The sequence below is a fragment of the Pedobacter sp. genome (genome assembly GCF_046462515.1).
In the GTDB taxonomy this organism is placed as follows: Bacteria; Bacteroidota; Bacteroidia; order Sphingobacteriales; family Sphingobacteriaceae; genus Pedobacter.
The window spans coordinates 403700-461370 of sequence record NZ_JBKGVD010000008.1; the positions used below are offsets into that span (position 1 = coordinate 403700).

The window sequence follows — 57671 nt, forward strand, 5'->3', positions numbered from 1 at the left end:
GCCCGTTTCTTTGCTGCTGCTTCCAGAAGTAGCATAATCCCAGGTCTTCATGGTAAGGCCAATAACCTCATAACCCTGTTCATGCAACATTACCGATGCCACCGAACTATCTACTCCGCCACTCATGGCTACCAAAATTCTGCCGTGTTTACTCATTATTTTAATAAAATGTTCGCAAAGTTACGATTAATCGTATAACTCCTTATGTCTTACTGGTCTTGTTAATGTAAAAAACCTTAGCTATATAAAATGCTGAACTTCCCGGAGTATCGGGACAGGCTGTTTTAGCATTTGGCTATTATAAAAGATGCTGAAACAAATTCAGCATAACGAATAGATTAAAAGACGAATAGACTAAAAATTACCCGGTATTGCATTGATGAGCTTTTGCGTGTAAGCAGCTTTAGGCTTATTGTAGATTTCATCAGGAAAACCTTGCTCTTCTATCTTGCCTTTGTTCATAATGATCATGCGGTCTGAAATATGTTTAACCACAGCCAGATCATGAGAAATAAAGATATAAGTTAAACCAAATTCCTGTTGTAGGTCTCGCAATAAATTCAATACCTGTGCCTGCACCGAAACATCAAGCGCAGAAACAGACTCATCACAAATGATAAATTTGGGTTTCAAAGCTAACGCTCTTGCAATAACAATGCGCTGACGTTGTCCACCCGAAAACTCATGCGGATAACGGTTAAAATGCTCGGAACCAAGATTTACTTTTTCTAAAAGATGGATAACATGAGCTTTTTGTTCTTCGTCATTATTGAAAATATGGTGTACTTGTAAAGGCTCCATAATAGACTGCCCAACTGTTAAGCGTGGGTTTAACGAAGAGTAAGGATCTTGGAAAATAATCTGTAGGTCGCGTCTTAGTTTGCGTAACGATTTTTTATCTAAATGGGTAATGTCATTGCCATTATAAATTATCTGACCAGAAGTGGGTTCAATTAAGCGTAGAATTGTTCTTCCTAAAGTAGTTTTGCCACAGCCAGATTCGCCAACCAATCCTAATGTTTCTCCTGGAAAAACATTAAAGCTAATGTCGTCAACAGCCTTTACATAGTTTTTTGCCTTGCCAAATAAGCCTTGTTTTACCGGATACCAGGTACATAAGTTTTTAACCTCAATTAAAGGTTTTTGGGCATAAAGCAGATTTCTCCGCTCATTAACTTCTATAGGCGTAATCTGGTTTTCGGCCAGTAAATGCTGTAATTCTACGTTTTCGTTTTGATTTAAAAAATCTGCAACGGTAGGTAATTTTTTTAGTTGCCTTTTAGGGGAAGGTTTACAAGCCAATAACCCTTTAGTGTAAGCATGCTGCGGATTTTCAAAAAGTTGTTTTGCTGGGCCTTGTTCTACCACATTGCCTTTGTACATTACCAGCAGCTCATCAGCTATTTCACTAATTACCCCTAAATCATGCGTAATAAAGATCATAGCCATATTACGTTCATCTTTAAGACGCAATAAAAGTTCCAATATGGTTTTTTGCACAGTAACATCCAATGCGGTGGTAGGTTCGTCGGCAATCAGCAGATCAGGATTGCAGCTTAGTGCCATTGCAATCATTACCCGCTGCTTTTGTCCGCCTGATAACTGGTGCGGATAGCTGTCAAAAATTTGTTCAGGTCGGGGTAACTGAACTTCTTTGAACAGATCTATAGTTTGTTTTTTGGCTTCTTCTTTACTAACCTTACGGTGTAGCATAATAGCCTCCTGTACCTGATAACCGCAGGTAAAAACAGGATTGAGTGATGTCATGGGTTCCTGAAAAATCATGGCAATTTTATTGCCTCGGTATTTTCTGATTTCCTCATCACTAAGATGAAGAAGATCTATTTGTTCAAAATTAATTTCGCCTGTAATCTGCGTATTCTTGGTATCGTGTAAGCGCATAATAGAAAAACTGGTTACGGATTTACCTGAACCTGATTCGCCTACAATACCCAATACTTTACCTTTATCTAATTTAAAATCAATCTGATGAACGGCCTCAAACCATGTTTTTTCTTCCTGGTTGTAAAACTGAACGGCTAATTTCTTAATATTCAACATCACTTTACTAAGGTAATATTTTCTTCCTTAATTGTATCTGATCCTTTAAAACGTAACAAAATTTGTGCAGTAGTAATCACATCTTTCTGGCAATAGGTTACAATACGCTTTAAATTGTTTTCTTTATAATAAACATCCTTAACCATACTACCGTCAATATCATCTTTAGATGTAGGGACGTTTAAAATAGTAGCCAACAGGTTTAGAGAGGTATAGTGCTTGTAATCCCCAAATTTCCATAATTCCATGGTGTCAATATGATTGATCTCCCAAGGCTTTTTACCCGATAGCTGTAATTGGTAGGGAATGGGAAGACCATTAATCAGCATTCGGCGGCACAAATAAGGAAAATCAAATTCTTTACCATTATGTGCACATAATAATAGCTTCTTACTTTGTTTACCAAGCAAAGCAACAAACTGTGTTAAAACCTCTTTTTCATCATTGCCATAAAAAGAATTGATGCGCAGATGCATCTCATGCTTTTTAAAATGATAGAAACCTACGCTGATGCAAATAACCTTGCCAAACTCAGCCCATATACCGGCCCTTTCATAAAAATCTTCTGCGGTATACTGTTCCTTACGTAGATATTGTGTTTTGTCTGTCCATAATTGTTGCCACAAAGGAGAGAGGTTTTGAAAATGTTCTTCTTGCGGAACCGTTTCTATATCAATTACAAATACATTTTCGAGGTTAATTTCTTCCAGCATATTCTGTGATTAAAATTTGGAATACAAGTTACACAATTTACGGAGCTTATGTTACGATTTAAATTTTGCACATAGATAAATCCTTTAACTTTGTATAATTCAAAACGGAAGATATGTCTACCATACTCATTATAGATGATGAAGAAAAACTCAGAAAGCTGTTAGCTCGCATCATAACGCTCGAAGGTTTTGAAGTGATACAAGCACAAGATGCTAAAACAGCATGGAAGAGACTGGAACAGGCTGAAGTGGACGTAATATTATGTGATGTGAAATTGCCCGATACCAGCGGAATAGAACTTTCTAAAAAAATTAAAGCACAATATCCTGCAACAGAAATTATTTTACTTACGGCTTATGGTAACATACCAGATAGTGTACAAGCCATAAAGAATGGGGCATTTGACTATATAACCAAAGGAGACGATAATAACAAAATACTTCCGTTGGTTTACCGGGCGGGTGAAAAAGTACAATTGGCTAAGCGTCTTTTGCAATTAGAAAAACAGGTAGGGCAAAAATATTCTTTTGATAATGTTATAGGGCAATCAGCTAACCTTAAGCAAGCTATTGAGCTGGCCAAAAAAGTAGCCCACACAGATGTACCCGTACTGTTATTAGGTGAAACCGGCACAGGTAAAGAAGTTTTTGCCCAGGCTATACATTTGGAGAGCAAGCGTAAAAACGAGCATTTTGTAGCGCTTAATTGTGCCGCATTTACCAAAGATTTGCTTGAAAGCGAATTGTTCGGGTATAAGGCTGGCGCATTTACAGGAGCGCTAAAAGATAAAAAAGGCCTTTTGGAAGAAGCGCATAAAGGGACGCTTTTTTTAGATGAGATGGGAGAAATGCCCATAGATCTGCAAGCTAAGATATTAAGAGTGCTTGAAAATGGTGAGGTACTTAAGTTGGGCGATGTGGTACCTGTAAAAGTAGATGTAAGAATTATTGCAGCAACTAATCGCAATCTACAAGAAGCGATGGAAAAAGAACAGTTCAGAAGTGATTTATATTATCGCATTGCGGGTTTTACCATTCATTTGCCTTCTTTAAGAGACCGTAAACAAGACATATCTTTATTGGCGCAGTATTTTGCCCAATTATTTACCATTAAGCTAAACAGAGGTATATTGAAGCTCGGAACAGATTACATCCAAGCATTAGAAAATTACCATTGGAAAGGTAATATCAGGGAGCTTAAGAATGTAATTGAACGTAGTGTAATTTTAACTGAAGGAGACCGGCTTGGTTTAGAGAGTCTCCCAACCGATATACGCTATCTTTCTTCTTCTCAGAAAAATTCCTGTTTTGCTATGCAGGAAGTAGAAAAGCAACATATTCAAAAAGTTTTACAATATACTAAAGGAAATAAAGCAGAAGCTGCCCGTTTATTGGAAATTGGTATAGCCACTTTATATCGAAAGATAGAAGAATATAATATTTGATAACAATATTTTCATTTTGAGAAAAGCCTATCATTATGATAGGCTTTTTTTGTGTTTGATTATTCTTTGCTTTTTGTTTTCTCATTGATAATCAGTTGTTTGTGTTTGTATTTGTGCTACTGGAACAAAGTTTGGCATTCAGGAACCAAAACAATTTAAAATGACAGATAAAAGTAAAATGGAGAACAGAGAAAATCTTTCTTTCTCATCGGGTAAGGTCCAGACCTTACCATTGTTACTGGCGGTATCAACCGTAAAACCCTCGTTTACAGCTACGGTAGTTTCTGAACCTTTAAAACCAGGTAGATTATGCTGACAGCTATTTTAATATTAACAGGTGTAATCTGTTTTGGGTTATTTTATAAACTGATAAACTTTTTTGAGAAAATCTGATATGATAGCCTTATTCTTTTTAGCAATAGGAGTGTTCGTGTACATAGGTTACGTACTCCTTAAACCAGAAAAATTTTAAACAGATTCCTTCATCTCCTAAACAAGATGTTTGTCCTTGAAATAAATGTAACTAACTGAACCATATAGTTTTTCAGTTAGCCTATAAAAATTACTTACTTAAATATGAATACAGAAATCTTAGGAATTATAGCCATGTTTACGGTAACGCTGTTACTGGCGATACCACTTGGTAAATACATCGCAAAAGTTTATGCCGGAGAAAAAACATTTTTAGATTCTATTTTTGGCCCTATAGAGCAATTTTTCTATAAAATCAGTGGGATCAAGCCTACAACCGAAATGAACTGGAAACAACATTTAGTGGCTTTGCTCACCATTAACCTGGTTTGGTTTTTAATGAGTATGGCCATACTCATGAATATGGAAAGCCTTCCATTAAACCCGGATCATAACCCTAATCAATCGGCTGATTTGGCGTTTAATACTACCATTTCATTTTTGGTGAACTGTAATTTACAGCACTATTCTGGCGAAACAGGTATCAGTTACTTTGGGCAGATGTGGTTAATGTTTTTGCAGTTCGTAAGCGCCGGAGTTGGTATGGCTGCAGCAGTAGTTATTTTTAAAGCATTCAGAGATAAAACAACCACCCAATTAGGTAATTTTTACGATTACTTTCTAAAATCCTGCACCAGAATTTTACTGCCTATATCATTAATTGTAGCAGGAATACTTGTTTTTGAAGGTACCCCTATGACTTTTGAGGGTAAGGATACACTTACATCTTTACAGGGAGAAAAAATGGAAGTAAGTAGTGGACCGGTAGCGGCTTTTGTACCCATAAAACATGTAGGTACAAATGGAGGTGGTTTCTTTGGTGCAAATAGTGCCCATCCTTTTGAAAATCCAAGTTACTTTTCAAATATGACAGAAATGGTTGCGCAATTTCTTGTTCCTGTTGCAATGGTTTTTGCTTTTGGCTATTTCATCAGGAGAAGAAAATTTGCATGGATGTTATATGGCGTTATGACTGTTGGTTTTCTTATGCTGGTTATACCCAATGTAAATATGGAAATGCAAGGGAACCCTGCCATAACTAAAATGGGAATAGATAACGCTTTGGGCGCAATGGAAGGGAAAGAAATAAGGATAGGAGCTGCTGCTTCGGGTTTTTGGAGCATTGTTACTACGGTTATTTCTACAGGGTCTATTAACTCTATGCATGATAGTTCAATGCCGCTTTCGGGCATGAATGAACTGTTAGCCATGATGATCAATGCATTTTACGGAGGAGTGGGAGCCGGAATCCTCAACTTCTTCATTTTTATCATACTTGCTGTATTTATCAGTGGCTTAATGGTGGGTAGAACACCTGAATTTATGGGTAAGAAAATCGAAGCCCGGGAAATAAAGATTGCCATGATCATCGCACTTGCGCATCCTTTTCTCATATTGGTAGGAACGGCTTTGGCAACAGCGCTTCCTGCTTTTGGAGCAGCCACTTTAAATAATCCTGGTTTTCATGGCTTTAGCGAAATGCTATATGAATATACATCATCTGCAGCTAATAATGGTAGCGGTTTTGAAGGTCTTGGAGATAATACCCTGTGGTGGAATATTTCTACCGGAATTGTCTTGCTGCTTGGACGTTTTCTTCCAATTATAGGCCCCGTAGCTATCGCAGGCCTGTTAGCAGAAAAGAGATTTATTCCTGAAGGAGAAGGAACATTGAAAACAGATACTTCAACTTTCGGCTTAATGATCTTCGCTGTAATTGCAATTATTGCGGCACTCGCATTTTTTCCTGCTTTGGCATTAGGCCCAATCGCAGAATATTTTTCACTTCATTAATGATCAACTCAGAATTTAAATATGGATAAGACTCAATCTTTATTTCAGAAAGAAATGGTTCAACAAGCGTTGAAACAATCTTTTGTGAAACTTAATCCAAAGCTTATGTTTCGTAACCCGGTTATGTTTACCGTTGAGATTGGAACATTTGTGATGCTTGTGGTAAGTTTATGGGTACTCGCAGGAGAAACTTCACAAGGCAGCTTTTGGTACAATTTCGTTCTCTTCATTATATTATTGCTTACTTTATTGTTTGCCAATTTTGCCGAGTCCATTGCCGAAGCAAGAGGTAAAGCTCAGGCAGACAGCTTACGCAAAACCAGAGAAGAAACTCCGGCAACACTCCAGAATGGACAGCTTATATCATCTGCACAGCTAAAAAAAGGAGATGTTTTTATATGTAAAACAGGCGATATAATTCCTTTGGATGGAGAAATTATAGAAGGACTGGCTACGATTGATGAAAGCGCCATCACAGGAGAATCTGCACCTGTTATACGCGAAGCGGGAGGCGATAAGAGCTCGGTAACAGGAGGTACCAAAGTACTTTCGGATCAGATTGTTGTACAGGTTACCACACAACCCGGCGAGAGCTTTCTCGATAAAATGATTGCTTTGGTAGAGGGTGCAAACCGTCAAAAAACACCAAATGAAATTGCTTTAACCATCTTGTTGGCAGGTTTTACCATGGTGTTCATTATTGTAACCCTAACACTTAAACCTTTTGCAGATTATGCAAATGTAGGCATTACCATTGCTTCTTTTATTGCTCTTTTTGTATGTCTTATCCCTACTACCATTGGAGGCTTGTTATCTGCTATTGGTATTGCTGGTATGGATAGGGCGTTGCGGGCAAATGTGATTACCAAAAGTGGGAAAGCGGTAGAAACTGCCGGAGATGTTGACGTATTGTTATTGGATAAAACAGGAACGATCACCATAGGAAACCGTAAAGCTACCGGTTTTTATGCTGCAAATGGCATAAGCGAACAGCAATTGGTAAAAGCAGCGGCCTTGAGTTCTATGGCGGATGAAACTCCTGAAGGAAAATCAATCATAGAACTTTCGGGATTAAATCCAACAGATTTTAAAATTGAGCAACCAAGGTTCATCAAATTTACGGCAGAGACCCGAAGCTCCGGTATTGATTATGCCAACTTTCGCATACGTAAAGGCGCTGCCGATGCCATAAAAAATTTAGTAGAGCAGGCGGGAAATAAATTTCCTGAAGAAGTAGATGAACGGGTTAAAATGATATCAGGAAAAGGAGGAACACCGCTTGTGGTAGCCGAGAATGGTACTGCATTAGGTGTGATTGAGCTGCAGGATATTATTAAAACGGGGATCAGAGAACGTTTTGAACGTTTGCGTAAAATGGGTATAAAAACGGTAATGGTTACCGGAGATAACCCGCTTACTGCAAAATATATTGCAGATAAAGCAGGCGTTGATGATTTTATTGCTGAAGCAAAACCTGAGGACAAGATGAATTACATCAAGAAAGAGCAAGCCGAAGGTCGTTTGGTAGCTATGATGGGCGATGGAACCAACGATGCTCCGGCTCTGGCTCAGGCAGATGTGGGTGTAGCAATGAACAGCGGTACACAAGCCGCTAAAGAGGCCGGAAATATGGTTGATTTGGATAATGACCCTACCAAACTGATTGAAGTGGTAGAAATTGGAAAACAGTTGTTAATGACACGTGGTACGCTTACCACCTTTAGCATAGCCAATGATGTGGCCAAATACTTTGCAATTATACCGGCATTGTTCATAACTGCAATCCCGGCTTTACAGGGATTAAATATCATGCGTTTGCACTCTCCTGAAAGTGCCATTTTATCGGCAGTAATCTTTAATGCACTGATTATACCCTTGCTGATCCCTTTGGCACTGAAAGGAGTTGCTTACAAACCAATAGGAGCCAGCGCATTGTTGCGTAGAAACCTCTTTATTTATGGGTTGGGAGGGATCGTGGCTCCTTTCTTGGGTATAAAACTAATTGATGTTTTAGTATCGATTTTGGTCTGATTAGACTTTAGTCTTTAAAAAATTAATAAAAAAATGAAAAAACATATTTTACCGGCTATAAAGTTAAGCATTGCTTGTATTGTACTATTTGCAGTACTATATCCTTTAGCCGTTTGGGCAATGGGACAACTTGGTCCTAATCATGGAAAAGGCAAAATGATAAACTACAATGGAAAAAGATATTACAGTAACATAGGGCAATCCTTTACAGCAGATAAGTACTTCTGGTCTCGCCCTTCGGCTGTCAATTACAATGCCGCAGGATCTGGAGGCAGTAATAAGGGGCCATCTAATCAAGAATATCTAAAGCAGGTACAAGCTCGTATAGATACTTTTATGGCCCATAATCCGGGAATAGATAAATCTCAGATCCCTGTAGATCTGGTTACGGCAAGTGGGAGTGGTCTTGATCCTAATATTTCTGTAAAAGCAGCTAAAATACAGGTTAAACGTATAGCAGCAGTACGGCAGATCAATGAAATGAAATTAAATAAACTCATTGACGGTCAAGTTGAAAAATCTTTATGGGGACTTTTTGGACCTGAAAAAATCAATGTGCTGAAACTGAATATTGCACTTGACAAATTAAGCAGAGAATAATCGGGACGTTAAAAAAAAACATTATTAAAATGAAAATAATTGTAATGCTCTCAATAGCTATATTGGGAGTAACCGGAAATCTTTTAGCCCAAGAAACACAAAAATATCCCATTAAAATAAGTGGATATGCAGAAGTTTATTATCAGCACGATTTTAGTAACCCTCTACCCAATCAACGATCAGGGTTTATTTACAGTCATAACAGAAATAATGAAATAAATTTAAACCTTGGGTTGCTCAAAGCAAGCTATGAAACAGAAAAAATAAGAAGCAATATAGGTATTGCCACAGGTACATATATGAATGCGAATTATGCAGCAGAAGAAGGCGTGCTTAAAAATATCTATGAAGCAAACATCGGGGTAAGGTTATCTGAAAAACAGCAGATATGGCTGGATGCAGGGATTTTACCTTCACATATAGGTGCTGAGAGCGCCATTGGTTTAGATTGCTTTACCCTTACAAGGAGTATAATGGCTGAGAATTCTCCTTATTTTGAAACAGGAGCAAAACTATCTTATCTCTCTACAGATAACAAATGGCAGATTGCAGTTCTGGTGCTCAACGGTTGGCAACGTATCCAGAAATTAAATGGCAATAGTTTACCTGCTTTTGGGCACCAACTTGTTTTTAAACCCACACCTAAAGTTACATTGAACAGCAGTTCATACATAGGTAATGAAAAACCTGATGCCGTTAGACAGATGCGTTATTTTCACAATTTATATGCCCAATTTGAACTAAGTCCCAAATTTTCATTGATTGCGGTGTTTGATATTGGAGCTGAACAAAAAAACAAAAACACCCATCAGTTTAATATGTGGTATAGCCCTGCTGTAATGGCTAAATATTCACTTTCGCAAAAATTAAATGTTGCTGCCAGATTAGAATATTACAATGATAAAAAGCAAGTTATGATTGCTACAGGTTCAGAAAACGGTTTTCAAACTTTTGGCTCGTCTATTAATGCCGATTATTGGATAACGCCCGCTCTTGCCTGGCGGGTAGAGCTCAAAAACTTGAGGAGCAAAGACCGGATTTTTACGGATAGAGATGAAGTTTTGCAAAAGAATAATTTTTTAGTAGCTACTTCGCTCGCAGTTAAATTTTAGTTTGTTCAATCTCCCTTTGCTTATTATAATAAATGAAGGGAGATAAATTGATTTTTGTACAACTTGTTTTTTAATTTTAATTGAGCTTAAAACCTTGCATTATGCTTGAAGAAAGAAAAAGTGCCGATCATTTTATCGAACTGATCAAAAAATCAAAAAGAGGAAAATTTAAGCTGTACATTGGCATGAGCGCTGGTGTAGGTAAAACTTACCGTATGTTGCAGGAAGCCCATGCTTTACTGGGGAGCGGCATAGATGTAAAAATAGGTTTTATAGAGACTCATAACAGAAGAGAAACGCTTGAACAGTTAAAGGGACTTCCGCTTATCCAAAGAAGAAAACTGTTTTATAAAGGAAAAGAGTTGGAAGAAATGGATTTACAGGCTATCCTTAACCTTCATCCCGAAATAGTTGTGGTAGATGAACTGGCCCATACCAATATACAAGGCAGTAAAAATGAAAAACGGTGGCAAGATGTGAACGAGATTTTAGATGCGGGTATTAATGTAATCAGTGCGGTAAATATTCAACATATAGAAAGCCTTAATGAGGAGGTCAAAAATATTACAGGTATAGAAGTAAGTGAGCGTGTTCCTGATAGTATATTGGCTCAGGCCGATGAGGTGGTAAATATTGACCTTACTTCTGAAGAGCTGATCCTGAGATTAAAAGAGGGGAAAATATACGACCAATCAAAAGTTCAATCGGCATTAGCTAATTTTTTTAAAAATGAAAATATCTTACAGTTAAGAGAATTGGCCTTAAAAGAGGTAGCCTCTCAGGTGCAGCGTATGGTAGAAACCGAAGTTGTACCTGCAAGACTGATCAGGCCCGAAAGATTTATGGCCTGTATAAGCTCAAATGAACAGGCCGCAAAAAAAGTAATCAGAAAAACAGCGAGATTGGCCAATTATTACAATAGTAAGTGGTACCTTCTATATGTACAAACTCCTAAAGAAAGTGCAGATAGGATCGCATTGGATAAACAAAGGCACCTGATCAATAATTTTAAGCTGGCTACTGAGCTGCGTGCCGAAATTATTAAAGTGAAGAACAAAAATATCGTTAAAGCCATCATGGAACAATGTGAAAACAGGAATATCACAACAGTTTGCATTGGTAAGCCACATATTACATTGTTTAATATTATACTTGCTTCAGATACATTTAATACACTTTTAAATAAGCTTTCTAAAGAAAACATAGACTTGGTAATTCTATCATAATGAAAATAAAAGCAAAGTTGACCATTGGGGTAGGGTTGTTGTTCATCCTTATTGTATTGCTGGCCGTAGTGAGCACAAAATATGTAAACAGCCTAAAAAAAGATACCGAGAATATTCTCAGGGCAAATTACAATACCTTAGAATACGCTAGGAATATGCTTATAGCCCTCGACGAAATGGGAACGGCTGATATGGCCCTATATAAATTTGAAACCAATCTGCTCAAACAACAGCATAACATAACTGAAGAAGGAGAGAAAGCAGCAACCCAAAAAATAAAGCAGCATTTTCAGCAACTCCGCATAAAACCTGTAGATCCCAAAGTTCATGTAGAGATCAGGAGAGATATTACCGAGCTTATGCGATTAAATATGGCTGCTATTGAACGAAAAAGTGATGTTGCCAAACAAACGGCCTCATCAGCCATCATCTGGATATCCGTAACGGGTATGCTTTGTTTTCTCATTGCCTTTATCTTATTGGTAAACCTTCCGGGCAATATTGCCAATCCTATCAAAGAACTCACCACCAGTATCAGGCAAATTGCGGCGCAAAACTACCATCAGCGTGTACATTTTGAGGGGCATAGCGAATTTGGTGAACTCGCTCGTTCTTTTAATACAATGGCTAAAAAGTTAGAAGAGTATGCAAATAGTAAGATTGAGCATATTCTTAAAGACAAAAAGCGCATCGAAACCTTGATCAATAATATGCATGATCCAGTAATAGGGATAGATGAAAACCAAAAAGTTTTATTTGCCAATCAGCAGGCACTTAAAATAACCGGGCTTAAAACAGAACAATTGATCGGCAAGCAAATAGAAGAAGTGGCTTTAAATAATGATCTTGTACGTGAGCTTACCAAGCATGTTAATCATACTGATAGAGCGGGTAAAGAAACTATCAAAATTTTTGCGGATGATAAAGAAAGTTATTTTGAGAAAGAACAGATCGATATCAGTATCATACCTACTGGCGAACATAGCCCACAGCACATTGGTCAAGTAATTTTACTGCGTAATGTAACTACTTTTAAAGAACTTGATTTTGCTAAAACCAATTTTATTGCTACGGTATCGCACGAGTTGAAAACGCCTATATCGTCTATTAGAATGAGTTTGCAGTTACTGTCAAATAAACAAGTAGGCGAGCTCAATGAGGAGCAGCAGGGCTTATTGCATAATATACAGGATGATACTGAACGTTTGCTGAACATTACAGGAGAATTGCTCAATATGTCGCAGGTAGAAACCGGTAATATACAACTTAATAAACAAGCTGGAGATCCTTTAAAAATGGTACAATATGCGTTAGAAGCAACTAAGGCCCAGGTTGAGCAAAAGCATGTCGGGATTATTAGTGAAATAAGCGAAAACTTACCAGAGATTTATGTAGATATAGAGAAAACAGCTTGGGTATTGATTAATTTTATAACCAATGCAGTACGTTATTCATCAGAAGAAGGCAAAATTATTGTATCTGTAGTTCTTGAAGCCAATCGTTTGATTTTTTCGGTGGAAGATTTTGGACCTGGTATCGAAAACCGTTATACAGAAAAAATATTTGATCGTTATTTCCAAATACCAGGCAGCAATAAAACAGGTACAGGTTTAGGGCTGGCCATTAGTAAAGACTTTATTGAAACACAAGGAGGAATAATAGGTGTACAAAGTAAGCCGGGCTATGGAAGCAAATTCTATTTTTCTTTTCCTTTAGCAAGTTAGCTTGCGTGAGAAGCTTGTGGCGTCCATACCAACTTAGAAGTGTCATATCCAGCCTTCTCGGCAATTTTCAGGTAATTATTGATTACGCTTTTAGGCATAGTTCCTGCTCTCGAGAGTAGCCATAAATAATCTCGGGTTTTACCAGCAACCAAAGCATACTTATAATCTTTGTCAATTGCAATAATATTATAACCCGAATAAAACGGACCAAAGAAAGAAACTTCTAACATACCGGTATGTTCATCCTTCACAAATCTGGCCTTTCCAACAACAGATCTTTCTCTATTTTTTTTGGTATCAAACCCGCTGTTGGTAACTTTAATACTACCATCGGCATTCAGGTCATACTGAGCAGTTACATAAGTCTGGTTTTTTTCAAATCTGTGATCTAAACGCGCAATTTCAAACCATTTACCTAAATATTTTAACTGATCAAAATTTCCTACGGCTTTTACACCTTTTGGTATCGTGCGTTTAGATTTTAAAAGAATAACAACAGCAGCAAGGGCAAAAATGCCTCCGGTTATGAGAAGTCTTTTTTTCATCAGCATATTTTACATTAGTTAATGATGGAGGTATTTTTTATATGCAACAAAATTCACTTGAATATGTTTAAAAAAACGTAAATTAAGAGAGAAAGAGAAGTTTTTGAGCTTTTTTAGCAGCTTTTAAACACAAATTAAAATGAATATTGTTTGTCAAATTTTTGTTACGTAAACTGTTTTTTTAAAAAAATACTACTCTAAGTTTTATTATCTGAGAAAAAATTAGTTATTTTTGGGCTTACCCTTTCGGGGGTATGTTTTTCATAGGTAGATGTAGGGTCAGAAACAAGTTTTCTGGCCCTTTTTTGTGGCTTAATTTTATCTTTGCATTATCATGTTAAAAAAGAAGAAAATCATCGTAGCCATAACCGGCGCAAGCGGTTCCATTTATGCCAAGTTATTGTTAGATGCTTTTCTAAAATTAGAAGCTCAGATAGACCGTGTAGCAGTGGTTATGTCTGATAATGCCAAGCAGGTTTGGGAAACAGAGCTTAACGATATAAGCTATCAGCAATATCCATTTACTTTTTACCATAAAATGGATTTTAATGCACCTTTCGCATCAGGTTCTGCCAAGTATGATACCATGATCATCATACCATGTTCAATGGGTACGGTAGGCCGAATAGCACACGGCATTTCCAATGATCTTATAACCCGTGCCGCCGATGTAATTTTAAAAGAACGGAGAAAATTGATTACTGTGGTTCGCGATACGCCTTTTAATCTTATCCACTTGCAAAACATGAAACTGGTAACTGAAGCAGGAGGGATCATCTGTCCGGCCGTACCATCTTTTTACAGCTTGCCCAAAACAATTGAAGAACTGGCACAAACCGTAGTAGATAGGGTAATTGATTTGATAGGGTTAGAAAAGGAAAGTTACCGTTGGAACGAAGATTAAGTAAAAAGGTTCTTGCAATCAGATTGTAAGGATTTATATTGCTACCGCTGAAATCACTTTAGTAAAATCAAATTTTGTATCTTTGCAGCCTTAATGAAAAAAGTTGCATTTTATACTTTAGGCTGTAAGTTGAATTTCTCCGAAACTTCAACCATAGGGCGTTTATTTACCGATGCCGGTTACCGTGTAGTTGAATTTACCGAAGGAGCAGATGTATATGTAATCAATACCTGCTCGGTAACAGACCATGCCGATAAGAAATGTAGAAAAGTAGTTAAAGAAGCACTTAAATATTCGCCGAATGCCTATGTAACCATTGTAGGTTGCTATGCGCAGCTAAAACCACAGGAAATTGCCGAGATAGAAGGTGTGGATATGGTTTTGGGCGCAGCAGAAAAATTCCGCATCGTAGAGTTTATTTCTGATTTAACCAAGCAACCTAAAGCCGTTGTACACCAACAGGAAATAGAAAAAGTAAACCACAATTTTATTGCGGCTTATTCAATTGGCGACAGAACCCGTACTTTCTTAAAAGTACAAGATGGCTGCGATTATCCTTGTACGTACTGTACCATTCCGTTAGCCAGGGGCGCAAGCCGTAGCGATACTATTGAGAATGTATTGGCTAAAGCAAAGCAAATTGCCGAGAGCGGGGTGAAAGAAATTGTGCTTACGGGTGTTAATCTAGGTGATTTTGGCATCAGGAATGGAGAGAGAGAAGACCGTTTCTTTGATTTGGTTAAAGCACTTGATGAAGTAGAAGGTATAGAGAGAATTCGTATTTCTTCCATAGAACCTAATCTGCTAAGCAATGAAATCATCGAATTTGTAGCGCAGTCAAAACGTTTTGTGCCGCATTTTCATATTCCTTTACAGTCGGGCTCAAATAAGATATTAGGTCTGATGAAACGTCGTTACCGTCGTGAACTTTATACAGAGCGTGTTGCTAAAATCAAAGAAGTAATGCCACATTGCTGTATAGGCGTGGATGTTATAGTTGGTTTTCCGGGCGAAACACAGGAAGATTTCTTAGATACATATGAGTTCCTCAATGGCTTAGATATTTCTTACCTGCATGTGTTTACTTATTCAGAAAGAGAAAATACAGAAGCAGCCGAAATGAAGGGCAAAGTTGCCGGAGGTACACGTTTTGAACGTAATAAAATGTTGCATATTCTTTCTGATAAGAAGAGAAGGGCATTTTATCAGGAACAGATAGGCAAAAATGCTTTTGTTTTATTTGAAGACGATCAGAAAGATGGCTTTATGCATGGTTTTACGCAAAACTATGTAAAAGTAAAAGCTAAATACGACCCTGTAATGGTAAATGAAGTGAAAGAAGTTAAGCTGCTTGCACTAAGTGCTGAGGGTGAGGTGGAAATTGCAGAACCTGAAACGGTTTACCATCACTAAAAAATAAATAGCATTACCCCAAAATCGGGGTGGTTTCTTAATTCATTTCAATATCTATAGCCGCTGTTACGTTGAGCCTGTAGAAATGTAAATACTTACAAAAATAGACTAAAAGATGCTGAAACGAGTTCAGCATGACGAATCTCTATTTAACGTTACCCTGAACTCTTTTGGGGCTATATTTCTCATTCCTTAAGAAAGATGCTAACCTGTAACGCAGCGAAAAGCTACGCAGTAAAATGAATTCAGGTAGTGAATGTTTATTTAACGTCACCCTAAACTTGTTTCAGGGTCTATATTGACTTAAGATGAAGCCTCAAAACAGCTTCCAAAATCTTGCGCTTTCCACAATCTTAATTTTTCAACAAAGAACCTTGTCTTCGGCTTAAGATAGTATATTTACACCTTAAGTAATTTAGGATAATTTTGGCCAAAGCAAACACGAAAGAAACCCCTTTAATGCAACAATACAATGCCATAAAGGCAAAATATCCGGGTGCATTATTGTTGTTCAGGGTTGGAGATTTTTACGAAACATTTGGAGAAGATGCCGTTAAAACGGCACAGATTTTAGGCATTGTACTTACAAAGAGGGGTACCGGACCAAACGGGGCTTTAGAACTCGCAGGTTTTCCACACCATTCTTTAGAAAATTACCTCTCAAAATTGGTAAGAGCCGGACAGCGTGTGGCCATATGCGATCAGTTGGAAGATCCTAAAATGACCAAGACCATTGTAAAAAGAGGGGTCACAGAATTAGTAACACCCGGTGTAGCCTATAGTGATAATATTCTTAGCCAGAAATCTAACAACTATCTGGCAGCGGTTTATTTTGATAAAAATGGTACAGGAGTAGCTTTTTGTGATATTTCTACCGGCGAATTCCTAATAGCTCAGGGTAGTTCTGAATATGTAGATAAATTATTGCAAAGCTTTAAACCAACAGAAGTAATTTATCAGAAAAGTAAAAGACAGGATTTTTTACAGCTTTTTGGGGATAAGTTCTATACCTATCACTTAGACGAATGGGCTTTTACCTTAGATTATGCAAATGAGGTTTTAACTAAGCATTTTGAAGTAAATTCTTTAAAAGGTTTTGGAATAGATAAACTTACGCAGGGTATAGTTGCTGCGGGTGTTATTCTCTATTATTTAGGAGAGACCGAACATCGTAATTTACAGCATATCACTTCTATTGCGCGTATAGAAGAGGAGCGTTACATGTGGCTAGACAGGTTTACTATCCGTAACCTAGAGTTGGTACATAGCGCTAATGATAATGGCGTTACATTGTTTGATATTTTGGATGATACCTGCACACCAATGGGAGCAAGGTTATTGCACAAATGGATCATCATGCCACTTAAAGAGCTTAAACCTATACAGGATCGTTTGGGTATGGTTGAGTTTTTGGTCAATCATAGCGATTTGGCTGATAAAATGCAGATGCATATTAAACCCATTGGTGATTTAGAACGCCTCATTTCTAAAGTGGGTTTACAAAAGGCTGGCCCGCGTGAATTGCTACAGCTTAAAAGAGCACTCGTTCATATAGAAGAAATTAAAACACTGGCAGAACAAACAGAGAACCCTTATCTTAAAGCTCTGGCCGATCAGCTTAATCCATGCACCAAAATCAAAGAACAATTAGAAAGAGAATTGCAGGTAGATCCTCCTGCTGTGCTGGCAAAAGGCAATGTAATTGCTGACGGTGTAGATGAAGAACTGGACAGATTACGTAAAGTTGCATTTGGTGGTAAGGAGTACTTGCTGGAAATACAAAAAAGAGAAGTAGTTAATACAGGCATTCCTTCATTAAAAATATCTTTTAACAACGTTTTTGGCTATTATTTAGAAGTAACCCATACACATAAAGATAAAGTACCCGATACCTGGATACGCAAGCAAACTTTGGTAAATGCAGAGCGTTATGTTACCCCGGAACTGAAAGAATACGAAGAACAGATATTAGGAGCAGAAGAAAAAATACAGGCCATAGAAGTAAAACTGTATAATGAGTTAATGTACCAGGTAGCGCATTACATCAAACCTATACAGCTCAACGCCTATATTGTTGCCCAGTTAGATGTTCTGCTGTGTTTTGCAAGACTGGCAACCAAAAATTATTATGTAAAGCCTCAGCTCAACAATAAAAAAGTAATCGATATTAAAGGTGGTCGCCATCCTGTAATTGAAAAACAGTTGCCAGTTGGAGAAGAATATATTACCAATGATGTATTTTTGGATAACGACAACCAGCAGATTATGATGATCACAGGTCCAAATATGTCGGGTAAATCTGCCATTTTACGTCAAAGTGCGCTGATTGTATTGATGGCGCAAATGGGCTGTTTTGTTCCGGCAAAAGCTGCTGAACTGGGCATTGTAGATAAAATTTTTACCAGAGTAGGAGCTTCAGATAATATTTCATCGGGAGAAAGTACTTTCATGGTAGAAATGAATGAAACAGCGAGTATCCTGAACAACATTTCAGACCGAAGCCTAATCTTGTTAGATGAAATTGGCCGTGGAACCAGTACCTATGATGGTATTTCCATAGCCTGGGCAATAGCAGAATATTTACACGAACACCCAACCGCAAGACCCAAAACACTTTTTGCTACCCACTATCATGAGCTTAACGATCTTGAAAATACCATGAGCAGGATCAAAAACTATAACGTAACCATTAAAGAAATGCAGAATAAGGTTATTTTTTTGCGCAAACTGGTTCCGGGCGGTAGCGAGCATAGTTTTGGTATCCATGTGGCTAAAATGGCTGGTATGCCTTCCAAACTGATCAGTAGGGCGCACGAAATATTAAAGCGTTTGGAAATAGACAGAACAGAAGGGCAGAGTATCAAAGACAGTATAAAGAAAGTTCAGAATCAGGCTTACCAATTACAGATGTTTGCTATAGATGATCCCGTATTGGTAAAAATTAGAGATTCATTAAATAACTTAGATGTAAATACCTTAACGCCGGTAGAAGCTTTACTTAAATTAGATGAAATTCAGCGTTTAATTAAAAATTAATAAGAGCATGGCAGGCAGTAATCTTAAAATATGCGATAAAGGACATCGGTACGATAAGAATGGTAACTGCAATGTTTGTCCTGTATGTGATCGTGAGCAAAAAATAACTACGGGCTTTTTGGCCGCTTTAAGCGCTCCAGCTCAAAGAGCTTTACGAAATCAGGGCATTTTAACCCTCGAAACACTTTCTCAATATACCGAGAAAGAAATTTTATCGTTTCATGGTATAGGTGTTTCGAGCATACCTAAATTAAGAGAAGCATTGAACCACGCATGTTTATCTTTTAAAACTTAGATCTATGTTGAAGAAATTTACCCAATTTCCGGTAATCTGCTTATTAATAGGATTATTATTCTTAGCGTCATGCGGTTCAAAAAAATACGTAGCGCAAAAAAGCACGGCTGCGCGTGCGGCAGATGCAATGTCTAATTTAAAAAGCAAACAGCTCTATAGGTTCATTACAGACTGGAGCGGTGTGCGCTATAAATTAGGAGGCTTGGATAAAAACGGCATAGACTGTTCTGGCTTTGCTTTACTATTGCAAAAACAGATTTATAATGTTGAACTGCCCAGAAGATCTAAAGATCAGGCTGATGCCATAAAAAAGAAAAGCTATGGTCATCTTAAAGAAGGAGATCTGGTGTTTTTTTCTTTTGGCGGTAAAGAGGTTGATCATGTGGGCATTTATTTAAATAATGATTTTTTTGTTCACGCCTCTACAACCAGAGGTGTTATAGTTGATGATCTTACTTTGCCAGCTTACCAGAATACCTTAGTAAAAGCGGGTTCTCCCAAATAAAAACATATGAAATTTAGAAAATTATTTTTATTGCTATTGCTTGCAATTTGTAGTAACCTGAAAGCTCAGGAACCCCTTAAAGAAGGTTCGGTATTGAACAATATTATACTCAAAAATATTGATGGTAAAACGTACGATCTGAATGCGCAAAAGCAGGTTAAAGGATTTATCTTGGTGTTTATGACCCCAAGTTGCGACCATTGTATTTTATATGAAGACAGAGTTATCGCTCTAAATAAAAAATATAAATCTCTAGGCTATCCTGTTGTGGCAATTGGACCTTATGGTGATAATGCAGTAAAATACCCACTTGACGCTTTACCAGCTATGAAAGAAATGGCTGTTAAGAAAGGCTTTACATTTCCTTACCTATCTGATGAGAATTTTAAGTACACTTGGCTTTTGGGGATCAAGAAAACACCTACTGCTGTAATCTTAAAAAAGCAATCTAACAGTTATTTGATTAAATATATAGGTCAGATTGATGATGAGGTTGACCCTGCTAAAAAACCGACCACTAAATTTGTAGAACAAAAGTTAAACACCCTACTTAAGTAGTGATATGAATAAAATTATAGTAACACTTTTATTATTAATGAGTTGTGTAGGTTTAAAAGCTCAGGTAAAACTCTTAACTTTAAATGAGTTAGAGCAAAGAGTAGCCAAAGGAAAGGATACTACGTATGTTGTTAATTTTTGGGCAACTTGGTGCGGACCTTGTGTAGAAGAACTACCTTATTTTGAAAAACTAAATGCAGAGAATAGCAAGGCTCCTGTAAAGGTCTTATTGCTGAGCATGGATTTTAAATCGAAAATCAAAGATGCGGTTGTTCCTTTTGTTACAAAGAATAAGATAAAATCTGAGGTTTTTGTAGCTAATGCGTCTAACCAGCAAACATTTATAGATGGAGTTGATCAAAAATGGTCGGGAGCTTTACCTGCTACCTTATTTATCAATGTCCAAAAAAAGATCAGAGAGTTTTATGAGAAAGAGTTTACCTATGCTGAATTAGCAGCACATACTAAGAGAATAAGTAACCTGTAATATAAATCTAAAAATTAAAGTTATGAAAAGATTAGTTATGTTATGTATGGCCATGATAGGTTTTATGTCTGTAAAAGCACAAAATACGGGCTATCAGCTGGGCGATTTGGCTGCGGACTTTAAACTAAAGAATGTGAATGAAAAAATGATTTCTTTAGCCGATTACAAAGATGCCAAAGGTTATATTGTAGTTTTTACCTGTAATACATGCCCAGTTTCAAAAGCATATGAAGATAGGATAGAAGGGCTTCATAAAATGTTTGCCCAGAAAGGTTATCCGGTAGTGGCTATCAATACCAATGATCCTGTTGTTTCGCCGGGCGATAGTTTTGATAAAATGCAGGAGAGAGCTAAAAATAAGAAATTTACTTTTGCTTATTTAGAAGACCCTAACCACATTTATACCAAAAAATATGGCGCTAATAAAACACCTCATGTTTTTGTATTACAGAAAACTGCCAAAGGAAATGAAGTAGCTTACATAGGCGCTATTGATAACGATCAGGAGATGGAAAACTCAGGACGTGATAATTATGTTCAAAATGCCGTTAATCAATTGCTCAAAGGCGAAAAACCTACGGTAGGCTTTACCAAAGCCATTGGCTGTAGTATCAAATGGAAGAAAGACACAAGTAAATAACCTTGCTTATAAGAAGAGGATACTAAAAACTTGTGTCGTTCTGTATACGGTGCAGAATCTTTTACGCCATGGTTTCGAACCATTTTTTGGTGTCCTATTTTTACTTATCGCTATATTTGTCTAATTATGAAAAAAAATAAAGAAGATTACTCTTTTTGGACCAAATATAAGCGTTTTGCAACTACAGAAGTTCTCATGTACCTGATCATGGCAATAGGTATTGGTGTAGGTATTATTCTTTTAAGCTGAGAATAAGCTTTAAGTTGTCATTTTGTACAACTTCACTTATAAATTCCTGAAATTTAGTATAATCTTCGGCTTTATACATGCCTTCTTTAACAGACAATACCCTGTAATAAACCAGTTTATTATCTTCTTTTTTTACCTCTAAGATATAAGAGCCAAACTCGTTTTTAATATGCACAGACTTTGGCTGAAATTCAGGTACAATATCTTGGTCTAAGGTGTAAGAAATATGGTCAACATCTGTATAACCCGAACTGATATATAGGGGCAGAACCCGGTTTCTGATAAATGGAATACTCTTTTTAACGTTTAGCAGATTTGGATTTAAAAATAACTTACCATTGTTTACAGGTGCATAATGCCCTACATTTATCTTTAGATCTTCTGTGAAAATGATCTGGTCTTCATCTTTTTTGAACGCTATCTCATCAAAATTGATATTGTTCACATCGTATATCTTTCTTAAGGCATTTTCCCTATCGTTTTGAGATTTATTGAGTAGGTATGTATGATTTTCATACTGTTCTCCTTTAAATGTGGTCGTTACATTTCCCTTAAGATTACCTTCTTTAGAAAGCACCAAAGAAGCTTTTCGTTCCTGAAGGCTATTTTCAGCATTATATTTTGGCGTTTTCAGTAATTTGCCACCATCTTTTGTACAAGCTAATACCAAACGGTTACTGGTAAAGCTCCCTAAATACCCAAAAGGAATTTCCTGATTGGTACACTCTAGCCAAGTGGTATCACCTTTTAAAGGCAGGCAAAGTATAATATGATTTCCTTGTTCCATACTGGCAAATGATGAGATCAGGTCTTTTTTGTTATTGCCAGCTTCAACAACACAATAGTAAGATTCTATATTTACCGCATCCAGAAGGCTCTGCATATAATTTACAAGCCCTTTACAGTCACCATAACCTAATTTGTCAACTTCTGAAGCAAAAGAAGGCTGCAAACCACCTATACCCAGCTGAACGCTAATGTACCTGGTTTTTTGCTGCATATATTTATATATTTTTTGTGCTTTATCTCGATTGGTTTTTTCTTTACTTACCAGTTCTTTAATAAAGTCTTTAGTCGGGGCGGGTAAATCCTGTCTGTTTTTTAACAAATTATCATAAGTAATTTTTCCGAGCTCATTCCAGTTAGTGTAACTTCCCTTTAGATTATAATATACAAAATCTTTAGGAGCCACTTTTATACTCGTAAGAAAAACAGCTGCATTTGGGCTATAATCTTCCTGTTTTATAGCAGGTACGTTTTCTACAGACCATTTTAAAATTTTCTGTTTATCTGTAAGAACTTCTTCAGGTGTTCTGTTGTAATTAGCAGCATAAATTCGCAATTCATCCTTGGGGTTACAAACAAATTGATAAGTACATTTTTCTGCAGCAATGTCATAGCCCGGAATGGGCCGCCATTCGGGTATAACCAGATTCTGTTTATTGCGGATCTCATAGGTATAAACAATGGTATAAGGGTATATGTTAACTGCGGGGCTGTAATATTTAACTCTGCTATCTTCATATAAAGAAAAATTACTTACAGCACTTTCATCTTTAAAATTACTTAAAGAGAATTTGCTGGTCAATTTGCCAAACTCATCGTAAATTTCTCCTTTAACGCCTTTAATAGAAGTGTTTTTATCATAAAACAGCACCAGTGAAGCATGATCATCTCCATTTTTGTTAAGGATCGTAATTGCTTTCTTAACCGTTAAGATTACATTATCTGTTGAACGCATATCAACCGTTGTTTCACTCTGTCTTATAACCGCGGTAGCCCTGTTTTTTAAAACCTGAGGTATAGTTTCTGCGCTAAAATTCTGAGCATTTGCATAAAAAATACTGATTACGAATAATATGGATGATAATATTTTTTTCATTACTTGGCTTTAGTTAATAAAATCTCGGTTTTCTGTGCCTGTATGATCATGTTATAAAATTCTTTTAGGGCAAAATATTCCTCCGCGCTGTAAATAGGTTTATTTAAAGTAAATACCTGGCTAATCATCATACTGCCATCATTAACAGTGGTTTGTAACAGGTATCTGCCGCCGTTGTTAGGCAATGAAACGGCAATTTCTTTAGGTGTTTCTTTTACTTTGTAATTTTCAGGAAGTTCCAAGTTAATGGTAGTTCTCTCTTCATACTGTGCTCCAAGATCTACCGGATAATTTCTCTCTTTTAATTTGAAAGGATTTTTCTTTATCGGATTAATAAAAAACGGACTGAAATAAGATTGATCTGCATTTTGTATATTCTGAACAGTAAATTCTAATTGATATTCTTCTTCCATGAGAAGATGTATACTGTCTATATTTTTAATCGAAAAATCTTTGATTTTAATACCAGATAACTTTTCTTCCAATTTTTCTACATACTCATCTAATGAAGAATATTTTTTAATGTTTTTCCGGGTGCTTAAGGCATCGTAACCGTTACTGCTGGAAGTTAATTTGCCCGTAATTTTTCCATCCTCACCTAATTTTCCGTTAAAGAAATGAACACTGGTACTTTTTTTATTGGCTTTAAGGTCAATCCAATAAGAAGGTTTTTTCAGGCTAATTACCCTTCCCTGATCATTTACACATCTTAAAGGCAGTAAACCAAATGGAATTAGTGGCTCTGTGGCGTCTAACAGATAGCTTTCGCCATCAATATTGGCTTTGGCAATTACATAGTTGAATTCGCTGATTACCGGATTTATCTTATTCACCATACCATTATCTCTGGTAGATAAGATTACGGCTTCTACATCAATATTAGCAGCAGATAAAGCTGCTATTAATGATAAATTAATTTCTGCTGAATTTCCTGAACGGCTTTCTAATACAGATTTAATACTTTCGTCGCTATATTTTGAGTAAATGTTGTTCCATTTAATTTGTTTTTTGATGTAATCAAAAATGGCTTTTGCTTTCTCCAGTTCTGTACTGGCATTTTTAGTGATGTTAGGTACAATATCTTTAAAAACATCTTTTCGTTTAAGATGACCACCAAAATTTTTATCATCTACCAGTTGCATTTCTACATCTTTCCATGTGCTGGTATATTTCTTTCTTGAACCGTTTAGGTAAAATACCTCTGCCAGTTCAAAATAAATAGCCGATTTATAGTTTGCAGCCGAAGTCATATATTCTTCTTCTATAAAAGCAGGTATATAGTTCATCGTATAGGTTAACTTAGAACAATCCATATCCATACCAGAAACCCTTAAACATTCACGAGATACTTCTGCTTTTGAATCACTAAGTTTATAAAAACCCCTTAGTGTAACGTTATAACTGTAGTTTGAAGGAATATTAGCAACATAGGTGCTTTTTAATTTTGGAATATTTGTTTGGAATTCCCAAGTTCTGTAATTAAAAAGATAAGGACTTTCTATGGTATATTTATACTCAATAATAGAATTATCTTTAATATTTGGCAGAGTAAACTTTACCAGGGTAACATATTTATTCTTGTTTTCGCGAAAGATGTTATTCTTATTCAGGACAGTTTCATTGTAAGAGCCATTTGCATAATTAAATGTTGAGGCTGTAAGATTTGAAATGTATTCCTGTTGATCGTTCCCCGTGCCATATCTGTATAGGGGCACTACGATATCGGCAGACTTAGCACCGTCTTTATTGAAAATCTTGATTCTGGCATGATAATCATAAACTAATTTCATATTTCCTGTTTGCGAATCAAATATGAATCTGGAAGTACCGTACTCATTAAGATATATGGCATTGGCATTGCTGTCTAAAGTACTCTTGTTAAAGCTTTGTTCAGAATCTTCTATATCTCCATAGGAGAAATCCTGTGCATATGCACCAAAAGAGAAAAATACACAAGCGATAATTAAGATCTTATACATAAAATAGTTTGTTAGTTTGCGATGGTTAAATGTGCAATTTACATTTTATTTGACAATTAAGGCTTTTTAAAGAAAAAATAGCAACTAACAAAGGTTTTTAGCACCTTTGAATATTAAGTTTTTTATCATGAAATTAAACCTGAGACGCCCTTTGGCATTTTTTGACCTGGAAGCTACCGGTATAAACGTAGGTATAGACAGAATTGTTGAAATTGCCGTTTTGAAAATTATGCCCGATGGAACAGAGCAGATATTGACCAAGAGAATAAATCCTGAAATGCCTATTCCATTAGCTTCATCATTGATACACGGTATTTATGATGAAGACATTAAAGACGCACCTGTTTTTGCAACCATAGCCCAAGAGATAGCTAATTTTATAGCCGATGCAGACCTGGCGGGTTACAATTCAAATAAGTTTGATATTCCGATGCTTTTAGAAGAATTCTTACGTGTGGGGATAGATTTTGATATGAATGATAGAAAGTTTGTTGATGTACAGAACATTTTTCACCAAATGGAACAACGTACCTTAAAAGCTGCTTATAAGTTCTATTGTGATAAAGAACTGGTAAATGCCCACTCTGCCGAAGCTGATATAAGAGCAACTTATGAAGTTCTTTTAGCCCAGCTTGAAAAATATAAAGAAACAGAATTTGAAGATAAGAACCGTAAAAAATCAGTTCCTGTACAAAACAATGTTGATGCACTGCATGAATTTACCAATATGAACAAATCGGTAGATTATGCCGGGCGTATTGTATATAACGAAAAAGGAGAGGAGACCATTAATTTTGGCAAACATAAAGGACGTACATTAGAAAGCATTTTTGATACAGAGCCCAGTTATTATGCCTGGATGATGCAGGGAGATTTTCCTTTGTTTACCAAGAAAAAACTGGAAGATGTATGGAAAAGATGGTCTAAGAAAAAAGAAGAACAGAAACAGGCCGGCAAGCCCCAGAAACCACAAGCTGCCAAACCTGTTACCAGTGATATGTTGGAGCAACTCAAAATGAAATTTGGTAAATAAATATCAGTTATGAAATGGAATAAATTATTTTACGCAATAGCTTTTGTTGCGTTAACCTTAACAACTCAGGCGCAGTTGAGCATAGGACCTGAGTTTGAGCAAGCTTACCAAAAAGGAACCAGGGATAAAAGTGGTGCTCCAGGTAAAAACTACTGGCAAAATACTGCCAATTATGATCTGAAAATAGATTTTAATCCGGCAACACGTTTGCTTAAAGGAGAGGTAGAAATTGTTTATACGAATAACAGCCCCGATGTTTTAAATGAGATTTGGTTTAAACTTTACCCTAATCTCTATAAGAAAGGCGCCCCTAGGAAAAGTAAGATCAGTGAAAGCGATTTAGGAGACGGGGTTCAGATTACTAAGGTTTTAATGAACGGAAAAGATAAAGAGCTTGGAAGTTTGGTTATTGATGGCACAAACATGCACACAGCAATACCTGCATTGCAACCGGGTAAATCTTTGAAATTTAAGATCAGCTACCATTATATTTTAAACAAAGGTTCTCATGTGCGTACAGGGCAAGTAGATGAGGGTGCACATTTTATTGCCTATTCATTTCCTCGTATAGCCGTTTATGATGATATAGATGGCTGGAATAAATTTCCTTATACGGGCTCTGAAGAGTTTTACAATGATTTCTGTAATTTTAAGGTTGCTATTACCGTACCTCAAAACTATGCGGTGTGGGCTACCGGAGATCTATTAAACGCTAAAGAAGTTTTTACCAAAAATGTATTTGAAAAATATAGCTTGGCACATCAAACAGATGGTGTAATAGATGTGATAGATAGTATAACTCTTGCACAGAACAAGGTTACTTCTTCAAAGCCGTTTAATACCTTTAAGTTTGAAGCAAAAAATGTCGTTGATTTTGCCTTTGCAACCAGCAATCATTATTTATGGAAATCTACCAGTTTGGTGGTTGATCCAAATACGAAAAGGCGTACCCGTGTAGATGCTGTTTTTAATGCTCAACATAAAGATTATTATGAGGTGATCGATTTCGCAAGAAAAACGGTACATGCCATGAGCTATACATTTCCTAAATGGCCTTTTCCCTATAGCCATGAAACCGTTTTTGATGGTTTAGATCAGATGGAATACCCTATGATGGTAAATGATAACCCGGTTGATAACAGGGTAGATGCGATTACTTTGACCGATCATGAAATTTTCCATACCATGTTTCCTTTTTATATGGGTATTAATGAAACCAAATATGGTTGGATGGACGAGGGCTGGGCAACTATTGGCGAATGGCTGATATCGCCGATGATAGACAGCACTATTGTTGATGAATACGGGATTTCGGCTACAGCAATGAGCTCTGGAAGTAAAGATGATACCCCTATAATGACCCTTACTCCAGATCTTAAAGGTTCTGGTGGTTTTACCAATTCTTATCCTAAACCTGGTTTAGGCTATCTTTATATCAAAGATTATTTAGGGGATGAATTGTTTACCAAAGCCTTGCATCATTATATTAAATCGTGGAATGGTAAACACCCGATGCCATATGATTTCTTTTATAGCATGAATGTAGGTTCTGGTAAAAACCTCGACTGGTTCTGGAAACGTTGGTTCTTTGAGGGAGGGGTATTAGATTTGGCTATAAAATCAGTAAATAAAACAGCAGAAGGTTATGCTATCGAAATTGAGAACAAAGGCACAAAACCTCTGCCTATAGATTTGGCCTTGACTTATGAGGATGGTTCTACTGAAAAAATACATCATACTATTGGTGTATGGGAAAGCGGTAATACAATCTATACTTCAAATGTGAAATCGGGAAAGAAACTTAAAAAAGTTGTGATGGGTAGCAGCCATGTACCTGATAAAAATAAAAAAGATAATGTTTATGAACTAAATTAATTTCATTAGCATAATGATGCAACGAAAGACGCTTTTGGGCGTCTTTTGTTGTAAATGGAGCTGTTCAAAACATTTAAACCTCAAAATAGCCTGCTGCAAAAATATGTGAGTTATTATTACATAGATATTGCCAGCCAGCCTGATTATTATAATGAATACACTTGTTATCCCCATTACAACAGCACAGTTTCTATTTATAAAAATCATAGTTGTGCACTATTTAAAAATCATAGCATTATAGAACATGATTATAATGCACAGCCTATACAGATATTTACTCCTTTGCGTGATGATATTTTAAAAGTCACACAGAAAGGTCCGGTATATAAGATTGCGATTGTTTTTGAGCCTCTTGGAATTAATCAATTTACAACCAATCTGTGTCTTACAGAACGTAAAGTTTCACCTGATTTTATGCTATTTTCTGTAGAAGAAACTGGTGCATTGTTAAGAACAGCAAATGAAAACACACTTATAGCCTTGCTGGATCATTACTTGATCGCCAAATTCAATAAAACAGCCCACCCTTATATAACCTATGCTTTAAAAGCCTTTCACGATTCAGAAGGCGAATGTCTTATAGATGATCTGGCAGAAAAAAAGATAGGTATTAGCAGAAAGCAATTTAATCGCTTATTTAAGCAATATATAGGTGTTTCACCGCAAACTTACCGTTCAATTGTACGTTTTAGAAAATTGATGCACTATAAGCTATATCAAGATAAACTTCAGAATTATACTGCGTTATCCGCAGAGGCACATTATGCCGATCAGTCGCATTTCATCAAATCTTGTAAAAAACTAACCGGACTTACGCCTTCTCAATTCTTTAACAATGGTAAGCTCATAGGCTCTGAAGATACTTTCTGGAGTTTTAAGAGCTAATGTCCCAATTGTACAATTACAAGCCTTTGTGCTGCGCTAACTTTGGATTATCATTAGAAACTAATTCAAAGAATTATGAGAAAGATTTTTATTGTACCGTTGTTTTTTCTGTATGCATTTTCTTTTAAGCAAACTTATGCACAGAGTTACCAAAAACTTACAGATAGCGCTTTACATGTAATGTGGGCAGCAAAAGATACGGCAGGTTACCGCAGGTCATTGAATCTATATGAGGAGGCCTTTAAATTATATCCTCGAAATATAGATGAAACGGCATTGTATAAATCAGCAGTGCTCGCTGGAGAACTTAAAGAAATAGATAAATCTTTTAGTTATTTAGAACGTTTATTGGCCGTTAACAACCAAAATAACAATACGTGGAGAAGCATTACCGGAAAATTTGCTAAAGATGAATACAAAAACCTGCTTACAGACCAGAGATGGGTTTTATTGGTGAAAAAAGCAGAACTTTTAAAAGCAGCTTTTTTTAATGATTTGGCTCAAGCTCAATCAGAATTTCAACAGAATAACTGGGAGACTTTAAAGCTCTTCCAAATTAAAGATGGAAAAACGTTATATAACCATATCAAATCTTTTAACCATTTTAAGCCCAAATCTAAACAGAACTATTCTATCAAATTTAAGGTAAAAGATAGCTTATATACTTCCTATTATGTAAGCCTTCCACCAAAATACAATCCTGAAAAGAGGTATGCTGTATTGTTTTTTTTGCATGGAGCAGTTCAGTCTAATGCGCTATCTGAGTTTCAGAGTATAGATATTTTACAAGGTTGGAATAGGTTTTATACCAAATATGCTGACTTAAATGATGTAATCATGGTTTATCCTAAGGCTTCCCGTCAGTACAACTGGATGACGCCAAATGATGGTTTCTTTATGGTCCCTGCCATGCTCAAAGAACTAAAACAGTCTGTTAATATAGATGATGATAAAGTATTTATTATCGGACATTCTAACGGTGCGACAGGATCTTTTTCCTATTTAATGAAGCAGCAAAACCCTTTTGCCGGATTTTATGGTTTTAATACCCGTCCGGTAGTGAGAACTGGGGGTACTTTTATATTAAATATTAAGAACAGGTCTTTTTTTAATGTATCTACAGATCAGGACTATTATTTTCCGCCAGGAGGAAATGACAGCCTGAATGTAATCATGAAATCGCTTAAGGCAGACTATCAGGATCATCGTTACAATGGCTTTCCGCATTGGTTTCCGCAGTTTGATGAATCTGAAACAGTGTATCCTTTAATTTTTAAGGATATCAGAGAACGGAGCAGAATGCCTTTTCGTAAGCAGATTTATTGGGAATGTGATGATATCAATTATGGCAGAGCAGATTGGATACAGATTACTGCCTTAGATACCGTTCATCAAGCAGCTAACTGGCATAAAACTATTAACTTTAATATCCACAGGTTATTAGCTTACAATAAGAGTAATGAACTTATAGCTAAAGATACTTTGCTCAAAGCCTTTAATTTTCCTAGAAAATCTGGAGCCATAAGGTGTGATTACAACAATAATACATTTCGTATAGAAACTTCAAGAGTAGGTGCTTTAAAGATATTCATATCTCCTGAAATGGTTGATATGGACAAACCTGTATGGGTTTATGTGAACGGTAAATTAAAAATCAAATACAAGACTTTCTATAACAGAAAGTTCATTGTCAGAAATTTTAATGAAAATTACGACAGGAAAGCTTTATGGGTAGATGAGTTGCTGGTTAATGTAGATTAAATCTATTGAATGGTAAGATTGCCTGAGATTTTCCATTATCCTAACTTTAGGAGCTTGATTAATCTCAGGCAGTTTTTAGATTGAAAAATTATTTTTCTCTTGCCTGTTCCAGTTCAAGTGCTTTTCTAAACATGGGGTCGTATTTTAACAGGAAATCTTTTCCAAATATATCATCCTTTGTGGTTAAACGGAGGTTTAACTGTTCAATTGAATATGATATGGGATATTCTACATTGTTCTGAAAAATATCAGCAGGTGTTTTACTGTTGGTAAAATCGATCTGGGGTTCTATCCTAAAAATGATCTTGCTATGTGGTAGAATGAGCACCGTAGGGTTAGCTTGTAGCCCGCCAAGCAGATCCGGTGTCTCGCCTATACTTACCAGTTGTTCATTATGATAAGCCAGATTAGATAAATTACTTGCTGAAGAGTAAATAAACCTGTCTTGCAGTATATAAACTTTACCACTAAAAGCAGAATTGACCGTATCGGGAACAACAAATTTAAAATCAGGTATGGAGATATAGTACATTTCTGGCTTTTTTAGCGTAGTAACATTTACTTTAAAAGTATGCGAAGATCTGTTTAATACAGAATCGCGGTTAATCTTGAAAAATTTTTGATTGTAAGGACTAAAATTTCGGCCTACTACTACATTTTGCTTTAAGGTATCTTTAAGTATTTTCTTGAAAAAATTGGCATATGTATTATCGCTTCCACCCGGATTGCCCCTTATATCAAGTACCACCGCTTTTACTTTGTGTTTGGTCATAATCGGCTCAAAACGTTTTGCCAGAGAATCTCCATATTCTTCTACCATCATAGGCAGCTTAGCATAAAAAATTTCTTCTTTTTCAAAGTAATGCGTAACAAGAGGAGTTTTTTCGCTATTGTATCCATATTCCTGATTCTTTTTAGTTAGAAATGTAACCGTATCATTCTTTACAATATCCAGTTGATATTGCTTATGTTTTTTAGTTAAAAAGACCAGTTTTAAAGAGCCGTTCTCATATATTTCTGCCGGCATATAGAATTTTTCATGGTATGACCTTTTGTTTATTCTGTCCCACCTTAAAGGGGTTGATAATTCTATTTTATTTTTTACAAATTTATGAATGGGTATGCCATTGCAACTTAACAGCTTCATATTGGCCGGGAATTCTTTTCCCTTATAAGAAAAGGGAAGCAGATTATAATATTCGCCCGAGGTATAAACCAAATCAAGATTTAGTTTGGTATAAAAAGACTTGCTCAGGTAATCAGCATATTGATAGCCATATTCAATAGAAGCCGTGTCTATATCTTTAACAATTTTTTTAGGGATCCAGTTGTCTTTTAAGAGGTTGAGATGCCATTTGCCTAACCTGTTAGAATGTCCGTCTTGTGCCGCATTTAATGTTTTCTCAACAATCTGCACATATTCTGGCATTGTAGTTTGGGTATGAATGCTTTTTCTTAATTTTTGAGCATAATGATTAAAATTTATCCCTCTTACCTGTTCATTAAAATAAATAACAGGGCTTACCTGTTTGATATAAGATACCAGTGAATCATGGTCCTCTTTCATTTGCTCATAACTAAGCTGGGGTATACCTTCTATATGGTCAAACTGGGTTTTAGGGTTATTCTGATTTTTGCGTACAGAACATGCTGCAAGAAGGCATACAGCAACAAACAATAAACTTCTATTCATCTTCATTTTTTGAGGTACAAATAAAATGAAGCAAAGACCTCAAAAATTGTAAAAATCATTCAGGGCTAGTTTTTATTGTAAATCCAGGTAAGATCGTTTTGCTGAACAGAGATTTTATGTGCAAGCTGTTTAGGGGCATAACCCGAGAAAGTTTTGAAATCTTTGATAAAGTGAGCCTGATCGTAATATTGGTTTTGATAGGCAATTTCGGTTAATGAGTTTATAGGATTGGCCACTTGATGAAGTACATTTCTAAACCGGATGGTTTGGAGGTATGATTTGGGATTTTGCCCCAAATGATTTTTAAATAAGCGAAATAGGGTGGTATCACTTATTTTAAGTTGTTTAGATAAGCTTTCTATGTTAAGGTTTTCAGCAGATTTTTTTGCAGATATGATATATAAGGCTTCTTTTAACTTATCGGGAATATCATCTCTTAAGTTTTTAAACAAGATATGCTCTAATTGTTCAGCTCTTGCAAATAGATTTTCTTGTTCAAAAACCTGCTCAAAAGAAAAAGTATGTTTGTAAGTAAAAATATCTTTTAAAGTAAGCGCCGGGTTCATGAGATCGTTAAAATCAATAAAAGTAAAAGCCTTTATTGCAGAAGGATAAAAAACAATGCAAATCTGATCAAGAGCAGTATCAACTTGAACATTAAAAGGCATTTTATGGAACCCGTAGAAGCGGCAGGGAAATAAATTATTCCCTTTTGAAATAATGCAATTATTTGTTTTGAGGTTATTTACGTAGCTTACTTCGTTCTGTTTGTAGATGGCAAGGCATAAGTTATTGTTAGGGAAAGTAGTATAGTGCAGTATATGGTTATCCGTCTTTTTAAAAAAGAGAAAATACTGAATATATTTTTTCAGAATTTCATTTTTAGGTTTGATAATTACAGATTTCATTTGATCATTAAACGCTAATATTTTTCAAAAATTGGATAGAAAGGTTTTTCAATTGAACCCTCGTCGCTAATTAGTTTACTTAATACCGGATCAGCCAGTATTTTTTGTAATGAGGTACTTTTACCATTCAGGTAAACTTTGTTTTGTATAAGACGTAAACCATGGCTGTAATCTGCCCAGGTATTGCTGTGTTTATTGTAAACCGGTTGTATAGGTTTACCATCGGTTTTATGCCAGCCATATATCACCACCCTGGGGCTGTTCTCACCATATATCTTATTAGAAATAATTATATCTTTTTTATTGCCAGCAACAAGCAGACTATTTAAATGTGCCTTATTGAAACCAAATAACTGATCTTGCACCAATAGGTTGTGTTTTTCAAAAACAGCAACCGTAGTCATTGCTTTTGTGGGTGGAATAGGCTGTGGTTCCAGTTTGATCTTTGCATTTTGATAAATGATATCAGCAAGTTTTTTTGTAGGGAGACTGCAATGGCTCAAGTCCGCAATCTTTTGAGCCAGAATAGGGGTTACAGGCATATATAAATAATCCTCATTTGTTCCTATGGATAAGTAATCTGGCAAAACAAAAATATCTAAAGTGTAAGGTTGATTAACTAAGGTATCTGTAATGCTGATCTTGACCAACTTTCTTAAATAATCAGGAATATTGCCCTTTTTTATTGCTTTGTAAATGATTTCTTCCCGATTAAATAGAGGTAGAACACTGTCTGCAATCTGCTTCGAAAAAATGCTTGCAGGTATTGAATTATTGTTCTTCTTTAACTTTAATTGTTGGCTATAGCTAATTGATTTTAAATTTGTTAATATAAATAATATGAATAAAAACTTTCTCATTTTTCGATAACAGATAATTGTAAGAAATCAATGTTTCGCTTAAGTCCGCTAAACTTGGTACGCTTTACAGGAGAATTCTTAAAAACACGTTTAAAAACCTCATCGGTCATTTCAACCAGTTCTGCTTTGCTAAACTCCAGCAGTTCTTCTTTAGGTTTAAATTGCTCTTCTTGGTGCAGGGTTGAAAATCTGTTCCATGGGCATACATCCTGACATACATCGCAGCCAAACATCCAGTTGTCCATTTTGCCTTTAAATTCCTGAGGTATCTCGTTTTTAAGCTCTATGGTAAGGTAAGATATGCAACGGCTCCCATCAATGGTATATGGTGCAACAATGGCATGGGTTGGACAAGCGTCTATGCAACGGGTACAAGAACCGCAGTGATCTGTGGGAAAAGGATTATCATAAGTCAGTTCAAGGTCTATAATGAGTTCGGCCAGAAAAAAGAAAGAACCCACCTGTTTACTGATGAGATTGGCATTTTTACCCACCCAGCCCAAACCAGATTTTTTGGCCCATGCTTTATCTAAAACAGGTGCTGAGTCTACAAAACAACGACCATCTACCTCGCCAATGTTTTCGCGGATAAAAACCATTAATGCCTGAAGCTTATCTTTAATTACGCTATGGTAGTCTTTTCCATAAGCATATTTAGAAATCTTTGGAGCACTTGCATCTTGCTGTTTTAAATCGGTAAAATAATTTAAGGTAAGCGATACTATAGATTTAGCACCTTTAACAAGGAGACGCGGATCAAGGCGTTTGTCAAAATGGTTTTCCATATAAGCCATCTCGCCATGGTAGTTGTTTTTTAACCATTTTTCGAGACGTGGAGCTTCTTCTTCCAAAAATGTTGCTTTAGATATGCCACAAGCCATAAAACCTAGGCGTAGTGCCTCGTTTTTGATCATCTGACTATATGTGGCTGTCTTGTTCAACATTTTGTACAAAGATAATTTTTTATGTTAATAGCAACCGGTACAGATTGGTTAAAGCAGAATTAGCCATGTTTTAATGATTTGATAATGATTTTTTAACGCATGTAGGCGAAAATATTCTTCAACTTTGTGCAATATTTAGAGCTTGAATTTAAATCGTTTAAACATCTTGAAAGAAAGATTGAACGTTCAGAAATCCTACCCTGTTTAAAATCAAAAAAGAGCTCAATAATTACAAATTCAATATGTTAAGACTTAATAGTAAGTTGCTGAAAATATTTATTTTACAGTTTGTGGTTATCACAATTGGTCTTTTAGGTATGCCATTTGTTTCTATGGCACAGGTCAAAAATATCGAGCAATTAAGAAGACTCAGTCAAAGATATCCTGATTCGGCCATGGTTCTGTTAAAAAAAAGCTATAGTCAGGCCTTAACTGAAAATGAAAAAGAAAAAGAAGGCTTATGTCTGCAACAAATGGGATGGATCTGCTTTTCGCAAGGGCATTACCAACTGGCTTTAGAGTATTATTTAGATGCTGATAAAATCTTCGGTACCTTAAACAAACCTGATTTGATGGCTTCTAATTTAAATGATATTGGTCTTTTCTATTATTATAACAAACAGAGCAATTTAGCTAGAGAACATTACAATCGGGCTTTAGAACTACTCAAGAAAACAAAGAACAGGGCTGGCATGGCCGAAACATTTGGTAATATAGGTCATCTCTATGAAAAGAAACACCAGTACGACAGTGCTTTTTATTATCAACACCTGGCTTTGCAAAACTTCACCGCTATAAAAGATCATGATGGTTCGGCTAAGATTTATGAAAATCTGGGGAGTATCTATGAAGACTTGGAGAAATATGATTCTGCTGCGGTTTATTTTAACAAATCCTTAGCACTTTATCAGGAAACCAAAAACGAAATTGGCAGCGTAGAAGTTGTTAACAACTTAGGTGATCTTTTACGTAAAACCGGAAAATACTTACAAAGTATAGCCAAAACCAAAGAGGCTTACCAAATGGCTTTAGATTTAGGCAATAGCTATCAGCTGGCCGCAACAACAAAAGATCTGGCAAAAACCTTTGCCTTAATGGGTAAAATGGATAGCGCTTATCACTATGCAGAATTAAGTAGAAAACATACATTGGATATTTACTCGCTTGATGGTATAAAACAAGCCTCTTTTTTACAGGTACTTTATGATATGGACAAGAAAAGTGATGAGATCAAAGAATTACAGGTAAATAGAAGGATGAACCAAACGATTATTGTTGCCTCATTAATTGTATTGGCTTTATTAGTAGTATTATCGGTGACCTTTTACAGCAGACAAAGATTAAAGATCAAAGAGCAACAGGCTGAGGCTAAACAAAAGCAAATAGAGAGCGAATTGTTGGCATCAAGAATTAAAAATCAGGATCTTGAAGAAGAAAAGCTTAAGGAACAGTTAGAGTTGAAAAGTAGAGAACTTTCTGCCCATACGTTAAATCTTATCCGCAATAATCAGTTTTTAGAACATATGCGAACTTCTTTGCAGGCATTGGTAAAAGATGAAAAGAGAGATCAGAAAAGACAAATGCAAAAGTTAATTGTAGAAATTAACGAAAGTATAGCTCAAGAACAGTATTGGAAAGAATTTATACAAGCTTTTGAACAAGTTCACCAAAGTTTTTTTGAAAAACTAAAGGAAAAGAGTAAAGACCTCACAGCAGCTGATATAAGACTGATCGCTTTGCTAAAAATTAACTTGAATTCAACAGATATATCAACTTTGCTGGGAATTTCGACTGATAGTTTAAGGGTTGCCCGCTACAGATTGAGAAAAAAACTCAATATTCCTCAGGGCGGTAATCTGACCACTTTTGTACAATCTATTTGATTTTGGGGGCTTAACAATTAGTTTACATTAGTATAATCAAAACATAATGGCGGTTTAATTATTGTTAAGTACTTGATTTTTAGTATATTATTTGTTTGTGTTTACATATGGCTTACGACTTAAAAGCAGTTGTTGCTTTAATGTAACGGTAAAAATTATTCATTCTTTTTGGAGCGTATCATATTTGCAGCGTCAAGCGAAAATGATTTGACCAAAGATATATGAAGAAAGCTTTAAGCATTTTATTTAGGTGTTTGATTATAAGTGTAGCCGTAAGTCTATTCATTTTTGCGGGAGTAGCAAATGCTCAGGTGTTACGTGGTGTGGTAACTGATGTGCAATCTGGCGAGGCACTCGCAGGTGTTAGTGTTACAGTTCATGGCCGGGTTTCGCAAAAAGCAGCCACTGGTCTTGATGGAAGTTTCACTATTGAAAAGATAAATTTTCCTATTACCATTGCCTTTACACATGTGGGATATACTGAAAAACACATTACGTTTGAGGCTCATCCGGAAAAAACTATTGAAATTAAATTAAACCCATCTAATTTATCCCTTAAAGAAGTTGCTGTATCATCAAAACAGGGTGAGGGTACAGAAAACATGGCCCGAAACATTGAAAGGCAGGCTATGAACGTGATGAACGTAATGAGCGCCAAAGCTATAGAACTTTCGCCAGATATTACAGTGGCTAACGTATTGCAACGTATGTCGGGAGCAGTTGTTGAAAGAAATGCCAGTGGTGAAGGACGTTATGCCATACTTAGAGGCATGGATAAACGCTTCAATTATACATTGGTAAACGGAATAAAGATACCAAGTCCTGATAACAAGAACCGTTTTGTTCCTTTAGATATTTTTCCGGCTGAGCTGCTAGAGAGACTTGAGGTTACCAAATCACTTACAGCCAATATGGAAGCCGATGGTATTGGCGGGGCTATTGATATGGTAATGAAAGATGCACCTGCACACCGGTTGATTGGGGCTAATATGGCCACAGGTTATAATTTTCAATATTTTAAAAGAGATTTTCAATCTTTCAATTACTCAGTTATTAATAAGCAATCGCCTACCGAAAAATACGGACTGGCTTATCCGGTAAAAATGAAAGATTTTACGGATGCTAATCTGGCTTTGCGAGCACAAACAGCATTACCGGGCTTAAATGCAGGATTTTCATATGGAGACAGGTTGTTTAAGAAACAATTGGGCGTAATATTGGCCGGAAGTTTCCAAAATAATTATAGAGGCAATCATAATGATCTGTACGGAAGTGTGGGTTCTGATCAGGTACAGAGCATTACCCGTCGTTATTTCTCTGAACAGCAGAGCAGGATGGGCTTTCACGCCAAATTTGATTATAATCCAAACAAACATCATAAGCTGGTATGGTACAATGCCTATATGCGCTTTAATGAAGCTCAGGTAAGAGACGCAGAAAGTCGTACTTCGCAAACCACGCGTCTGCGCTGGAACCAGCAGCAAATACTGAACAGCACCCTGAAAGGTTTACATCAGTTGGCAGATAAGCACCTGCAATTAGATTGGTCGGCAGTATATTCTAAAGCGCTAAATGAAACACCTGATAATACGCAGGTAAATGTAACTGTTGTAAATGGTCTGTATCGTATTGCACAAGATGTTGGAGCCTTACGTAGATGGGAGCATAATTCAGACGAAGATAAAGCGGGTTATCTTAATCTGAAATATACCATTGATGCAGGGAACGGCCAGATGGAACTTTCTACCGGAGGTTTATACCGAGACAAGATCCGTAACAGTTATTTTAATGAATATACTTTCCGTCCTTTTGATGAGCGTAAGCCAGAAGCAACGCAAAGAGAGCTGATAAAAGGTATCGATTGGAACAATTATGATGAAATAAGATTTGAGGTAAAGGAATTTGGTAATATCAGCGATCCGTTAAATTATGATGCTTCAGAAAAAATTACGGCGGGTTACCTGCAATCTAAATATGTTCATAAACATTTGCAATTGCTTGCGGGCTTGCGGGCTGAGCATACAAAACAAGGCTATTTCTTAAAATTTCCAACCGAAGGAGCACGCAATACCGGAGAGCAAAATTATACCGATATTTTACCATCGGCGCACTTAAAATATGAGGTAAATAAACATACCAACCTGCGTGCATCTTATGTAAAAGCCATTAACAGGCCAAGTTTCTTTGAGATTGTGCCTTATCAGATAATCAGTGAAGATTATAAAGAACGCGGAAATCCTGATATTCAACATACGGTTGCGTATAATTATGACCTGCGTTACGAATACTATCCACGTCCGGCAGAACAATTGATGCTGGGTGCATTCTATAAAAAAATAATCAATCCTATTGAGTTTAGTATGGTTACCGGTTTTGGACAAGATACCTATTATATGCCTTTGAATTTTGGTAATGCCTACAATTTAGGAGTAGAGTTAGATATCCTGAAATATTTTAACTGGTTTGGCATCAAGGCAAATTATACTTACACACATTCACGTATCACTACCACCAAAAAAGATGAAATGCCTAACCCAGATGTAAGTGCATCAAATAAATACATTACTATAAATGTTGAACAAAGCAGGCCATTATATGGGCAGGCAGGCCATGTGGTTAACTTTTCTCTTCTTTTTAAAGATGTGCGCCATGGTTGGGATGGGCAGCTGGCTTATTCTTATACCGGAGAGCGTATCTTGATCGTATCTCCTTATTATAACCGCGATAGCTGGTTAGCGGGATTTTCTCAATTGGATGCATCGGTAGAAAAAAAGCTGGGCAAACATATGGGGGCATTTATCAAGGCTTCTAACCTGCTTAATTCGCCAACTATACAGTATGTTAAACCAAACCGGCAAAATGAATTATTGCAAAATGTAAAACGATATAAAGGAGGGGTTGTAGAGCGCTATAATTATTACGGACAAAATGTGATACTGGGCATCAGGTATAAATTTTATTAGAAAACTTAAAATTATATATGAAATGAAAAAACAATTATTTTCCTTACTGCTAATTTTCACAAGCTTGCTGGTTTTCCAGAGCTGTAAAAAAAAGGATCTTGAAAATCCTATAGCAGGGATTACGATGTCTAAAACATCAGTAACATTAAAACCACAAGAAACAGAAAAATTAAGCGTGACATTTTTTCCTGATAATGCAACAAATAAAGGTATTGTATGGAAGTCATCTAATGAAGCTGTGGCAACGGTAGATAATGAAGGTAAGATTATGGCGATAAAAGAAGGCGCAGCCATCATAACAGCTACATCAGCTACAAACCCAGGTATTTCTGCAAAATGTGATGTTACTGTGGCATGGGCGCAAATGGATAAAGTAAGTGGTAACGTAAGCGGGGTATGGGAAAAAAATACAACTGTGTTTGTATCAGGGCATATTACAGTACCCGAAGGTAAAACACTTACCATAGAAGAGGGCGTAAAAGTAATTTTTGACGATAACGGAGTGGGTGCAAGCCATACCAAAATAGAAATGATAGTTAACGGAAGCCTGTATTGTAAAGGCACTAAGTCAAATCCGATTATGTTTACTGTAGCAGAGAGCAAACGAACCTCTGCCAATACATTTGCAGGTTTGTGGGGAGGTATTGTAGCTACGGCTAAATGCCCTGAAATGCTATTTGATAACGTTATTATTGAATATACAGGCGGAGAGGTCGTATCAGATTCTCCTTCGGCTGTGGCAGGTATTTATACCGCAGGTGGCGATGCTGCACCACAGATTACTACGAGTAATGTAAATGGTAAATATGTTGTAATGAGCTCTATCTTGAGAAACGGAGCGTCAGATGCTGTTTATTTTATGGGAGGAAGCGTAATTATGCAGAATAACATCCTTTATGCCAATGGTAAAACAGGTGGAGAGGGCATCAATGTAAAAGCGGGATGTAAAGTGGACGCCTCGCAAAACATTATTTACAGCCCAAATACAAATGGATTTAAATTATCGAGTTCAGGACAGGACGATGCAGCCGGAAGATTTCAAGCAAGTATCAAGGCCTATAACAATACGATCATTAATGCCGGATGGCGTCGTGACGGCGTAAAAGGAGGCAGCATCTACGTAGAAAAAGCCGCTTTGGTAGGTGTTTTTAACAATCTGATCGTTAACAGTAAATTTAAAGCGATGACACCTAAATGGGGTACCGTAAGCGTGAAAGACGGGTGTGATGATAAATCTATAATTGATTATAATTTCTACGCTTCGGGTTCGCAAACCAGTACGCTTGCTCAGGATGTATCAGGAGGAACAACTACCGCTTATTTAGGCTATACTTTAGCTAACACCAATGTGTATCCTGCTTATGTAGATCAGCACAGTGTCGTGAGCGCATCAGCAGGAGATACTGCTAAAGATCCAAAATTTGTAAATTTCCCTTTTAATTCCAATGTCTTAACAAGTTATACCTATGATAGCAACTGGGATTTTTCTGTACAGGCAGGATCACCTGTACTTACAGGTGCCTATAGCGGAACAGGTAATGCCATTCTTACACCACATTTTGTAGCAACTGGCATTACCGTAAATGGCATGGTTTATAAATCACAAGCCCCTGTAGCACGTTTCGGGGCCTTTGGAACAAAATAAAACAATATATAAATTGATTAAAATACAGCCGATGCCTTTTAGATACATTTGCATTTGGAAGGCATCGGTTTTTAAACATTATCTATGATAGGTATAAATAAAAATACCCTGATTTTATCTGTCCTTTTATTAGGGGCTACAGCTTGCAAAGGCAATACGCAAAAAAAACTTGTTGCAGATACTATAAAACCCGTTATCATTACAGAAAAAGTAAAATATGATACTGATGACCCTGCTATTTGGATAAACAAAGAAGATCCCTCAAAATCGCTGGTTATAGGTACAGATAAAGAAAAAAACGGTGCACTTTATGTGTTTGATCTGCAAGGGAAAATCAAAGAGGATTTGGTGGTAAGAAATTTGCAACGTCCTAATAATGTAGATGTAGCTTATGGTTTGGTGTTTGCAGGTAAAGCCACTGACATTGCAATTACCACAGAACGGATGACCCATAATCTGCGCATTTTTTCTTTACCGGATATGAAACCTGTTGATAATGGAGGTATTCCAATGTTCGAAGGAGAAACAGGAGATGCATACCGTGATTTAATGGGGATTGCCATTTATACCGCACCAGATAAAAAAATGTATGCTATAGTGGGTAGAAAAAACGGCCCTACAGATGGGTCTTATTTATGGCAATATCTTTTACAAGATAATGGTAAAGGACAGGTTAAAGCTACTTTGGTACGTAAATTTGGTAATTACAGCGGTAAGAAAGAAATAGAAGCTATTGCGGTTGATAATGAAAACGGTTATATCTATTATTCTGATGAACAATATGGTGTACGTAAATATTATGCTGACCCAGCTAAAGGCAATAAAGAGTTGGCACTTTTCGGAACCACAGGATTTAAAGGCGATCATGAAGGTATATCTATTTTTAAAACCGGTGATAAAACCGGTTATATTCTTGTATCAGATCAGCAGGCCAATCGTTTTCAGATATTTACAAGAGAAGGTGAGACTGGAAATCCGCATCAACATAAACTGGTGAAGATTGTAAATGTAGCGGCTAACCAAAGCGATGGATCGGATGTAGTGAATATACCATTGAACGGCACTTTTAAACATGGTCTTTTTGTAGTAATGAGCGATGATAAGACTTTTCATTATTACCGTTGGGAAGATATAGCTGGCAAAGAACTGAAATAATTCAATAGACATTATATAAATTTACAGAGCTGCCAGATTAGTTTTTAACTGATTTTGGTAGCTTTTTCTTGTATTTATCTTTCTTAACAGGGTGCTTTAAAAAAACATTTAATGTATTTACCTGTTTAAAATAGGGAGTAATCAAAAATGGAGGCGGTCATGGAAAACAGAGAACAGAATGACAGAAGAAAAAAAGATCATGTTGAAACCAATTATGAAGCCCATAAGGATAATCCGGCACCCGGACCAACTGTAAACGAACCTGACACAGAAGGTGCAGGGCAGGCCATGAAATGGATAATACCTATTGTGGTCATCATATTATTAGCTATTTGGTTTCTTTTCTTTAGAAACACAGGCACAAAATAATGCTGAACTTATTGTCTTATTTCAGGTATTTTACTTGGTAAAGATCCTGTCGTCTATCTTTGAGTGTTTTTACCGTACCGAAATGGTGCAATTCATCTAATAAATGTAGATCTACATCTACTACTAACATCATTTCTGTATTTGGAGTGGTTTCTGCTTTGACTGCATTTGAAGGAAAAGCAAAGTCAGATGGAGTAAAAACAGCCGATTGGGCAAACTGTATGTCCATATTGTTTACTTTTGGCAAGTTACCCACGCAACCTGCTATGGCCACATAACATTCGTTTTCAATTGCCCTGGCCTGAGCGCAATGCCTTACCCGTGTATAACCATTTTGTGTATCGGTTAAAAAAGGAACAAATAAGATTTGCATGCCTTGATCTGCATATATTCTGCTCAATTCCGGAAATTCTACATCATAACAGATTAAAATTCCTACTTTACCGCAATCGGTATCAAAAACACCTATTTGATCACCTCCACTCATACCGTAATATTTTTGTTCATTAGGTGTAATATGTATTTTACGGTAATCTTCTGTTAGTCCGTTTCTATGGCATAGATAAGTGGCATTGTATAATTTGCCATTCTCTTTTACAGGCATACTGCCGCTAATGATATTTACATTATAAGAAACAGCGAATTCTTGGATTTTCTCTACAATTTCTGCAGTAAAATCAGCCAGTTTTTCCATGGCTTCTTTTTCTGGTAAATGATTATAAGGTTGAAGGAGTGGTGTATTGAAAAACTCTGGAAATACGATAAAATCAGACTGATAACCACTTACGGCATCTACAAAAAATTCTACCTGTTCATAAAAAGCATCAATGTTATTGAATAGCCTCATCTGCCATTGTACCAAACCTAACCTGATAATTTTTGCAGATCTTGCACTTACATCGTCCTGATAATAAATGTTATTCCACTCAAGTAAGGTAGCGTATTCTTTAGATTCAAGATCTCCAGGCAGATAATTTTTCAGAATTTTACGAACGTGAAAATCGTTAGATAATTGGAAGGTTAACGTAGGATCATATATTTCTTTAATCTTAACCTTATCAATGTATTGTCTGGGTGTAAGTTCTTTGGCATATTGATGATAACCGGGAATACGGCCGCCTGCAATGATGCTTTCGAGATTGAGCGATTCGCATAATTCTTTACGGGCCTCATATAAGCGTCGGGCTAATCGTAAACCACGATACTCGGGATGCACAAAAACTTCTATGCCATAGAGTACATTACCTTTTGAGGTATGGGTTGAGAAAGAATACTTTCCGGTGATCTGCTCGTAAGTATGATTATCTCCAAATAAATCATAATCAACTATAATGCTGAGTGCACAGGCTACTACTTTGTCATCAACGGTGATGCAAATCTGTCCCTCGGGAAATAGCTTAAGTAATTTCTGGATATTGGATTTGGGCCAATAACCGTTTCCGCTGTCGTGGTAGGCTTCCTTCATTGATTCGCGGAGCCCGTCATAATCATCAATAGTTAGTTTTCTGAGTTCAATATTCATATACCATACGAACAATAAGAAACAAAAAATGTTTAAGAAGCTTTTTAATTCTATCTATTTAGTTACCCTGAATTCCCCGAAGTATGGGAATAAGCTATTTCAGTGGCTGTATAACAGAGGATAAATGTAATAGGCAAGATGCTGAAACAAGTTCAGCATGACGTATTCTATTTAAGGTCACTTCTCCATAAAACAGTGCGTCACCCTGAACTCGTTTCAGGGTCTATAATACAGTAAAGGTTGTAAACTAGATTTACTTGGCGGCTACTTCGTGGTTAGGATTTATGCTTGAAGGTAATTAAAAATGACAAGCGAGATGCTGAAACAAGTTCAGCATGACGCGAAGGGAGGGCATGATGCGTTTTATTTAACGTTACCTTATAGAAATAGCCCGTCACCCTGAATTTATTTTACAAGGTCTTATATATGGTCTTGTAGCTACTTCATGGTCAGGTTCTATATTCTTCAAGAAAGATGCTGAAACAAGTTCAGTATGACGGTTAAAAGTAAACTAAAAAAGCTTGCCGGTTTGCCCTAAACGGCTTCTGTTCAAATGTTTATAAGCTGCATCTGTAACCTCACGACCACGGGCAGTACGCATTAAATAACCTTCCTGTATCAAGAAAGGTTCATAAACTTCTTCAATGGTACCGTCATCTTCGCCTACGGCAGTAGCAATGGTTTTTAAACCCACAGGGCCACCCTTAAATTTATCTATAATAGCCAAAAGGATTTTATTATCCATTTCATCGAGCCCATGTTCGTCTACGTTCAATGCCGACAGGGCATAGCGGGCAATTTCTGTATCTATCTGGCCATTGCCTTTTATTTGCGCAAAATCTCTGGTACGACGCAGCAAGGCATTGGCAATACGTGGTGTGCCACGGCTGCGGCGTGCAATTTCATAAGCGCCTTCTTCTGTAATAGGTGTATTGAGAATAGCTGAAGAACGCAATACAATGGTAGTCAATAATTTGGCGTCATAATAAGCCAGACGAGAGTTGATGCCAAAACGAGCGCGTAAAGGTGCTGTAAGCAAACCTGAACGTGTGGTTGCACCCACTAAAGTGAAAGGATTTAGACCAATCTGTACAGAGCGCGCATTTGGGCCACTTTCTAACATGATATCAATCTTGAAATCTTCCATGGCCGAGTACAGGTACTCTTCTACCAGTGGCGAAAGGCGGTGTATTTCATCTATAAATAAAATATCACCACTATCTAAATTGGTGAGCAAGCCTGCCAGATCTCCCGGTTTATCTAAAACAGGGCCTGAGGTAACTTTAATGTTTACGCCCATTTCATTGGCTATGATATGGGAGAGCGTGGTTTTGCCTAAACCTGGAGGGCCGTGAAGAAGCACATGGTCTAAAGCTTCGCCACGTAGTTTTGCGGCTTTAACAAAAATCTTAAGGTTCTCTAAAATTTTATCTTGACCGGTAAAATCTTCAAACTCCTGTGGACGCAATGCTTTCTCAATATCTCGTTCTACAGGGCTTAAGTTTTCAGATGATGGATCAAGATTTTTGTTCATACAACAAATATAAGTTTTTTGTACTGTTTTAAATCAGATAGTCCCGGCTGTAACGGCAGCTTCCAAAAAAAACTTTTTGGAAATACAATGTAAGGCGGGACTATCTGTAAATATTTGCAGCGGTTTTATGCTATATCAAATACTAACTGAATTTGGCAGAAACTTTAGCTTCTTTAACTCCATTGCTGTAATCGTAAAACCCTTCGCCAGATTTTACTCCTTTTTTGCCAGCAGTTACCATATTTACCAACAGCGGACATGGCGCATATTTAGGATTACCAAAACCTTGATGCAATACATTAAGAATAGCTAGACATACATCTAAGCCGATAAAATCTGCTAACTGCAAGGGGCCCATAGGGTGAGCCATACCTAATTTCATTACGGTGTCTATTTCGTAAACACCCGCTACGCCTTCATATAGCGAATAAATAGCTTCATTAATCATCGGCATAAGGATACGATTAGCTATAAAACCAGGATAATCGTTTACCTCTACAGGTACTTTATCTAATTTCTCAGATAATTGCATAACCGTTTGCGTGGTTTCATTACTGGTTGCGTAACCTCTGATAACCTCGACAAGTTTCATAATAGGTACCGGGTTCATAAAATGCATACCAATTACCTTATCGCCACGGTTGGTTACCGATGCAATTTGTGTAATGGAAATAGAAGAAGTATTACTTGCCAAGATGGTTGATGGCTGTGTAAAAGCATCTAAATCTTTGAAGATTTTAAGCTTAAGTTCTATGTTTTCTGTTGCGGCCTCCACTACCAGATCTACCTGCGAAACGCCCTCTTTTAGGTCGGTATAAGTGCTGATGTTGTTTAAAGTATGTGTTTTATCCTGTTCTGTAAGTGTACCTTTTGTTACCTGACGGTCTAAGTTTTTTTCTATAGTAGAAAGTGCCTTTTTTAAGGCATCTGCATTAATGTCAATAAGGTTAACTTGGTATCCGAACTGTGCAAAGGTATGAGCAATGCCATTACCCATGGTTCCAGAGCCTATTACTGCTATATTTTTCATGTATTAAGATTTATATTGGGTTTATTAAGGTGCTAATCTGTTAATTTTCCATTTACCATCAATCAGTTTATAACTGATCCGGTCATGTAAGCGGCTAGGGCGGCCCTGCCAAAATTCTATGGAAACAGGCTTTACAATATAGCCTCCCCAATGTGATGGCTTAGGGATGGTTTTACCTTCATATTGTTGTGTAAGTTCTTGTACACGTTGTTCTAAAAGATCCCTGCTTTCAATTACCTGACTTTGTGGCGATGCAATAGCACCAATTTGACTACCTATGGGACGTGAAATGAAATAAGCTTCAGAGGTTTCTTTATCTAACTTTTCAACTGTGCCTTCAATACGTACCTGACGTTCTAATTCTGCCCAAAAAAACACAAGACAGGCCTGTGGATTCTTTTTGAGTTCTTTACCTTTTTGACTTAAGTAATTGGTGTAAAAACTGAAACCTTTTTGGTCAAATCCTTTTAGCAGTACAATCCGGGCATTAGGCCGGCCGTTTTTATCTGCTGTGGCAAGGGTCATTACATTTGGTTCATAAATCTGTGCATCAACTGCATCTTTAAACCACTTTTCAAATTGTTGAATAGGGTTTTTTACAATATCTTTTTCACTTAACTGTGCCGATTTATAATCCTGCCGTAAGTTTTGTAGCATTTCTTTGGTGAGCTCCATGGCACAAAAATAGGGTTTGTATATTTATTTTGCTAAATTTCGCAAATGTTAAGTCCATTAAAGCCATCAACAGGTAAATTATTAATATCTGAACCTTTCCTGAACGATCCTAATTTTAGGCGGTCGGTAGTTTTACTTACAGAATGCAATGAACTGGGTGCAATGGGTTTTGTATTGAACCAACCCAGTAATCTCTTATTAAAAGATTTAATTTCTGATTTATGGGAAACAGATTTTCAGGTTTTTATTGGCGGCCCTGTTGAAATAGATACCATACATTTTTTACATAATTGTTTTGATAAACTGGGAGGAGAGCAGATTACAGAAAATGTATATTGGGGCGGTGATTTTGAAACTTTAAAACTGCTGATTAATAACAATTCTATTCAACCTGATGAAGTAAAATTCTTTTTGGGTTATTCTGGTTGGGAGGCTGAACAGTTAAAGGATGAAATAGAAATTAATACCTGGATTGTTTCTGATCAGTTTGGTAAAGAAATTGTTTTTTCTAACAACGAAGAAGAGCTGTGGCGTGAAGTAATTATAAACTTAGGCCCTAAGTATGCACATATCAGCAATTTTCCCAGAGACCCAAGTTTGAATTGAAATTTGTAGCTAATCGTAATGAGCCTTTATTTAAAGATGCTGAAATAAATTCAGCATGACGCACATCAAGGTTATTGCTTCCTCGCTAACGTCGCCCTGAACTTGTTTCAGGGTCTATTACCCTTGAAAAGATTATTTCTGGTTTTCCATTTCTGCGGCAGTTTCTTCAACCTTGTTGCGCAAATCGTCTTTATAGTCCTGCATTTTCTGAGCCAGTTCAGGATTGCAAGTAGCTAAAATCTGAGCGGCCAATAAGCCTGCATTTTTTGCGGCATTAAGGGCTACTGTAGCTACAGGTATACCGTTAGGCATTTGTAATATAGACAGGATTGAATCCCACCCATCTATTGAATTAGATGATTTTACAGGTACACCAATTACAGGCAAAGTAGTAATAGAGGCCACCATACCTGGTAAATGAGCAGCACCGCCTGCACCTGCAATAATTACTTTTAAACCACGCTTAGCAGCATCTTTAGCATAATTGTACATCCGTTCTGGTGTACGGTGTGCCGATACTACAGTCATTTCAAAATCAATACCAAATGTTTTCATGATTTCGGCAGCATCGTTCATGATGTTTAAATCAGATTTACTGCCCATTATAATACCTACCTGTGCCACTTTATATTGCGATTATTATTTTTAATTAGCTGATTACTTTTAAAGCATCCTGAACAAAACGTGCTTTTTCTATAGCTTTTTCACGGTTTTGATCAACAATGGTTACATGTCCCATTTTTCGGAAAGGTTTGGTGTATTTTTTTCCATATAAGTGGATATATACGCCATCAACGGACATTACTTTTTCTAAGCCCGCATATTTAGCCACGCCATCATGGCCTTTTTCACCCAATAAATTTACCATTACCGAGTTGGCTAAAGTTCTCGTATCTCCCAAAGGTAAATTAAAAATAGCTCTTAAATGCTGATCAAACTGCGATACATAATTTCCTTCTATGGTTTGGTGACCGCTGTTGTGTGGGCGAGGAGCCAGTTCATTTACTAAAATATCGCCGTTTCGCGTGATAAACATCTCTACTGCTAAAATGCCTGTTATATTTAGGGCGGTAGCAATCTGTATAGCTGTTTTTTCTGCTTTTTGCTGTATGTTTTCAGGATAAGTTGATGGACTGATGAGAAACTCTACCAGATTAGCTTCAGTATTGAACTCCATTTCTACCATAGGAAAAGTACGCATATCTCCGTTGGGATTTCTGGCAACAATCACCGCAATCTCTTTTTCAAAATCAATCAGCTCTTCAATTAGTGATGGAGCTTCAAAAGCTTTGTCTATGTCTGTTATACCATTGATCCTCATTACGCCTTTACCATCGTAACCATCTTTGCGCTGTTTTAAGATATAAGGAAAAGAAATGGTTGAATTTAAGATATCTTCCTTACCATGGACCAGCTGAAAAGGAGCGGTAGGTATATCATTTTCTTTGAAAAATTGCTTTTGTATACCCTTGTCTTGTATCAACCTGATTACGCGCGGCTGGGGAAAAACGAGTTTTCCTTCTTTTTCCAATTGTTCCAGTGCTTCGATGTTTACTTTCTCGATCTCAATGGTAATGATATCGGCTTTTTTACCAAAGTTATATACCGTATCATAATCCGTAATAGATCCACATTCAAACTTATTAGCAATATTTTTGCAGGGAGCTTCGGTATCAGGATCTAATACTAAAGTGGTTAAATTATAATTGATAGCTTCTTGAATTAACATTCGGCCTAATTGCCCACCACCTAATATGCCTAATTTTAAATCGCTGATTTGTCTTGCCATTACCTAATCTATGGATAAGCCACAAAAATAGTAAAAATAAACGGATAGGTTTTAATAAATAACGACAGGCTATTTAAAATCCTTAATTGAAAGCAGAGATTTGTAAAATAGCGTACAGGCTATGCGGGCCTTAAAAAGAATATGTATTTTTGATACATTAATATGAATGCTGATGCTATAATTATAGGCGCAGGAGCCTGTGGCCTGATGTGCGCCGTACAGGCCGGATTTTTAGGTAAAAAGGTTATTGTTCTTGAAAAAAATGATAAACCTGGTGCTAAGATACTGATATCGGGTGGCGGCCGTTGTAATTATACAAATATGGGTGCTACCGAAGAACAATTCATTACCCGAAATACCCATTTTTTAAAATCGGCCTTTAACCAGTGGACTGTTGATGATACCTTGTCTTTTTTTGAAAGCTATGGAGTTAACGGAAAAGAAAAAACATTAGGACAGCTTTTCCCTGATGGAAAAAATGCGAAAGATGTAGTTAACGTTTTTACAGAGCTGTGTGCGGGTATGGAGCAGCAGATCATCTGTAATACAGAGATCAAAGAAGTTACCCAAACCGATGAAGGTTTTAGGATTGATTTTGAACATAACAATAAAAACAGAAGCATCCAAGCACCCAAACTGGTTATTGCAACAGGTGGTTTACCTATACCCAAAATGGGCGCAACTGATTTTGCTTTAAAATTTGCCCGTAAGCATGGATTGAATATTATTGAAACTGCACCGGCATTGGTGCCTTTAACCATTACAGGCAAGGATGAAGAATGGTTTGCTCAACTTTCGGGTAATTCTGTTTATTGCAGGGTGAGCAATGACCAGATTTCTTTTGAAGAGAATATCTTGTTTACGCATTGGGGCTTAAGCGGACCTGCTATATTGCAGATTTCTTCATACTGGCGCCGCGGTGAAACTGTCAATATAGATCTGTTACCTCGTCAGCATATATTGGAACTGCTTAATAGCGATAGAAGTACAAACGGAAAAATTCAACTTTCTACTTTTTTACATCAGTTTTATACCCGGAAGTTTGTAGAGGCTTTAGAAAAATTCCTGCCCTTGCATAAAACCATTGCCGATTTGAGCAAAGCAGATATGCAACAGTTAGAACAAACCATTCATTATTTTAAAGTTAAACCTGCAGGTGATAAAGGTTATGATAAAGCCGAGGTAATGCGAGGTGGTATTGATACCCATGAACTTTCGTCTAAAACATTGGAAAGCAAAAAGCTTCCCGGATGTTACTTTGGGGGCGAATGTGTTGATGTTACGGGCTGGTTAGGCGGATATAATTTTCAATGGGCATGGGCCAGTGGTTATGTTATTGCGCAGAATATTTGATTGAAATTTATATATTTCATAAAGTGTCGCATAAAGGCTGCTGACAGTAGTGTTATTATTTTAGTTCACCAATTTTCGGAAACTTATTTACAATTTTTTCCAGTTGGTTTAATATTTTTGGAATATGAGTTTGGTCAAAACTAACTTCAAATTCTAGTGTATTTCCAATTACGGCGTTATCCGTTACAACGCATTCAGCATTTAGATGTCCAATTCCATCTCCAACAATTTTTATTTCAACTTGCCTTTCTAAAGTATGAAATGTTGCAATCCCGTTGAGCTTGTTATAAAGTTTAGCTAATTCGTTTTTGAAACTCATGAAATCAACTGTCATAAACTCTGCTTTAAATTCACCAGAAAACGCTCCAGCTTTTACCTTAACAATTCCTCTTATCCAATTTCTATCCCAATCTAATTCCGCATTTGGATAATTTAAACCAATTAAGTCGATTCGGATAAAATCTCCGTTTTCTGTTATTTCGAAATAAGTAGATTCTTCATTCATGAATTTTTTCTAATATTACTGCCAACGTTTTGACAATACCTTGTTGTGCGATGTTTATTTAATAAATTCGGAAATTGCTTTTTTGCTATGTATAGAATACTTAAAAGGTTTGGAAGATTTATCCTCAACTATTAATCCTAGTTTAATCAGTTCATTTAAATCTCTACTTGCTGTTTGTCTTACAATTTCATGTTTTTCAACGTATGAACTCAAAGTAACATTATTTTTATCTTTTAGATATAAAAAGCCTATTAAATCAGCTTGTCTTTTATTTAAACCTTTTGAAAGTAATTCATAAGAAACAAGATTAGCTTTTTTTCTTTCTTCAAGTTTTTTATCTCGATATTGTATTAATTTTTCAAAAGCTATTCGTATATTTTTTATTGAATATGTAATGAAATAATTTAAATCATTTTCATCATATTCTGTCTTTAAAAACGCTTTGTCATATTGAGTTCTAGATTCAAGTATAACTCTAGAAATTGAGATATTCTTAACTAAAGAATATCCTTTTTTTAATAAATACCAATAAAATAAAGCTCTTGCAGTTCTGCCATTACCATCTTTAAATGGATGAATAAATCCAATCATAAAATGTATAATAGATGCTTTAATTATTGGATGAATAAACTTTTCATCATCATTAATGAACTCGCATAATTCCCCCATTAAAGGTTTGACCTCTTTCCAGTCAGGTGGAATATGAGCAATTTCACCATCTACATGATCTGTAACATATACTTCTCCATCTCTAAAATCACCGGAATATTTTTCTGCATCTGTATTTGCAGTCATGATTTTATGTAATTCTATTATGATTTTAAAATCAATCTTGCTATTTACGAATTCACTAATATATTCAATTGCTCTTAAATTATTGAATATCATTTGTTCAGATTCATTTCTTGGATTTCTTCCGGATTTAAGCATATCTCTCGCTACTTCGGTAGTTGTTGCAGCACCTTCAACCTGAGAAGAAGCAACTGCTTCTTCTAACAATGAATTTTTAAAAAATTCAATTCTATCTAATGGAAGAATAGGGTTTTGCTGTAAACCACCCATTAGCTTCAAATCAAAGTCATGTAAATTCTTAGAAATATATTCAGAAAGAAAATAATTAAATGTATAACTTCCGAAAGTTAATTTTTCATATTTAGAAGTTCTATATGTTTTAATAAATATCCAATTATCATTTTGAGATTCGAATGGCACATCTTTTTTATATTTAATATCATCCCAGTAAAAATACTTCTCGTCTGATTTAACTATAAAATCTCTGAATTCACCTTTCCAAATTTTCTGGAGGTATTCAATGTTTAATTCACATTTTGGTGGCTTCTCAAGTTTCATTTTTACTCATTGTTAAATTGTCGTTCAAATTTAACAATGTTATTTAAGATATGCAAATTTATGTAACGATGTCTAATGTTAAATATTGCACAACGTTTTGTAGGTTTAAGTTGAGCCAAATATTGGCACTAACTACCTACAGCACTAATCTAAATAAATAATTTCGAATTCTAGTGTTGGCACTTCGCTCGAGGTTTATCTTAAACCTGTTGTTATGCGTACGGCAATTCTAAGCAAAGTTATCTTGATAATGACGTGTCTTAATTAATTGATTCTTTCTACCAATCTGTCTTCAGGTTTAGTTGACCATTGAACCTGCCATACTCTGCCGTCTACTTGGTCAAGCAGGACGAAATTGTAAATGTTGGTTGTCGGATATAGAAAAAATCTACCATTCTTTTCCTCTTCTTTATCTACACGAGAAATGATAGACAATGTCTCTTCAAACTGATATTTACTCTCAGTTCCCCATTGAACTTGCCACATTTTTCCGTTCCTGGTGTTCAGTTTGATAAACGTGTACATATTCCTTGTCGAAAAAAGTCTAAAGACAACGTTAGTGTCAGTAGAAACATTTTGTACAGGTGCTAATAAAGTATTTTGAGCAAAAGATGTGATAGAAGCTAAAGAAATGATTAGTGAAAATAATATTTTTTTCATATCGTTAATTTGTTGGTTTTTGGTTATTCATTACGCTTGCTGACGCATAACTCTCAAATATACGAATGTTTTTGAAAATGTTAAATTGTTTATATTACTGTTAATCAAGTTATTATGTCTTTTATTTCTTGAGTATATTTAAAATAAGAAACTGTTCAGATATTCAAAATTCGAAACATGGTTTTAATATTTCTTTGTTTCAGGTTTCGCTTGGAACACATCGATACAAAAAGGTAATTTGGATAAAAAATAATAAAAACGGACGAATAAGTTAACTTACCCGGCCGTTTCTTTAAAGAATACCAAACAACTGTGATTTTGTAGTATCTATATTTAAACAGCTCTTTTTTTAATCGCAGTGTGGAACTGTAAAAGTCCATGTTTCTGCATTTTTATTAGGAATAGAGAAAGCTACACCTTTATCCATTTCAAACCATAATTTAGGCCTTAATTTTTCACGGCTGATGGTTTCGTTCATGGTCATGCTGTCGTAGAGGCGGCCATTGATCATCACGTATTTGATTTTTTCAGAATTCCTGATGTCTTCTAAAGGGTTTTCATCCATTATGATCAAATCTGCCAGCTTACCGGTTTCAAGAGAGCCTAATTCTTTGCTCATACCCAGATAAGCAGCTCCATTTAATGTAGCAGCTTTTATAGCTTGTAAAGGCTCCATTCCGCCTTGTACCATCATCCACAATTCCCAGTGCGCACCTAAACCTTGAATTTGTCCATGTGCACCCAGATTAATTTTTGTTCCGCCATCGGCAATCTGCTTAACGGTTTTAGCAACCTCTATATGCCCATAATCTCCATATTCAGAAGTTGTTCTTCTTCGTGATCTTGAATCTATGATAGAGCGCGGCGTAAAGTTTAATAAACGTTCATTCTCCCATACATTTGTTCGGTCGTACCAGTAATTTTCGCCCCACTGGCCGCCATAAGCTACAATTAAGGTAGGCGTATAAGCCACATTGGTATGGTTCCAGAATGAGGTTACATCTTTATATACAGGTGCAATGGGAATGCTGTGTTCTATACCTGTATGTCCGTCGGCAATCATACTCATATTATGGAAAAATGTAGAACCACCTTCGGGCACAACTTCCATTTTTAGCTGTCGTGCAGCTTCTATGATCTGCTGACGCTGATCGCGGCGAGGTTGATTGTATGATTTTACAGAAAAAGCACCGACTGCTTTTAATCTTCTCAAATGTGATAAAGCATCGTCTAAACTGTTGATTACAACTTTAAAATCGCCATCTGCACCATATAAAATAGATCCGGTAGAATATAATCTCGGCCCCACCATACGTCCTGCTTTTAGCATTTCACTTTGACTAAATACCATTTCGGTATTGCTTGAAGGATCATGAGATGTGGTAACGCCAAAGCTCAGATTAGCCAGATAAGACCAATCCTGTTGCGGACTGATACCGTCTGGACTGGTACGCAGATGAGCATGTACGTCTATCATACCTGGCATAATGGTTTTTCCGGTAACATCCACTACTTTGGTTTCGGCAGGTATGGTAACTTCTTCTGCTTTGCCTACAGCTTTAATTTTATTGTTTTCTATTAAAATAGTTCCTTCTTCAATCACCTGATCGCCTTTCATGGTAATAATACGGGCACCTTTTAAAGCAATAAGACCAGTTGGCAGATCGCTTTTTAATTTTAAACCAATTGAAATTCCTGTGCTATCAGGTTCAGGTAAGTTTTTAGGTGCACCTTCCACAAAACTGAAAGTGTTTTTAATTTCACGGCTAAAATATTGCTCTCCTAATGTCCACAACAATTTTTTGCTATCAGCAGACCAATGTAGGTAGGTTCCAGCATCTTTAGTAACTCTGGTTAAGGGGATAGATTTGTTTCCGGCAGAAAGATCCTGTGCGGTTCCGGCAGTGATCAGAGGCGTAACATAGGCATTGAACAATTCAGTAAATGCCATCCATTTTCCATCAGGACTTGGTAAAAACTGCGTGGCGTACTGTGAAGTATAATGTGTTCTTTCATTCCCTCCGTTCAGATCCATGCTTTTGAAAGCTTTTTTGCCACTTTCATATCCTTGGAAATAGATGCGGGTATCATCTTGGTTAAACATCGGTTTGATACCATTTTCACTGATCAACGTTTTGCTGCCTCCATTGGCTGGCATAATAAATATACCTGTGTTCTTACCGTAAGTGAGGCCTAAAACTTCATTTCCTACGCCTTTTCTAAACACAATTTTATCGCCCTTGTTAGAATAAACAGGAGAGTAGTAATAACCTTTTTCATCTGTAAGTGTAATGGTTTTGCCGGTTTTAAGGTCGGTACGTTTAATAGCTCCCTTAAATTCATCACTCCAAGTAGTATAAATTACATACTTTCCATCAGGGCTAAACTCAGGTTCAAACTCAAAATCTAAACCATTGGTTAATCTTTCAGGTGCTCCGTTAGGAAGCTCTTTTTTATAAAGGTAACCTGCGGCATTAAAAACAACCATTTTTCCATCAGGAGAAGTGGTCAGTTGCCTGATCATTTTTACGGTAAAATCTGTTGAGAAAACACTCTGTTCAAAGTGTAGAGCATCTTGTACTGTTTGGTCACTGGTTACTTCAAAAGGGATTTCGGTTACGGTTAAATTGCTTAATTCAATCTGTTTGATTTTACCTTTGGCATAAAAAATAATCTTTTTAGAATCAGGGGTCCAGGCAAAATTAGGATATACTCCAAAAATAGCCCATGTTTCCTGCTGATCTTTTGATAAATCATCATACAAAGGCCATTCTTCGCCAGTTTTTAAGTTTTGGATATAAAGTACGCTTTTTAAACGTACACGTTTAACATAAGCAATGTACTTACCATCGGGAGAGGTCTGGGGTCTTGCAGAACCGCCCTGTTCGGTTATGAAATTGGTTAATCTGCCTGTTATTAAATCTAATTGTCTGATAGCATAAATTAAACCATTAGGATCTTTACTGTATTGAAAAATTGGGCCCGGAGATACGTCTTCGCTGA

At 36.4% G+C, this 57671-nt stretch carries 49 protein-coding genes (2 of these 49 running past the window's edge); 29 read left to right on the plus strand and 20 right to left on the minus strand.

What is annotated here, in order from left to right; translation table 11 throughout:
* From mnmA to ACLHG9_RS09845, 3 genes are all read right to left on the minus strand, one after another.
* A protein-coding gene (gene mnmA, locus ACLHG9_RS09835; protein WP_410221318.1) for a tRNA 2-thiouridine(34) synthase MnmA crosses the window boundary here: on the minus strand, window positions 1–156 show its beginning. It extends 936 nt beyond the left edge of the window; 156 of the gene's 1092 nt are visible here — the first part of the coding sequence; it begins with the start codon at window positions 154–156; its stop codon lies off the left edge, out of view.
* 198 nt (window positions 157–354) lie between these two features.
* Window positions 355–2061 carry an ABC transporter ATP-binding protein gene (locus ACLHG9_RS09840; RefSeq protein ID WP_410221319.1) on the minus strand — a complete coding sequence of 569 codons (1707 nt, stop codon included), beginning with the start codon at window positions 2059–2061 and terminating at the stop codon, window positions 355–357.
* Complete coding sequence (locus ACLHG9_RS09845) at window positions 2061–2774, minus strand: 3'-5' exonuclease (RefSeq protein WP_410221320.1); 714 nt, start codon at window positions 2772–2774, stop codon at window positions 2061–2063. The genes ACLHG9_RS09840 and ACLHG9_RS09845 overlap by 1 nt, the downstream gene beginning before the upstream one ends.
* 113 nt (window positions 2775–2887) lie before the next feature.
* Between ACLHG9_RS09845 and ACLHG9_RS09850 the strand changes: the two genes are divergently transcribed.
* From ACLHG9_RS09850 to ACLHG9_RS09890, 9 genes are all read left to right on the plus strand, one after another.
* Window positions 2888–4219, plus strand: coding sequence for a sigma-54-dependent transcriptional regulator (locus ACLHG9_RS09850; protein WP_410221321.1), 1332 nt, complete (start codon window positions 2888–2890; stop codon window positions 4217–4219).
* A 160-nt stretch (window positions 4220–4379) separates the two neighbouring features.
* Entirely contained in the window at window positions 4380–4535 is a 156-nt protein-coding gene (locus ACLHG9_RS09855; protein ID WP_410221322.1) for a hypothetical protein, read from the plus strand.
* A gap of 78 nt (window positions 4536–4613) precedes the next feature.
* The gene (locus ACLHG9_RS09860) at window positions 4614–4691 is read left to right on the plus strand and encodes a potassium-transporting ATPase subunit F (protein ID WP_410221704.1); all 78 of its coding nucleotides are present in this window, start codon (window positions 4614–4616) and stop codon (window positions 4689–4691) included.
* 104 nt (window positions 4692–4795) lie between these two features.
* Window positions 4796–6484, plus strand: coding sequence for a potassium-transporting ATPase subunit KdpA (gene kdpA, locus ACLHG9_RS09865; protein WP_410221323.1), 1689 nt, complete (start codon window positions 4796–4798; stop codon window positions 6482–6484).
* A 21-nt stretch (window positions 6485–6505) separates the two neighbouring features.
* Entirely contained in the window at window positions 6506–8515 is a 2010-nt protein-coding gene (gene kdpB, locus ACLHG9_RS09870) for a potassium-transporting ATPase subunit KdpB (RefSeq protein WP_410221324.1), read from the plus strand.
* Between the two features lie 33 nt (window positions 8516–8548).
* Complete coding sequence (locus ACLHG9_RS09875) at window positions 8549–9115, plus strand: K(+)-transporting ATPase subunit C (protein ID WP_410221325.1); 567 nt, start codon at window positions 8549–8551, stop codon at window positions 9113–9115.
* Window positions 9116–9144: 29 nt separating this feature from the next.
* Window positions 9145–10227 (plus strand): porin, encoded by a 1083-nt coding sequence (locus tag ACLHG9_RS09880; protein ID WP_410221326.1) that lies wholly within the window; start codon window positions 9145–9147, stop codon window positions 10225–10227.
* A gap of 101 nt (window positions 10228–10328) precedes the next feature.
* The gene (locus tag ACLHG9_RS09885; RefSeq protein ID WP_410221327.1) at window positions 10329–11453 is read left to right on the plus strand and encodes a sensor protein KdpD; all 1125 of its coding nucleotides are present in this window, start codon (window positions 10329–10331) and stop codon (window positions 11451–11453) included.
* Window positions 11453–13177, plus strand: a complete 1725-nt coding sequence (locus tag ACLHG9_RS09890; protein WP_410221328.1) for an ATP-binding protein — start codon at window positions 11453–11455, stop codon at window positions 13175–13177. Before ACLHG9_RS09885 ends, ACLHG9_RS09890 begins: the two co-directional genes overlap by 1 nt.
* On the opposite strand, the gene ACLHG9_RS09895 is transcribed toward ACLHG9_RS09890, so the two are convergent.
* Entirely contained in the window at window positions 13174–13722 is a 549-nt protein-coding gene (locus tag ACLHG9_RS09895) for a lipocalin family protein (RefSeq protein WP_410221329.1), read from the minus strand. The genes ACLHG9_RS09890 and ACLHG9_RS09895 overlap by 4 nt on opposite strands.
* Before the next feature lie 334 nt (window positions 13723–14056).
* Between ACLHG9_RS09895 and ACLHG9_RS09900 the strand changes: the two genes are divergently transcribed.
* From ACLHG9_RS09900 to ACLHG9_RS09940, 9 genes are all read left to right on the plus strand, one after another.
* The gene (locus ACLHG9_RS09900; RefSeq protein WP_410221330.1) at window positions 14057–14626 is read left to right on the plus strand and encodes a UbiX family flavin prenyltransferase; all 570 of its coding nucleotides are present in this window, start codon (window positions 14057–14059) and stop codon (window positions 14624–14626) included.
* A 93-nt stretch (window positions 14627–14719) separates the two neighbouring features.
* Window positions 14720–16039: a tRNA (N(6)-L-threonylcarbamoyladenosine(37)-C(2))-methylthiotransferase MtaB gene (gene mtaB, locus ACLHG9_RS09905; protein ID WP_410221331.1), complete on the plus strand. Its 1320-nt coding sequence runs from the start codon at window positions 14720–14722 to the stop codon at window positions 16037–16039.
* A gap of 426 nt (window positions 16040–16465) precedes the next feature.
* Entirely contained in the window at window positions 16466–19075 is a 2610-nt protein-coding gene (gene mutS / locus ACLHG9_RS09910) for a DNA mismatch repair protein MutS (RefSeq protein ID WP_410221332.1), read from the plus strand.
* A gap of 7 nt (window positions 19076–19082) precedes the next feature.
* On the plus strand, window positions 19083–19370 hold the full coding sequence (locus ACLHG9_RS09915; RefSeq protein ID WP_410221333.1) for a hypothetical protein: 288 nt from the start codon (window positions 19083–19085) through the stop codon (window positions 19368–19370).
* A gap of 4 nt (window positions 19371–19374) precedes the next feature.
* Window positions 19375–19875: a C40 family peptidase gene (locus tag ACLHG9_RS09920; protein WP_410221334.1), complete on the plus strand. Its 501-nt coding sequence runs from the start codon at window positions 19375–19377 to the stop codon at window positions 19873–19875.
* Window positions 19876–19881: 6 nt separating this feature from the next.
* Entirely contained in the window at window positions 19882–20433 is a 552-nt protein-coding gene (locus ACLHG9_RS09925) for a redoxin domain-containing protein (RefSeq protein WP_410221335.1), read from the plus strand.
* Window positions 20434–20437: 4 nt separating this feature from the next.
* On the plus strand, window positions 20438–20920 hold the full coding sequence (locus tag ACLHG9_RS09930; RefSeq protein WP_410221336.1) for a TlpA disulfide reductase family protein: 483 nt from the start codon (window positions 20438–20440) through the stop codon (window positions 20918–20920).
* Between the two features lie 22 nt (window positions 20921–20942).
* Window positions 20943–21560 (plus strand): thioredoxin family protein, encoded by a 618-nt coding sequence (locus tag ACLHG9_RS09935; protein WP_410221337.1) that lies wholly within the window; start codon window positions 20943–20945, stop codon window positions 21558–21560.
* 126 nt (window positions 21561–21686) lie between these two features.
* Window positions 21687–21809 (plus strand): hypothetical protein, encoded by a 123-nt coding sequence (locus ACLHG9_RS09940; RefSeq protein ID WP_410221338.1) that lies wholly within the window; start codon window positions 21687–21689, stop codon window positions 21807–21809.
* Here the strand turns inward: ACLHG9_RS09940 and ACLHG9_RS09945 are convergent.
* A complete protein-coding gene (locus ACLHG9_RS09945) occupies window positions 21793–23691 on the minus strand; it encodes a DUF3857 domain-containing protein (RefSeq protein WP_410221339.1) in 1899 nt (632 codons plus the stop codon). The two genes, ACLHG9_RS09940 and ACLHG9_RS09945, sit on opposite strands and share 17 nt — an antisense overlap.
* Window positions 23691–25670, minus strand: a complete 1980-nt coding sequence (locus tag ACLHG9_RS09950; protein ID WP_410221340.1) for a transglutaminase domain-containing protein — start codon at window positions 25668–25670, stop codon at window positions 23691–23693. Before ACLHG9_RS09950 ends, ACLHG9_RS09945 begins: the two co-directional genes overlap by 1 nt.
* Window positions 25671–25797: 127 nt before the next feature.
* Between ACLHG9_RS09950 and ACLHG9_RS09955 the strand changes: the two genes are divergently transcribed.
* The 4 genes from ACLHG9_RS09955 to ACLHG9_RS09970 all read left to right on the plus strand — a co-directional run bounded on the left by ACLHG9_RS09955 (window position 25798) and on the right by ACLHG9_RS09970 (window position 31224).
* Window positions 25798–26703 carry an exonuclease domain-containing protein gene (locus ACLHG9_RS09955; protein ID WP_410221341.1) on the plus strand — a complete coding sequence of 302 codons (906 nt, stop codon included), beginning with the start codon at window positions 25798–25800 and terminating at the stop codon, window positions 26701–26703.
* Between the two features lie 9 nt (window positions 26704–26712).
* Complete coding sequence (locus ACLHG9_RS09960) at window positions 26713–28578, plus strand: M1 family metallopeptidase (RefSeq protein WP_410221342.1); 1866 nt, start codon at window positions 26713–26715, stop codon at window positions 28576–28578.
* Between the two features lie 54 nt (window positions 28579–28632).
* Window positions 28633–29463, plus strand: coding sequence for a helix-turn-helix domain-containing protein (locus tag ACLHG9_RS09965; protein ID WP_410221343.1), 831 nt, complete (start codon window positions 28633–28635; stop codon window positions 29461–29463).
* A 75-nt stretch (window positions 29464–29538) separates the two neighbouring features.
* Window positions 29539–31224, plus strand: coding sequence for a hypothetical protein (locus tag ACLHG9_RS09970; RefSeq protein WP_410221344.1), 1686 nt, complete (start codon window positions 29539–29541; stop codon window positions 31222–31224).
* 88 nt (window positions 31225–31312) lie between these two features.
* Here ACLHG9_RS09970 and ACLHG9_RS09975 read toward each other — a convergent pair whose 3' ends face one another.
* The 4 genes from ACLHG9_RS09975 to queG all read right to left on the minus strand — a co-directional run bounded on the left by ACLHG9_RS09975 (window position 31313) and on the right by queG (window position 35629).
* Complete coding sequence (locus ACLHG9_RS09975) at window positions 31313–32917, minus strand: S41 family peptidase (RefSeq protein WP_410221345.1); 1605 nt, start codon at window positions 32915–32917, stop codon at window positions 31313–31315.
* 65 nt (window positions 32918–32982) lie between these two features.
* Window positions 32983–33825, minus strand: coding sequence for a helix-turn-helix domain-containing protein (locus ACLHG9_RS09980; protein ID WP_410221346.1), 843 nt, complete (start codon window positions 33823–33825; stop codon window positions 32983–32985).
* A gap of 14 nt (window positions 33826–33839) precedes the next feature.
* Window positions 33840–34685: a hypothetical protein gene (locus tag ACLHG9_RS09985; RefSeq protein WP_410221347.1), complete on the minus strand. Its 846-nt coding sequence runs from the start codon at window positions 34683–34685 to the stop codon at window positions 33840–33842.
* Window positions 34682–35629, minus strand: a complete 948-nt coding sequence (gene queG / locus ACLHG9_RS09990; protein WP_410221348.1) for a tRNA epoxyqueuosine(34) reductase QueG — start codon at window positions 35627–35629, stop codon at window positions 34682–34684. Before queG ends, ACLHG9_RS09985 begins: the two co-directional genes overlap by 4 nt.
* Window positions 35630–35871: 242 nt before the next feature.
* Between queG and ACLHG9_RS09995 the strand changes: the two genes are divergently transcribed.
* The 5 genes from ACLHG9_RS09995 to ACLHG9_RS10015 all read left to right on the plus strand — a co-directional run bounded on the left by ACLHG9_RS09995 (window position 35872) and on the right by ACLHG9_RS10015 (window position 43644).
* Window positions 35872–37512 carry a tetratricopeptide repeat protein gene (locus tag ACLHG9_RS09995; protein ID WP_410221349.1) on the plus strand — a complete coding sequence of 547 codons (1641 nt, stop codon included), beginning with the start codon at window positions 35872–35874 and terminating at the stop codon, window positions 37510–37512.
* 221 nt (window positions 37513–37733) lie between these two features.
* Window positions 37734–40475: a TonB-dependent receptor domain-containing protein gene (locus ACLHG9_RS10000; protein ID WP_410221350.1), complete on the plus strand. Its 2742-nt coding sequence runs from the start codon at window positions 37734–37736 to the stop codon at window positions 40473–40475.
* A gap of 22 nt (window positions 40476–40497) precedes the next feature.
* The gene (locus tag ACLHG9_RS10005; RefSeq protein WP_410221351.1) at window positions 40498–42120 is read left to right on the plus strand and encodes an Ig-like domain-containing protein; all 1623 of its coding nucleotides are present in this window, start codon (window positions 40498–40500) and stop codon (window positions 42118–42120) included.
* Window positions 42121–42204: 84 nt separating this feature from the next.
* Complete coding sequence (locus tag ACLHG9_RS10010; protein WP_410221352.1) at window positions 42205–43275, plus strand: phytase; 1071 nt, start codon at window positions 42205–42207, stop codon at window positions 43273–43275.
* 159 nt (window positions 43276–43434) lie between these two features.
* Complete coding sequence (locus ACLHG9_RS10015; RefSeq protein WP_410221353.1) at window positions 43435–43644, plus strand: hypothetical protein; 210 nt, start codon at window positions 43435–43437, stop codon at window positions 43642–43644.
* A gap of 16 nt (window positions 43645–43660) precedes the next feature.
* Here the strand turns inward: ACLHG9_RS10015 and ACLHG9_RS10020 are convergent, their stop codons facing one another.
* From ACLHG9_RS10020 to pdxH, 4 genes are all read right to left on the minus strand, one after another.
* Entirely contained in the window at window positions 43661–45166 is a 1506-nt protein-coding gene (locus ACLHG9_RS10020; protein WP_410221354.1) for a GNAT family N-acetyltransferase, read from the minus strand.
* 511 nt (window positions 45167–45677) lie between these two features.
* Window positions 45678–46700 (minus strand): Holliday junction branch migration DNA helicase RuvB, encoded by a 1023-nt coding sequence (gene ruvB, locus ACLHG9_RS10025; protein WP_410221355.1) that lies wholly within the window; start codon window positions 46698–46700, stop codon window positions 45678–45680.
* Window positions 46701–46842: 142 nt separating this feature from the next.
* On the minus strand, window positions 46843–47730 hold the full coding sequence (locus ACLHG9_RS10030; RefSeq protein ID WP_410221356.1) for a 3-hydroxyacyl-CoA dehydrogenase family protein: 888 nt from the start codon (window positions 47728–47730) through the stop codon (window positions 46843–46845).
* Between the two features lie 24 nt (window positions 47731–47754).
* The gene (gene pdxH, locus ACLHG9_RS10035) at window positions 47755–48405 is read right to left on the minus strand and encodes a pyridoxamine 5'-phosphate oxidase (RefSeq protein WP_410221357.1); all 651 of its coding nucleotides are present in this window, start codon (window positions 48403–48405) and stop codon (window positions 47755–47757) included.
* Between the two features lie 45 nt (window positions 48406–48450).
* Between pdxH and ACLHG9_RS10040 the strand changes: the two genes are divergently transcribed.
* Window positions 48451–49011: a YqgE/AlgH family protein gene (locus ACLHG9_RS10040; protein ID WP_410221358.1), complete on the plus strand. Its 561-nt coding sequence runs from the start codon at window positions 48451–48453 to the stop codon at window positions 49009–49011.
* Between the two features lie 132 nt (window positions 49012–49143).
* Here the strand turns inward: ACLHG9_RS10040 and purE are convergent, their stop codons facing one another.
* A complete protein-coding gene (gene purE, locus ACLHG9_RS10045; RefSeq protein WP_410221359.1) occupies window positions 49144–49635 on the minus strand; it encodes a 5-(carboxyamino)imidazole ribonucleotide mutase in 492 nt (163 codons plus the stop codon).
* A gap of 25 nt (window positions 49636–49660) precedes the next feature.
* Entirely contained in the window at window positions 49661–50800 is a 1140-nt protein-coding gene (locus tag ACLHG9_RS10050; RefSeq protein WP_410221360.1) for a 5-(carboxyamino)imidazole ribonucleotide synthase, read from the minus strand.
* Between the two features lie 162 nt (window positions 50801–50962).
* Here ACLHG9_RS10050 and ACLHG9_RS10055 point away from each other — a divergent pair, with 162 nt between their 5' ends.
* On the plus strand, window positions 50963–52153 hold the full coding sequence (locus tag ACLHG9_RS10055; protein WP_410221361.1) for an NAD(P)/FAD-dependent oxidoreductase: 1191 nt from the start codon (window positions 50963–50965) through the stop codon (window positions 52151–52153).
* Window positions 52154–52208: 55 nt separating this feature from the next.
* On the opposite strand, the gene ACLHG9_RS10060 is transcribed toward ACLHG9_RS10055, so the two are convergent.
* From ACLHG9_RS10060 to ACLHG9_RS10075, 4 genes are all read right to left on the minus strand, one after another.
* Window positions 52209–52658, minus strand: a complete 450-nt coding sequence (locus ACLHG9_RS10060) for a hypothetical protein (protein ID WP_410221362.1) — start codon at window positions 52656–52658, stop codon at window positions 52209–52211.
* 54 nt (window positions 52659–52712) lie between these two features.
* Entirely contained in the window at window positions 52713–54008 is a 1296-nt protein-coding gene (locus ACLHG9_RS10065) for a Fic family protein (RefSeq protein ID WP_410221363.1), read from the minus strand.
* A 264-nt stretch (window positions 54009–54272) separates the two neighbouring features.
* The gene (locus ACLHG9_RS10070; protein ID WP_410221364.1) at window positions 54273–54494 is read right to left on the minus strand and encodes a hypothetical protein; all 222 of its coding nucleotides are present in this window, start codon (window positions 54492–54494) and stop codon (window positions 54273–54275) included.
* A gap of 523 nt (window positions 54495–55017) precedes the next feature.
* Window positions 55018–57671: the 3' portion of an amidohydrolase family protein gene (locus ACLHG9_RS10075; RefSeq protein ID WP_410221365.1), read on the minus strand. The gene runs 598 nt beyond the window's last position; 2654 of the gene's 3252 nt are visible here — the last part of the coding sequence; its start codon lies beyond the right edge, outside the window — the gene reads right to left on this strand; its stop codon occupies window positions 55018–55020.

Coding starts and splice junctions, on each gene's coding strand:
- ACLHG9_RS09915 (WP_410221333.1), top strand. CDS start 19,083: ATGGCAGGCAGTAATCTTAAAATATGCGATAAAGGACATCGGTACGAT.
- ACLHG9_RS09900 (WP_410221330.1), top strand. CDS start 14,057: ATGTTAAAAAAGAAGAAAATCATCGTAGCCATAACCGGCGCAAGCGGT.
- ACLHG9_RS09885 (WP_410221327.1), top strand. CDS start 10,329: ATGCTTGAAGAAAGAAAAAGTGCCGATCATTTTATCGAACTGATCAAA.
- ACLHG9_RS09875 (WP_410221325.1), top strand. CDS start 8,549: ATGAAAAAACATATTTTACCGGCTATAAAGTTAAGCATTGCTTGTATT.
- ACLHG9_RS09930 (WP_410221336.1), top strand. CDS start 20,438: ATGAATAAAATTATAGTAACACTTTTATTATTAATGAGTTGTGTAGGT.
- kdpA (WP_410221323.1), top strand. CDS start 4,796: ATGAATACAGAAATCTTAGGAATTATAGCCATGTTTACGGTAACGCTG.
- ACLHG9_RS10030 (WP_410221356.1), bottom strand. CDS start 47,730: ATGAAAAATATAGCAGTAATAGGCTCTGGAACCATGGGTAATGGCATT.
- ACLHG9_RS09945 (WP_410221339.1), bottom strand. CDS start 23,691: ATGAAAAAAATATTATCATCCATATTATTCGTAATCAGTATTTTTTAT.
- ACLHG9_RS09960 (WP_410221342.1), top strand. CDS start 26,713: ATGAAATGGAATAAATTATTTTACGCAATAGCTTTTGTTGCGTTAACC.
- ACLHG9_RS10050 (WP_410221360.1), bottom strand. CDS start 50,800: ATGGCAAGACAAATCAGCGATTTAAAATTAGGCATATTAGGTGGTGGG.
- ACLHG9_RS09845 (WP_410221320.1), bottom strand. CDS start 2,774: ATGCTGGAAGAAATTAACCTCGAAAATGTATTTGTAATTGATATAGAA.
- ruvB (WP_410221355.1), bottom strand. CDS start 46,700: ATGAACAAAAATCTTGATCCATCATCTGAAAACTTAAGCCCTGTAGAA.
- ACLHG9_RS09995 (WP_410221349.1), top strand. CDS start 35,872: ATGTTAAGACTTAATAGTAAGTTGCTGAAAATATTTATTTTACAGTTT.
- ACLHG9_RS09975 (WP_410221345.1), bottom strand. CDS start 32,917: ATGAATAGAAGTTTATTGTTTGTTGCTGTATGCCTTCTTGCAGCATGT.
- ACLHG9_RS10060 (WP_410221362.1), bottom strand. CDS start 52,658: ATGAATGAAGAATCTACTTATTTCGAAATAACAGAAAACGGAGATTTT.
- ACLHG9_RS10065 (WP_410221363.1), bottom strand. CDS start 54,008: ATGAAACTTGAGAAGCCACCAAAATGTGAATTAAACATTGAATACCTC.
- ACLHG9_RS09895 (WP_410221329.1), bottom strand. CDS start 13,722: ATGAAAAAAAGACTTCTCATAACCGGAGGCATTTTTGCCCTTGCTGCT.
- ACLHG9_RS09855 (WP_410221322.1), top strand. CDS start 4,380: ATGACAGATAAAAGTAAAATGGAGAACAGAGAAAATCTTTCTTTCTCA.
- mtaB (WP_410221331.1), top strand. CDS start 14,720: ATGAAAAAAGTTGCATTTTATACTTTAGGCTGTAAGTTGAATTTCTCC.
- queG (WP_410221348.1), bottom strand. CDS start 35,629: ATGTTGAACAAGACAGCCACATATAGTCAGATGATCAAAAACGAGGCA.
- ACLHG9_RS10015 (WP_410221353.1), top strand. CDS start 43,435: ATGGAAAACAGAGAACAGAATGACAGAAGAAAAAAAGATCATGTTGAA.
- ACLHG9_RS09965 (WP_410221343.1), top strand. CDS start 28,633: ATGGAGCTGTTCAAAACATTTAAACCTCAAAATAGCCTGCTGCAAAAA.
- ACLHG9_RS10005 (WP_410221351.1), top strand. CDS start 40,498: ATGAAAAAACAATTATTTTCCTTACTGCTAATTTTCACAAGCTTGCTG.
- ACLHG9_RS09940 (WP_410221338.1), top strand. CDS start 21,687: ATGAAAAAAAATAAAGAAGATTACTCTTTTTGGACCAAATATAAGCGT.
- ACLHG9_RS10010 (WP_410221352.1), top strand. CDS start 42,205: ATGATAGGTATAAATAAAAATACCCTGATTTTATCTGTCCTTTTATTA.
- ACLHG9_RS09860 (WP_410221704.1), top strand. CDS start 4,614: ATGATAGCCTTATTCTTTTTAGCAATAGGAGTGTTCGTGTACATAGGT.
- ACLHG9_RS10070 (WP_410221364.1), bottom strand. CDS start 54,494: ATGTGGCAAGTTCAATGGGGAACTGAGAGTAAATATCAGTTTGAAGAG.
- ACLHG9_RS09925 (WP_410221335.1), top strand. CDS start 19,882: ATGAAATTTAGAAAATTATTTTTATTGCTATTGCTTGCAATTTGTAGT.
- ACLHG9_RS09920 (WP_410221334.1), top strand. CDS start 19,375: ATGTTGAAGAAATTTACCCAATTTCCGGTAATCTGCTTATTAATAGGA.
- ACLHG9_RS09935 (WP_410221337.1), top strand. CDS start 20,943: ATGAAAAGATTAGTTATGTTATGTATGGCCATGATAGGTTTTATGTCT.
- ACLHG9_RS09950 (WP_410221340.1), bottom strand. CDS start 25,670: ATGTATAAGATCTTAATTATCGCTTGTGTATTTTTCTCTTTTGGTGCA.
- kdpB (WP_410221324.1), top strand. CDS start 6,506: ATGGATAAGACTCAATCTTTATTTCAGAAAGAAATGGTTCAACAAGCG.
- ACLHG9_RS10000 (WP_410221350.1), top strand. CDS start 37,734: ATGAAGAAAGCTTTAAGCATTTTATTTAGGTGTTTGATTATAAGTGTA.
- ACLHG9_RS09970 (WP_410221344.1), top strand. CDS start 29,539: ATGAGAAAGATTTTTATTGTACCGTTGTTTTTTCTGTATGCATTTTCT.
- ACLHG9_RS09890 (WP_410221328.1), top strand. CDS start 11,453: ATGAAAATAAAAGCAAAGTTGACCATTGGGGTAGGGTTGTTGTTCATC.
- ACLHG9_RS10055 (WP_410221361.1), top strand. CDS start 50,963: ATGAATGCTGATGCTATAATTATAGGCGCAGGAGCCTGTGGCCTGATG.
- ACLHG9_RS09955 (WP_410221341.1), top strand. CDS start 25,798: ATGAAATTAAACCTGAGACGCCCTTTGGCATTTTTTGACCTGGAAGCT.
- ACLHG9_RS09840 (WP_410221319.1), bottom strand. CDS start 2,061: ATGTTGAATATTAAGAAATTAGCCGTTCAGTTTTACAACCAGGAAGAA.
- ACLHG9_RS09980 (WP_410221346.1), bottom strand. CDS start 33,825: ATGAAATCTGTAATTATCAAACCTAAAAATGAAATTCTGAAAAAATAT.
- pdxH (WP_410221357.1), bottom strand. CDS start 48,405: ATGGAGCTCACCAAAGAAATGCTACAAAACTTACGGCAGGATTATAAA.
- ACLHG9_RS10040 (WP_410221358.1), top strand. CDS start 48,451: ATGTTAAGTCCATTAAAGCCATCAACAGGTAAATTATTAATATCTGAA.
- ACLHG9_RS10020 (WP_410221354.1), bottom strand. CDS start 45,166: ATGAATATTGAACTCAGAAAACTAACTATTGATGATTATGACGGGCTC.
- ACLHG9_RS09850 (WP_410221321.1), top strand. CDS start 2,888: ATGTCTACCATACTCATTATAGATGATGAAGAAAAACTCAGAAAGCTG.
- ACLHG9_RS09985 (WP_410221347.1), bottom strand. CDS start 34,685: ATGAGAAAGTTTTTATTCATATTATTTATATTAACAAATTTAAAATCA.
- ACLHG9_RS09880 (WP_410221326.1), top strand. CDS start 9,145: ATGAAAATAATTGTAATGCTCTCAATAGCTATATTGGGAGTAACCGGA.